The 41,657-nt window shown below is 70.2% G+C and carries 28 protein-coding genes, 2 tRNA genes and 1 riboswitch; of the genes, 17 read left to right on the top strand and 13 right to left on the bottom strand.

Annotation, left to right across the window (positions count from 1 at the left end):
* Window positions 1–177 precede the first annotated feature (177 nt).
* From ACFU8Q_RS09370 to ACFU8Q_RS09355, 4 genes are all read left to right on the top strand, one after another.
* A complete protein-coding gene (locus tag ACFU8Q_RS09370) occupies window positions 178–2,313 on the top strand; it encodes an FG-GAP repeat domain-containing protein (RefSeq protein ID WP_384450149.1) in 2,136 nt (711 codons plus the stop codon).
* On the top strand, window positions 2,313–3,896 hold the full coding sequence (locus ACFU8Q_RS09365; RefSeq protein WP_384450146.1) for an FG-GAP-like repeat-containing protein: 1,584 nt from the start codon (window positions 2,313–2,315) through the stop codon (window positions 3,894–3,896). Before ACFU8Q_RS09370 ends, ACFU8Q_RS09365 begins: the two co-directional genes overlap by 1 nt.
* A gap of 223 nt (window positions 3,897–4,119) precedes the next feature.
* Complete coding sequence (locus ACFU8Q_RS09360; RefSeq protein ID WP_384450143.1) at window positions 4,120–5,649, top strand: amino acid permease; 1,530 nt, start codon at window positions 4,120–4,122, stop codon at window positions 5,647–5,649.
* Window positions 5,650–5,741: 92 nt separating this feature from the next.
* Window positions 5,742–5,814: transfer RNA gene (locus ACFU8Q_RS09355), tRNA-Lys, on the top strand.
* A gap of 207 nt (window positions 5,815–6,021) precedes the next feature.
* On the opposite strand, the gene ACFU8Q_RS09350 is transcribed toward ACFU8Q_RS09355, so the two are convergent.
* Window positions 6,022–6,438: a YeeE/YedE thiosulfate transporter family protein gene (locus tag ACFU8Q_RS09350; RefSeq protein ID WP_384450141.1), complete on the bottom strand. Its 417-nt coding sequence runs from the start codon at window positions 6,436–6,438 to the stop codon at window positions 6,022–6,024.
* The gene (locus tag ACFU8Q_RS09345; RefSeq protein WP_384450138.1) at window positions 6,438–7,100 is read right to left on the bottom strand and encodes a YeeE/YedE family protein; all 663 of its coding nucleotides are present in this window, start codon (window positions 7,098–7,100) and stop codon (window positions 6,438–6,440) included. Before ACFU8Q_RS09345 ends, ACFU8Q_RS09350 begins: the two co-directional genes overlap by 1 nt.
* 1,556 nt (window positions 7,101–8,656) lie before the next feature.
* On the opposite strand from ACFU8Q_RS09345, the gene ACFU8Q_RS09340 reads away from it, so the two are divergent.
* On the top strand, window positions 8,657–9,103 hold the full coding sequence (locus ACFU8Q_RS09340; RefSeq protein ID WP_384450135.1) for a hypothetical protein: 447 nt from the start codon (window positions 8,657–8,659) through the stop codon (window positions 9,101–9,103).
* A 27-nt stretch (window positions 9,104–9,130) separates the two neighbouring features.
* Here ACFU8Q_RS09340 and ACFU8Q_RS09335 read toward each other — a convergent pair whose 3' ends face one another.
* Complete coding sequence (locus ACFU8Q_RS09335; RefSeq protein ID WP_384450132.1) at window positions 9,131–10,624, bottom strand: MFS transporter; 1,494 nt, start codon at window positions 10,622–10,624, stop codon at window positions 9,131–9,133.
* 266 nt (window positions 10,625–10,890) lie between these two features.
* Between ACFU8Q_RS09335 and ACFU8Q_RS09330 the strand changes: the two genes are divergently transcribed.
* Together ACFU8Q_RS09330 and ACFU8Q_RS09325 are read left to right on the top strand one after the other, a co-directional pair.
* On the top strand, window positions 10,891–11,262 hold the full coding sequence (locus ACFU8Q_RS09330) for a YciI family protein (protein WP_384450129.1): 372 nt from the start codon (window positions 10,891–10,893) through the stop codon (window positions 11,260–11,262).
* Window positions 11,259–12,518, top strand: a complete 1,260-nt coding sequence (locus ACFU8Q_RS09325; RefSeq protein ID WP_384450127.1) for an RNA polymerase sigma factor — start codon at window positions 11,259–11,261, stop codon at window positions 12,516–12,518. The genes ACFU8Q_RS09330 and ACFU8Q_RS09325 overlap by 4 nt, the downstream gene beginning before the upstream one ends.
* A 233-nt stretch (window positions 12,519–12,751) precedes the next feature.
* Here the strand turns inward: ACFU8Q_RS09325 and ACFU8Q_RS09320 are convergent, their stop codons facing one another.
* The 3 genes from ACFU8Q_RS09320 to ACFU8Q_RS09310 form a co-directional block, all read right to left on the bottom strand.
* Window positions 12,752–13,630 (bottom strand): hypothetical protein, encoded by an 879-nt coding sequence (locus ACFU8Q_RS09320; protein ID WP_384450124.1) that lies wholly within the window; start codon window positions 13,628–13,630, stop codon window positions 12,752–12,754.
* Between the two features lie 337 nt (window positions 13,631–13,967).
* Window positions 13,968–15,356, bottom strand: coding sequence for an FAD-binding oxidoreductase (locus tag ACFU8Q_RS09315; RefSeq protein ID WP_384450122.1), 1,389 nt, complete (start codon window positions 15,354–15,356; stop codon window positions 13,968–13,970).
* 269 nt (window positions 15,357–15,625) lie between these two features.
* Complete coding sequence (locus ACFU8Q_RS09310; RefSeq protein ID WP_384450119.1) at window positions 15,626–16,039, bottom strand: SHOCT domain-containing protein; 414 nt, start codon at window positions 16,037–16,039, stop codon at window positions 15,626–15,628.
* A 274-nt stretch (window positions 16,040–16,313) separates the two neighbouring features.
* On the opposite strand from ACFU8Q_RS09310, the gene ACFU8Q_RS09305 reads away from it, so the two are divergent.
* The 6 genes from ACFU8Q_RS09305 to ACFU8Q_RS09280 all read left to right on the top strand — a co-directional run bounded on the left by ACFU8Q_RS09305 (window position 16,314) and on the right by ACFU8Q_RS09280 (window position 22,162).
* Complete coding sequence (locus ACFU8Q_RS09305; RefSeq protein ID WP_384450116.1) at window positions 16,314–16,535, top strand: hypothetical protein; 222 nt, start codon at window positions 16,314–16,316, stop codon at window positions 16,533–16,535.
* Window positions 16,536–16,589: 54 nt separating this feature from the next.
* Complete coding sequence (locus ACFU8Q_RS09300) at window positions 16,590–17,789, top strand: SPFH domain-containing protein (protein ID WP_384450113.1); 1,200 nt, start codon at window positions 16,590–16,592, stop codon at window positions 17,787–17,789.
* 136 nt (window positions 17,790–17,925) lie between these two features.
* A tRNA-Met gene (locus ACFU8Q_RS09295) sits at window positions 17,926–17,999 on the top strand.
* A 299-nt stretch (window positions 18,000–18,298) separates the two neighbouring features.
* Window positions 18,299–19,375 (top strand): PP2C family protein-serine/threonine phosphatase, encoded by a 1,077-nt coding sequence (locus ACFU8Q_RS09290; RefSeq protein ID WP_384450157.1) that lies wholly within the window; start codon window positions 18,299–18,301, stop codon window positions 19,373–19,375.
* Window positions 19,376–19,654: 279 nt separating this feature from the next.
* Window positions 19,655–19,807, top strand: a riboswitch (cyclic di-AMP (ydaO/yuaA leader).
* An 11-nt stretch (window positions 19,808–19,818) separates the two neighbouring features.
* The gene (locus ACFU8Q_RS09285) at window positions 19,819–21,036 is read left to right on the top strand and encodes a M23 family metallopeptidase (protein ID WP_384450110.1); all 1,218 of its coding nucleotides are present in this window, start codon (window positions 19,819–19,821) and stop codon (window positions 21,034–21,036) included.
* Between the two features lie 181 nt (window positions 21,037–21,217).
* Window positions 21,218–22,162 carry an aldo/keto reductase gene (locus ACFU8Q_RS09280; protein ID WP_384450107.1) on the top strand — a complete coding sequence of 315 codons (945 nt, stop codon included), beginning with the start codon at window positions 21,218–21,220 and terminating at the stop codon, window positions 22,160–22,162.
* Between the two features lie 52 nt (window positions 22,163–22,214).
* Here the strand turns inward: ACFU8Q_RS09280 and ACFU8Q_RS09275 are convergent, their stop codons facing one another.
* The 4 genes from ACFU8Q_RS09275 to ACFU8Q_RS09260 all read right to left on the bottom strand — a co-directional run bounded on the left by ACFU8Q_RS09275 (window position 22,215) and on the right by ACFU8Q_RS09260 (window position 27,934).
* Window positions 22,215–23,714 (bottom strand): PrsW family intramembrane metalloprotease, encoded by a 1,500-nt coding sequence (locus ACFU8Q_RS09275; RefSeq protein WP_384450155.1) that lies wholly within the window; start codon window positions 23,712–23,714, stop codon window positions 22,215–22,217.
* Window positions 23,715–23,945: 231 nt separating this feature from the next.
* Window positions 23,946–24,758, bottom strand: coding sequence for a tRNA (guanosine(46)-N7)-methyltransferase TrmB (gene trmB / locus ACFU8Q_RS09270; protein ID WP_384450104.1), 813 nt, complete (start codon window positions 24,756–24,758; stop codon window positions 23,946–23,948).
* The gene (gene lhgO / locus ACFU8Q_RS09265) at window positions 24,751–26,007 is read right to left on the bottom strand and encodes an L-2-hydroxyglutarate oxidase (RefSeq protein WP_384450101.1); all 1,257 of its coding nucleotides are present in this window, start codon (window positions 26,005–26,007) and stop codon (window positions 24,751–24,753) included. Before lhgO ends, trmB begins: the two co-directional genes overlap by 8 nt.
* 181 nt (window positions 26,008–26,188) lie before the next feature.
* A complete protein-coding gene (locus ACFU8Q_RS09260; protein ID WP_384450099.1) occupies window positions 26,189–27,934 on the bottom strand; it encodes a sporulation protein in 1,746 nt (581 codons plus the stop codon).
* A gap of 1,265 nt (window positions 27,935–29,199) precedes the next feature.
* Here ACFU8Q_RS09260 and ACFU8Q_RS09255 point away from each other — a divergent pair.
* Complete coding sequence (locus ACFU8Q_RS09255; protein WP_384450096.1) at window positions 29,200–31,311, top strand: asparagine synthase-related protein; 2,112 nt, start codon at window positions 29,200–29,202, stop codon at window positions 31,309–31,311.
* 497 nt (window positions 31,312–31,808) lie between these two features.
* Here ACFU8Q_RS09255 and ACFU8Q_RS09250 read toward each other — a convergent pair whose 3' ends face one another.
* Entirely contained in the window at window positions 31,809–33,815 is a 2,007-nt protein-coding gene (locus tag ACFU8Q_RS09250) for a sigma-70 family RNA polymerase sigma factor (RefSeq protein ID WP_384450093.1), read from the bottom strand.
* Window positions 33,816–34,519: 704 nt separating this feature from the next.
* The gene (locus ACFU8Q_RS09245; protein WP_384450090.1) at window positions 34,520–35,506 is read right to left on the bottom strand and encodes a TetR/AcrR family transcriptional regulator; all 987 of its coding nucleotides are present in this window, start codon (window positions 35,504–35,506) and stop codon (window positions 34,520–34,522) included.
* A 384-nt stretch (window positions 35,507–35,890) separates the two neighbouring features.
* Between ACFU8Q_RS09245 and ACFU8Q_RS09240 the strand changes: the two genes are divergently transcribed.
* On the top strand, window positions 35,891–37,270 hold the full coding sequence (locus tag ACFU8Q_RS09240) for an NAD(P)/FAD-dependent oxidoreductase (protein WP_384450087.1): 1,380 nt from the start codon (window positions 35,891–35,893) through the stop codon (window positions 37,268–37,270).
* Window positions 37,271–37,457: 187 nt separating this feature from the next.
* The gene (locus tag ACFU8Q_RS09235) at window positions 37,458–39,188 is read left to right on the top strand and encodes a SpoIIE family protein phosphatase (protein WP_384450084.1); all 1,731 of its coding nucleotides are present in this window, start codon (window positions 37,458–37,460) and stop codon (window positions 39,186–39,188) included.
* A 41-nt stretch (window positions 39,189–39,229) separates the two neighbouring features.
* On the opposite strand, the gene ACFU8Q_RS09230 is transcribed toward ACFU8Q_RS09235, so the two are convergent.
* Window positions 39,230–40,534 (bottom strand): MFS transporter, encoded by a 1,305-nt coding sequence (locus ACFU8Q_RS09230; RefSeq protein WP_384450152.1) that lies wholly within the window; start codon window positions 40,532–40,534, stop codon window positions 39,230–39,232.
* Between the two features lie 154 nt (window positions 40,535–40,688).
* Between ACFU8Q_RS09230 and ACFU8Q_RS09225 the strand changes: the two genes are divergently transcribed.
* On the top strand, window positions 40,689–41,246 hold the full coding sequence (locus ACFU8Q_RS09225; protein WP_384450081.1) for a MarR family winged helix-turn-helix transcriptional regulator: 558 nt from the start codon (window positions 40,689–40,691) through the stop codon (window positions 41,244–41,246).
* Window positions 41,247–41,657: the final 411 nt, after the last annotated feature.

Here is a 41,657-nt window from a genome sequence, read left to right as displayed (position 1 = left end):
CTCTTTACGAGCGGGCCCGCTTTTCTTTTCACTTCTCTCACATGAGTAACGGCTGCTAGCATCCGGCGACTTGCACAGGGTGCGGCCGGGGGCTTTGCGCGATTCCCTTGCGGCAGGCTGCCGTTGATCACCTGTGCCCTTCATGCCGTTCGGGCATTTCGGGGAGGACTGACCCTTTTGGCTCACCTTGTTTCTTCACGCAGCCGTTCCGTCGGGCGCCGTCGCGCAGTACTGGCCGCGCTCATCGTGGTCGCGGCCGGTCTCGGCACGATGCCGAGCGCCGTCGCCGCGGATGCGCCGGCACCCATCGCGACGAACGGTGTCTGGGGCATCGACTTCGCCGGTGGAGTGCTGAACACGGTGGAAGTCGCCCCGAGCGGCCCGCAGTTCGCGTTCGCCCGTCAGGTCTCCCCGGGCGGGGCGACGGTGGGCGCTCCCACCTCGATGGGATACGTGGACACCTTCGCCACCGGTGCGCATGCGAAGCGTGTGCCGTGCGACGCAGGTTCCTGCGTACTCCTGCGTGCCACCGGCAACGGCCATATGGGCCGCTTCTTCGTCGACAACGGCCGGGAAACCGCCCAGATCTGGCTGACGGGGAACAGCTACCACAGCTCCGACGAACCCGCTGTGACCGGTGGTCAGTTCGTGGACGCGACCGGACGCTACTTCGTCTACAACGCGGCATCGACCGGCAAGCAGTACATCGACGACGTCGGGGTCCGCAGGTCGGATGTGCGGATGACCCGGTCCATCACCGCCGCCTCGGTATGGGGATCGGGGCTGTGGACGGCGAGTTCCACCACCGGAGCCGTCACCGCGATCGACCTCGAACAGAAGAAGGTCGTCCAGACCGTCGCCACCGGCGCCCCGTGCGTGATCAAGGAACTCCAGACCGTCAGCCGCTGGATCTACTGGAACTGCGGCCCGAGCGGTGCCGCCGGGGTGTACGACCGTACGGCGAAGAAGAGCGTCACCGTGCCGTCCGGCCCCGCGCTCGTCGGCGACGGCTATCTCGTCCGGCACGACCGGACCGCCGGGAAACTGCTGCTCACCGACTTCCACACCGGGAAGGCCGCACCGCCCCGGGAGATCGCGGACCTGCCCGCGGGCGGCACCGCCGACCAGCGCCGGCTGACCTGGGCCGTGGACAAATTCGGCGGCGACATCGCGTATGTCGGCCCGGACAAGTCGATCCGGATCGTGGAGAGCGGGGTGCCCGCGCAGCCGCTCGCGAAGATCGAGTCGGATCTCAACGCCGGGTACATCGATCTCAAGAACAGCGGCGGCGGCCAGAACTGGGAGAGCACCTGGCAGCTCAACGCGCCCGCGACCTGGACCTTCGTGGTCAAGGACATCCGCGGGCGGGCGATCCGTACCCTCTCCGGCGGTCCCGGTGCCGAGGTCGGGGTCAACTGGGACGGCCGGACGGACAAGGGCGGCTACCCGACCAACGGGGTCCACACCTGGACGCTGACCGCCAGGGCCGCCAAGGGCGGCGGCACGTACACCACGAGCGGGAAGATCTCGGTCTCCGGCGGTGTCCAGGGCCATCACGACCAGGGCGGCTACGACTTCGGCGAGCTGGTCACACTCAACTCCGCCGGCGCCCTGACCCTCCACTACACCGAAGGCAAGGGCAAGTTCGACTGGAAGCGCTCCGGCTCCGGCTGGCCCAAGGGCACGGTGGCCGTCCCGTTCGGGGACATGGGCAGCGACCGGTGCGCCGAGATGCTCGTACGGATGCCGAACGGGGAGCTGCGCCGGTACGCCGGAAAGTGCGGCGCCCCGTACACGCCGAACAGCAGCCACACCTCGCTGGGCACGGGCTGGAACGCGTACAACGTCCTGACCGCGCCCGGCGATCTGACCGGTGACGGACGCACCGATCTGCTCGCGCGCAAGGCGTCGACCGGCGACATCTACCTCTTCGCCAACGACGGCCACGGCAAGCTGAAGGCCGGCGTGAAGATCCGTTCGGCCTGGACCGCCTACACGAAGATCGTGGGCGCCGGAGACCTCAACGGCGACGGGTACGGCGATGTGCTGGCCCGTCACAAGGACGGCACGCTCTACCGCTACGACGGCACCGCCACCGGGAAGCTGAAGGAACGGGTGAAGGTCTTCTCCGCGTGGGGCGCCTCGTACAACACGATTGTCGGGGTGGGAGACATCACCGGTGACGGGAAGGCCGACCTCGTCGAGCGGGACAGCTCCGGCAATCTCTACCGCAACAATGGCAACGGAAAGGGGTCGTTCGGCTCGCGTACGAAGATCGCCTCCGGGTGGCAGGGCTACAAGGGGATTTTCTGATGGGAAACAGACTTCTCACGGCGTTCCGGGCGGCTCCGCGGCTCCGGACGGGCCCTGCGGTGGGCCGGGCACTCACCACCGTGGCGGCGGCCGGCGCCGTGCTGGCCGGCCTGCTGGGCTCCGCACCGCAGGCCCGGGCGGCCACGGCGGTCCCGTCGTGGCTCATCCCGCTCTACTACGCCGACGACGCGGACGGCTCCCACCGGGCCTGCACGGGCATCACTCTGTCCAGGACCCGGGCTCTGGCCACGCCCGACTGCTTCACCGGCCGTAGCAATACGGACATGGAGTGGGAATACAACCTGAAGAGCGGTCAGCTCTGGGGCGGCAGCGGCGATCCGCGCTACCGGAGCCATCCGACGTACGACGCCGCCACGCGGCGGGGCGCGGTCTCGGTGGCGATCCGGGCGACGCCGGCCTCGTACGGCAAGCCGGTGATGGCCTCGCCGAGCGACACGGCGTTGTACGCCACGGGCGCCAAGGCGACGTTCTACTCGTGGTCCGGCCTGGACCTGGACGACGCCCCGCGGGTCCGTCACACCGAGCAGGTCGTGCTCAAGTCGGCCGCGACCTGTGCCACCTTGCTCGGCCGCACGCTGCCGGGCGGCACGCTCTGCACCGTACCGGCGCCCGGCGCTCCCCCCGTCGCGGACGAGGACCAGTGCTTCGGCGACGCGGGCGGAGCGCTCGTCGGCGGTGGCAAGCTCATCGCCATATCGGCCACCAGGGCCACCGGCTGTGTCGCGGGCGGGGTACGTCTCTACACCCGGATCTCCTCCTACCGGTCCACGATCACCGACTGGGCCCGTGACGTCGACCTCGACGAACGGATCAGCGGCTCGGTCCTGGCGCGGGAACCCAGCGACCTCATCGACCTCTGCACCACGAACCAGCAGGGCAAGCTGGACGGTTGTTACGTCGACAGAATGGGCTCGATGCTCGACTGGGACGACGATTTCGACTTCCTGACGCAACTGGGCGATCTGGGCGGCGACGGCAAGGGCGACCTGCTCGCCCGTACGCCGGGCGGCACGCTCTACCGCATTCCCAACCCGCTCGCGTACGGCGAGGTCGGCGACGCCCCGAAGGTGAAACTGGGCACCGGCTGGTCCAAGTACAACAAGATCGTCGCTGCCCGCGACCTCAGCGGCGACGGCCTGCCCGACATCCTCGCCCGTGACACCTCGGGTGTGGTCTGGCTCCACCGCGGCAGGAGCGACGGCTCCCTGGCCGGCCGTACGAAGGTCACCACCTGGAAGAGCTACACCGCCATCGCGGGACGCGGGGACCTGTCGGGCGACGGCCGCCCGGACATCGTGACGCGGGACGGCGCCGGGGTGCTCTGGCTCTACCGCGGCAACGGCAAGGGCGGCTTCTCCCCACGTACGAAGATCGGATCGGGCTGGGGCAAGTACAACGCGATCGTCGGCAGCGGCGACATGGACCACAACGGGCGTCAGGACATCCTCGCGCGGACGCCCGCGGGCGCGGTGTACCTCTACAACGCGAACCACACGGGGGGCTTCTCGGCGCCGAAGAAGCTGGCCGACACGCGCTGGAAGAAGTACACGCGGATCAGCTGAGGCGCAGGACGCACGGATCGGCTGAGGCGCGGGACGCACGGATCAGCCGATCCGGCGAGAGCCGAAGAAGAAGGTGGTGGGAGCTCAGGAAGGGCGTGGCCTGCGGGTCGCGCCCTTCCTGTTGCCGTGAGGTCCGTCGCGGGGCATGTCTGCCGGTGGTGTTTTCCCAGTCGTGACCACGGCGACCGCATGTGTTCTCCGCAGCGGGGGCATCGCTGGGGGCATGACAACAGACACCGGCGAGGACAGGCCGCCCACGGGCGTCTCCGACGAGGAGCGTCTCGCGCAGCTCGGGTACACGCAGACGCTGGCCCGGCGCATGTCGGCGTTCTCCAACTACGCCGTCTCGTTCACGATCATCTCGGTGCTCTCCGGCTGCCTCACGCTCTACCTCTTCGGCATGAACACCGGCGGCCCCGCCGTCATCACGTGGGGCTGGGTCGGCGTCGGCCTGATGACGCTGTTCGTCGGCTTGGCGATGGCCGAGATCTGTTCGGCGTACCCGACCTCCGCCGGCCTCTACTTCTGGGCCCACCGGCTGGCTCCGCCGCGCTCGGCGGCGGCCTGGGCCTGGTTCACGGGCTGGTTCAACGTTCTCGGCCAGGTCGCCGTCACGGCCGGGATCGACTTCGGGGCGGCGTCGTTCCTCGGCGCGTACCTGAACCTCCAGTTCGACTTCGAGGTCACCCCCACCCGTACGATCCTGCTCTTCGCCGCGATCCTGCTGCTGCACGGCCTGCTCAACACCTTCGGCGTCCGCATCGTCGCGATCCTGAACAGCGTGAGCGTGTGGTGGCACGTGATCGGCGTCGCCGTCATCGTCGGCGCCCTGACCTTCGTGCCGGACTCGCACCAGTCGGCGTCGTTCGTCTTCACCGAGTTCGTGAACAACACCGGCTGGGGCAGCGGCTTCTACGTCGTGATGATCGGTCTGCTGATGGCGCAGTACACCTTCACCGGCTACGACGCCTCCGCCCATATGACGGAGGAGACCCACGACGCGGCCACGGCGGGCCCGCGCGGCATCGTCCGGTCCATCTGGACCTCCTGGATCGCCGGCTTCGTCCTGCTCCTCGGCTTCACGTTCGCCATCCAGTCGTACGACGGTGCGTTGAACTCCCCGACTGACGCTCCGCCCGCCCAGATCCTCCTGGACGCCCTCGGCGCCACCACCGGCAAGCTCCTGCTGCTGGTCGTGATCGGCGCCCAGCTCTTCTGCGGCATGGCATCCGTCACCGCCAACAGCCGCATGATCTACGCCTTCTCCCGCGACGGGGCCCTGCCCTGGTCCCACGTCTGGCACACGGTCAGCCCGCGCACCCGCACCCCCGTCGCCGCGGTCTGGCTCGCCGCGATCGGCGCGCTGGCCCTGGGCCTCCCGTACCTGATCAACGTCACGGCCTACGCGGCGGTGACCTCGATCGCGGTGATCGGCCTGTACATCGCCTACGTCATCCCCACCCTGCTCCGCCTGCTCCGGGGCGACGACTTCACCCCGGGCCCCTGGCACCTGGGCCGCTGGTCCCGCCCGATCGGCATCATCGCGGTGACCTGGGTCGTGATCATCACGGTGCTCTTCATGCTTCCGCAGGTCTCGCCGGTCACCTGGGAGACGTTCAACTACGCGCCCATCGCGGTCCTGGTGGTGCTCGGCTTCGCGACGGCGTGGTGGCTGGCGTCGGCCCGGCACTGGTTCCTCACTCCGGATCACAAACGCACAACCGCCCCTGAGGTCCCCGCCCGTACCCCTTGATCCCTCGCAGATTCCACCGTGACAGGGCCCGGTAACCGATACCCGATCGGCGGCCGGGCCCCGGCGGGCTATGCTCAGGGGTGATTCGCCGGGGGCCGTTAGCTCAATTGGCAGAGCAGCGGACTTTTAATCCGTTGGTTGTGGGTTCGAGTCCCACACGGCCTACTGCTCAGCCCCAGGTCAGAGAGGGTTTCTGACCTGGGGCCGTTCCTTGTTCGAGTTCATTTCGGGCAGTTGCTCCACCGATGCTCCACCGGAGTGCGAACGATCGCGAGCGAGCAGGGCAACCGTTGTTGTCCGGGCGCGGAGACTTCGCACCCGGACAACCACGGGCAGGGTGCCTCCACGGCTCGTGTCGGTGGGCGTCCTTGGTTACAGCCCGCAGGAGCCGCGGTCGAGGTGGAAGTATCGGGCGTTGGCCCAGCGGCACAGCCGGATACCGACGACGACGCCGACGATGGTGACCAGGGCAGGCAGGTATCCGCTGGCGACCTGGATGATCGGGATTGCAGGGCACCCACCTGAGATCGCCCAGCCCGTACCGAACAACACCGCACCGGGGATCACGCCCCGGTGGATGCGCCCTGGGGTACGGCGGACCCGCAGCAGAGCGAATGCGCACACGATGATCACCACGGCGCCGGCGAAGGCGAGGAGCATGCGCAGGTCCTGGAAGGTGAACATGCGGTTCAGCTCGGCGTAGTCGCCGAAGCCGATGTTGGTGACGGTATATCCGAGGGCCAGTCCGGTGATGACGTTGGCCAGCAGAATCGCGCCCCGGGTACGCATCAGATCACCTTCCACAGGAGGAACGACACCACGATGGCGGTGCCGAAGAACACGGCGGTCGCGACGATGCTGACCGGGCGTAGACGGCCGCAGCCGTTGAGTCCGTGGCCGGAGCTGCACCCACCGGCCAGCCGAGTGCCGAAGCCGACCAGCACGCCTCCCACGAACAGCAGGGCGATCATGGTGGTCGGATTGGCGGTGACCAGGCTCCGAAAACCCGGGCCCATGTCGTAGCGGAGGTGGAACCGCCCGGAGGTGACCGCGGCGATCAATCCGCCGAGGAAGATCGATATCAGCAGGGCAGCCTGGGTGACCAGCGGGGCGGGGCGCAGGCTCGTGGCCGCGGGGCTCTCGCTCGCCGCTGGTTCGGTATCCACTTCGAGTGGCTGTGAATTCCCGTACGGAACCTGTGGCAGGGGTGACGCGCCGGTGCCGGTGCCGGTGCCGAAATGCTCCGCCGTAGCTGCGGCGAGCGCCTCAGTGAGAGCGTGATCGTCGGCGAACTCCTCGTCCATCTCCTCGAGATGGCGTTCGCGGCGCCAGTGCAACACGCGATCCCACGCGGACGACACCCCGAAAGACCGATCGGTGATGAGGGTGTAGTTGATGGTGACCAGAGCGAGCCCGATAGCGCCCGCCCACCAGGGCCAGTAGGTACTCATGCGGGTCCTCTCATCCAATCGGCGATTCGAGCCAACCAGCCGCGCTTCGAGCGGGGAGCTTGCCGCGCTCGTCGAGCGAGGCTGTTTGAAGGCTGGGGAATCTGTGGGGGCGGTGTCGGTTGGTGATGCCAGACAGGTGCTGGCGGAGATGTCGCCCCGAAGTGGGCGGTGGCCCCCGGTGTCACGGTTCCAGGTTGTGACTGCTCATAGGGGCGGGCCGGCGCCGGCTGGGACCAGGGCGCGGCCTCCGGTGACCACGGATCGGGCCGTGGTGGCGGGGCCTGCCGGGGTACCTTCCCCGGGTTGGCGGCACCGGACCGCCCCGCCTCGGCGACGTCTTCGAGGTGTCGCGCGCGGGCTCCGTTGGGCAGCAAGCCGATCGGCACGCGCTCGCCGGTGAGTGACACCTGGTAGCGCGCACAGTCGAGCCACCGGTCGTCGCTGTCGCAGTAGTGTTCGCGCCAACCTTGCAAGCTTGCCCTGAGTAGAGGGAAAAGGGGGCATCCTGCGGCGTGTGAGCAACTCACGTTGCTCCCTCCTGATCGGCGCACACCACCCGTTCGGGGAGGGCGGTTGCCGTTCTCGATTCTTGCCCTCGCCGCGCTCGGTCGACGATCTGCAAAGCAACACGGTGACGGGCAGTGACAGTAAGGCTCTGCGCCTCCATTCCGCCGACCGGGCGTGATGCAATCACTGTTTCGATGTCCCGAGCAAATTCAGGGTATTTTTCAATCGGACCACTGACGCTACTTGGTGAGATATTCCGCGCGACGGATATGTGGCGTCTACCCCTCATGTCCGGATATTTGCGACCGGCAATGAGGTCACTTGGATCACTATTCGACCCCATGGCCGCGGCCCGTGCCGATGAAAGTCAGCTGTTTGCGGAGAGGGTGAAAATGCTGGAGCCCCTTGTGACAGTTGCGTGAATATCGTGGATCTCAAATGAAGAGCTGATGGAGAAGAATTATGTGCCAGCGTGCTGTCTGTCGGTCGTGCCGGAAGATGACCTATGAGGGCTGCGGGAGACATGTGGGCCAAGTGCTCATGGGCGTGCCGACGGCTCAGCGGTGCATGTGTGAGTCTGCGGAGCGCAGGGGGGTGCGCGCAGTGGAGGCGACGACTCGATCGGAATCGGTGCCGGCCCGACAGGGCGAGTCGCCGCGACACGCACAGGTCCCTCGGCGCCCGGAGAGTTCACCAAGCCGATCGGAGGGTGGCTGGTGGGCCCGGCTCATCAATTGGGCGAAAAGCCCGGCATAAGGCAATCGGTAGACTATGCGCGCTTCGGAATCTTTGGGCCGAAGATGTTGGTCATTGCACCATGAAAACCCGGATTTCGAACTCCAGGGTGGCAAGCGACGCCGGGCCCGAAGCCTGCAGCGACACCGTGTCCTGCGACGAACGTCATCGGCGCTGGTTGCCAGACTGCACGGCACGTGCACGGCAGCGCGAATTCGTCCTGAGTGGAACCGGCGGCCTGACCCTGGCCTCGACGGACCGGACGTCCGGCGACCAGGCACAGGCGGCCACAGGGCCGAAGGGGCCGGGCTCCGGTGCCCTCCAGGAACTGGTGGCGCAGGACACCCGTCCGACATCGGCACTGCCTGCCCGACACGCAGCGTTCTTCACCCACGCCGCCCGCGCCTGACCTCACGCGGCGGCAGTACGCCGCCTCCGCTCCGCTCCACACCACGCCGTCGAGGGCTCAGCCCGACGCCGTCGCCCCGCTTCGTACCCACGGCTCCACCCGGCGCATCGTGCTGGGCAAGTACCTGGGCTTCGCCGCGATCCTCGCTGTGGCGGTGGCCGCCCCATTCGGCGCGACCTTCTTGCCTGAGCCGGCCATCCCCTACCTGGGCCTGCTGCCCCTCGCGCTCGGTCTCAAGGTCGCATGGCAGGCGTGGAAGGACCACCTGGCCGGCGACGGCGACGACGAGGAGGCGCAGGCCAAGAGGACGGGCCCGGCCCGCTGCGGACGGTCCGTCAGCGGCGGCCGGTGACAACCACGGCGTTGGCTCGGAAGGGTTCTATGAGCGAGTCGCCTCGTAGTCGGGGAGTGCGGCCGGGGTGGTCCGGGTTGCCGGGCGCATGGTCAGGATCAGTACGGCCAGCCCGGCGAAGACGACCGCGGCGACGACACCGGTGACGTGCAGGCCGACGGTGAACGCCTCCCGCGCGGTGTGCAGCAGTTCCGCGCCCTGGCCGGCGGGAAGGTGCCGGCCGGCGGCGACCGCGTCGGCCAGCGAGTCGGACGTGCCGTCCATCCGGCTGCGGTAGACCACCGCGGCCACCACGCCGAGCAGTGCGAAGCCGAGCGAACCGCCGAAGTAGTTGCCGGTCTCCGACATCGACGCCGCCGAGCCGGCGCGCTCCGGCGGTACGGACCCGACGACCAGCCCGGTGCCCAGCGCGAACAGCGGGCCCGTGCCCAGCGCCAGTACGGCGATGCCGGTCATCACCAGCGGCAGGGCGCTCGCACCGTCGACGCCGACCAGCAGCAGGCTGCCCAGTGCCGACCCCACCAGCCCGCCGGCGATCGCGGTCGTCTGCTTCACCCGCCGGGCCAGCGCCGGCGCGGTCATGGTGCCGACCGCCACGCCCAGGCCCATGGGTGCGAACAGCACCGCCGACGCGACCGGCGAGAAGCCCAGCACGCTCTGCAGGTACTGGGTCACCAGCAGGCCCGTACCAGCCATGGCGACGCCGGCGAAGGCCAGCGCGACGAGTACGGCTGTGAACGGGCGGTTGCGGAACAGCCGCAGGTCCAGCAGCGGCGTCTCCAGCCGCAGTTGCCGGCGTACGAACAGAAAACCGATGGCTGCGCCGACGACGAGGGCCACCGCCGGCACGATCGGCATGCTCTCGACGGTCAGCTGCTTGATGCCGTAGACCATCAGAAGCACCGCCACGAGCGACAGCCCGACGCCGGCCGGGTCCAGCCGGCCGGCCTGGTCGCTGCGGAACTCCGGCAGCAGGACCGGCCCGGCCAGCAGCAGCAACGCCATCGCCGGCACGGCGACCAGGAACACCGATCCCCACCAGAAGTGCTGGAGCAGGAATCCGGCGAGTACGGGTCCGAGCGCGCCGCCGGTGAACTGGCAGGTCGCCCAGATCGCGATGGCCTTCCCGCGCTGTCGCCCTTCGCGGAACATGTTGGTGATCAAGGCGAGTGTGGACGGCGCCAAGGTCGCGCCGGCGACGCCCAGCAGCGCACGCGCGACGATCAGCATCAGCGGGTTGACCGCGAAGGCGGCCACGACCGACAGGACCGCGAACGCCGCCCCGCCGATCATCAGAAGTCGTCGGCGGCCGATCCGGTCGCCGAGCGTACCCATCGTGATGACCAGGCCGGCCACCATGAATCCGTAGCTGTCACTGATCCACAGCTGTTCGACGTTGGTGGCACCCAGGTCGGCGCTCAGCTGGGGGAGCGCGAGGAGCAACGCCGTCGTGTCCATCGCGACGAGCAAAGTCGGCAGCATGAGGACGACCAGTCCCAGCCACGCCCGGTTGACTCGCATATCCGAAACTCCCTGTTCTCTCGACTCTCTCGACGTTTCGCCGGTTGGTCGGAGCGGTCGAGAGATTCTTGACATCGGTACGGACGGACATCTCTCGCGGCTGCCACGGCGGGGCGTCACCAGAAATGACGACCTCGCGGTCCGGGCGACGCGGCGGCGAAAAACTCATGCGAAAGTTCTGGCGGGGGATGTCAAGACGACGGCGGCGGCTCCGACCAACTGGTCGACGGGCCCGACCGGGGCTCGCGAACCACGAGGAGCACGCGATGCAGTTCCTGATCAGCATGCATATCAACCCGGCCGTGCTGGACGCGCTGACCGACAAGGAGAAGGCGGCGATCGGTGACGGCCACGGCAAGTTCATCGAGGCGCTGAAGACGTCCGGCGAACTGATCACCACGCAGGCGCTGGTCGACCCGTCGCAGGCCGCTGTGGTGTCCGTACGCAACGGCCAGCCGGTGGTGACCGACGGACCCTTCCTGGAGGCCAAGGAGTACCTGGGCGGCTTCTACCTGATCGACTGCGAGAACAAGGAGCGGGCGATCGAGCTGGCCGCGCAGATCCCGGACACCGCGATCGAGGGCCTGGGTGTCGAGGTGCGGCAGGTGATGTTCGCTGACGGACAATTGGAGGCATGACCGCACCACCCGTCGAGGACCTGCTGCGTGAGCTCACGCCGCAGGTCCTCGGCGCGTTGGTACGCCGGCACGGCGGGTTCGAAGGGTGTGAGGACGCCGTACAGGAGGCCGTCCTCGCCGCCACCGTGCAGTGGCCGGCCGAGGGAGTGCCGAACAACCCGCGCGGCTGGCTGATGACTGTCGCGTCCCGGCGGCTCATCGACCAGATGCGCAGCGACCACGCGCGCCGCGAGCGGGAGTCGGCGACGGCCACCGAGGTGGTGCCCGAGGACGTACCGGACACCGACGACACGCTCGTCCTGCTGTTCCTGTGCTGCCATCCGACGCTCACCGCGGCCTCCCAGACCGCCCTGACGCTGCGGGCGGTCGGCGGCCTGACGACTGCCGAGATCGCCCGCGCGTTCCTGGTGCCGGAGGCCACGATGGCGGCCAGGATCAGCCGGGCCAAGCAGCGCATCAAGGCCGCCGGAAGCTCGTTCACCCTGCCGCAGGGCGCGGAGCGCGAGGAGCGGCTGCGGGTCGTCCTGCACGTGCTCTACCTGATCTTCAGCGAGGGCTACACCGCCTCCTCGGGCAGCGAGCTGCACCGCGCAGACCTCGCGCACGAGGCGATCCGGCTGGCCAGGATGGTGCACGCGCAGTTGCCCGAGGACGGCGAGGTGACCGGGCTGCTCGCGCTGATGCTGCTGACCCATGCCCGCCGGGAGGTACGTACGACGGCGGCCGGCGACCTGGTGCCGCTGGACGAGCAGGACCGTACGAAGTGGGACCGCGGGCTGATTGACGAAGGGCTGGAGCTGGTCAAGGCGTCGCTGGCCGGCTCGACGCTGGGGCCTTACCAGCTGCAGGCCGCCATCGCCGCCACGCATGCCGACGCGGCCACGACCGAGGAGACCAACTGGCCGCAGGTGCACGCTCTTTACCTGATCCTGGAACGGATCGCGCCCAACCCGATGGTCACCCTCAACCGGGCGATCGCGCTCGCCGAGACCGAGGGCCCGGCGGCCGGGCTGGCCCTGTTGTCCACATTGGACGGTGACGAGCGGATGGCCGGGCATCACCGGCTGCTGTCCGTACGGGCGCATCTGCTGGAGAAGATGGGCGACCTGGCCGGGGCGTACGAGCACTACCGGCGCGCCGCGAAGTCAACCGCCAGCATCGCCGAGCAACGGTACCTGGAGTCCCGGGCCGGCCGGGTGACACGCCCCTGCACCACAGGAGTTGCGGTCAATACCGTGCTGAGTCACGGCCACTGAGCCGGCGCGACATACAGACGTTGCGCATGGTGTCTCTGTGCGTATGTCGAGTGATGCCATCGTGTGCGACCGATCGCTTCAGCCAACTGGCTTCGGTTCGCGAGTGGTTCGGCGCAATGAGGTGTTGCTCGGCCGCGGCGTCGGCGACCGGCTCGCGTTCGCGGCCGGGTTCATCACCACGGGTGCGAGCTGTTCGCGATCCCGTACGAGGACGCGGGCGAGGCGCGATGCGGTTACGACGGCTGGGCGTCGCGCTCGTCCCGGTGGGCGGTGTTCCTGTGCTCCTGCACGTTGGCGTAGGCCATGAGGCCGAGAAGGACGATCAGGAGTACGGCCGAAGAGCCCGGTGTGCCGAGATCGAGGCCGCCCTTGGCGGCAGGCTTCGTGAGGAAGTCGCCGGCGGTGGCGCCCAGGGGTCGGGTGAGGACGAAGGCGATCCAGAACAGTGCGACGTTCGGGACGGCCGGCACCCGCATCAGAGCGGCCAGTACGGCCAGCAGCGCCGTGACGAGGAGGGCGCCGCCGGCGTAGCCGAGGCCGGAGCTGTCGGAGAGGAAATCGCCCATGGATGTGCCCAGGGTGTTCGACACCAGGATCGCGGACCAGAAGAGGGCCTCACCGCGGAAGGTGACGATGTCTCGGATGGCGAAGGTCTGTCCGGTGAGCCTCCAGACGATGAAGATGGCGATCAGCAGGGAGATCAGGATCGCGGCGCCCGCGGGGTATCCCAGACCCAGCCCCTGCGGGCCCCGGCCCAGCGAGGACGTGCCCGCCGTGAGGTACTCGGCACTGGCGTCCCGGTTCATGAAGTCCGACATGGTCGTGCCGGCCATGCTCGTGGACAGGATGACCGTCCAGTAGAAGAACGGGTTGTAGCGCCGGGACCGCAGTTGCACCACCAGCGTCACCACGAACACCAGGAACAGCGCGATCGTGGTGAGGAAGTAGCCCAGTCGCAGCGTCTGGGAGAACAGGTCTCCGGCCGTCTCGCCGAGGGTGGTGGCGGCGATCTTCATGATCCAGAAGGCCAGAGTGACCTCGGGTAGCTTCTTCATCACGGAACGGCGCTCACTGGCCAGATCCACCGCGGTGAGGAATTCCGACTGTCCCAAGGTGCACCCCTGCTCTCGACCGTTCGGCGCTTCACTGCCGGGCAGCGAGCGACGCGTTGTGGTGTGACGGCGGTGGGATGGCATCAGGCGGTCGGCTCGTGCGCCGAACGTGCCCGTGCGTGCCGGCCTCTCGCCGCACTCCTGCGTCCAGGCAACGTAGACCGTCTACAGGGATGTAGACGCTGTGACACTCCCGTCAGGGCGGCGACACTCAACCGGACATCGGTACTCGGCCGAGGCCGTCGTCGCCGATGGGTACGGCGTACGAAGGGCTCGGGCACGGCGTTGTACGCAGCCGGTCCCGGGTTCACGCACTGTGCCGATGGCTGGTACTCCGTCAGCGCGCCGGTTCGATGTTCTGGTTGGCGTGGAAGAAGTTGTGCGGGTCGTAGATGCGCTTGATGGCCGCGAGGCGGTCGTAGTGGTCGCGGTAGGCGGCGCGTATCCGGTCCGGGGCTTCGCCCGCGCCGATGAAGTTCACGTACGTACCGCCCATGGAGTGCGGGTGGAGTTCATCCCAGTAGTCGACGCACCACTGCCTGAGCTTCTCGGCGTTGTCCGGGTCCGGGTCGATGCCCGCGATGACGCCGGACCAGACCGCTTCCCGGTAGGCCCAGGCGGTGTCGTCGGGGCCCAGCCGGTGGGCGGCGCCGTCGATCGGGTACAGGTGCGTGGTCGACAGGTCGGTGGGGAGGTTCTCGACGTACTTGGCATGGATGGCGATGGCGTCGTCGGTGATCCGGTCGAAGAAATTGCCGCGCCAGTACCACTGCAGGCCGGTGGGGAGCAGCTCGTCGAACATGGACTGCAGGGCGGGGTAGGGCATCGGCGTCGTGAAGCGGAAGGCGGGCGGGCCCGCGTCGTCCACGGGTTTCAGGGCGACTTCGAGGAGGTCCGGGTCGCCGGTCCAGCACCACACGACACCGCACATCTTCTGGCTGTGGATCTCCTCCGGGAATGGGGGACCGGGCGGCACGGTGAGCGCCGCGAAGAAGCCGTTCAGGTCCTCGGGGGCCGTGGGCAGGAAGCCGCGGTACCAGCGCAACAGATCAGGCGTCCGGTCGACCGGCCAGAGCGTGATGGCGACGCCCACGGTGTCCACCGGGTGCATCCGGAAAGTGAAGGAGGTGACGATGCCGAAATTCCCGCCCCCGCCGCGCAGCGCCCAGAACAGATCGGGATGGGTGGTGCCGCTCGCCGTCACACAGGTGCCGTCCGCCAGGACCACGTCCGCGGCCAGCAGGTTGTCTGCCGTCAGGCCGTATCTGCGGGTGAGATGGCCGTGTCCGCCGCCCAGGGTGAGACCGCCGACGCCGGTGGTCGACTGGATCCCGGCGGGTGTGGCCAGGTGGAAGGCGTGCGCCGCGTGGTCGAGGTCGCCGAGTGTGGCGCCGCCGCCGACCGTGGCCGTTCGTGCGCCGGGGTCGATGTGCGCCCAGCGCATGGGCGACAGGTCGATGGTGACGCCGTCGTCCACCAGACACAGGCCGGCGCCGCTGTGTCCGCCGCCGCGGACCGCGCACTCGAGCCCCTCGTCCCGGACGAAAGCGACCGCGGCCATGACGTCCGCCGCGTCGCTGCACCGCACCACCGCCGCCGGACGTTTGTCGATCATGGCGTTGTAGATCGTGCGGGCGGTTCGGTACTCCGGGTCCTGTGGGCCGATGACGGGACCGCGCAGCGCGCTCCGCATCGCGTCCAGGGTTTCGCGCGTGGCGCCGTTCATGGTCTGCCATCTCCTCGCTCACCGAGATGGGGACCGCGCCCCGCCCGGCTTCTCCCGTAGGGCCGTCGGAGTGTGCAGATGTCAGATGCATGCCGACGCTCCGGGGCCCCGAGGGCCGCGGGCGGAAACGGCCACCGCGGGCTGATGTCTCAAGCCTCCGCCCGGTCCGTGAGCCGTGCCAGTTCGCCGGACCGGGCGGAGAGACATATCAGGGCTGCGGGGTGCGCTCGGGTGAGTGGCCAGGGGCACGGGCGGGGGTCGGGGTGCGCTCAGACGAGGAGCTTCGTCTTCGCCCGCTGGTACTCCTCCTCGGTGATGGCGCCCCGGTCCTTGAGCTCGGCGAGTTTCGCCAGATCGTCGACGTGCTTGCCCTCCCTCGGGGCGTTCGCGTCCGGGCTGCCGGCGACGGCCTCCCGTAGGTACGCCTTGAAAGTGGCGTCGCGTTCCTGCGCTTCCTTGATGTCCCGCTTCCCCATGGATCTGCCGCGCACGATCACGTACACCAGGACGCCGATGTACGGCAGCAGCAGCGCCAGGACGAGCCAGCCGGCCTTGCCCCAGCCGCCGAGGTCGTCGCTGCGGAAGATGTCCACGATGACCTTGAAGAGCAGGAACAGCCACATGATCCAGACGAAGAACCAGAGCATCGTCCAGAAGAGGTCGAGCAGGGTGTAATGATCCACGGTCGGCTCCCTGATCACCGCGAGTTCGTCGCGTCGACTGGCTGAGTGGTAAATCAGTCATATCACCAGATATCTGGCCCTGCCTCCGTGCATTCTCCGGGCTGTCCTTCGGGCCGTCCTCCGTCGCGGGTGCGGAGTACCGTGGAGATGTCGAGGGAGGCTTGGGATGCTCAGGCCTCCAGGAGGCGGGGTCGCCTCGTGTTCATGAAGCGGCGTGAGAAGCGGCGTGAGCGGCGGTGTGAGCAGGCGTACGCATGGACGCTCGCGAGGGCGCATGCACACGACAGATGAGTCCGCCCGGAGCCCGGTCGGGGCGATCGGCCGCGTCACTGTGCCGATTCCGCCCGATGGCCCGGGCGAAGTGCTGGTGGCCGTACGGGGTGGGTCGGAGGCCTACACCGCATGGTCGGCGACGTCGATCGACAGGGACGTGCGCGTCGTTGTCGTCGACTCGGTCTCGGCGCGCAGTGTGATCGTGGAACGCCTGCCGCCCTGAGCCGAAGCAGCGGTTCCCCCACGTCGAGCAGAGACGCACGGCAGGAGTCTTCCGATGTTCTTCTGGCACGTTCCCGCCCCCAACGAGGCGATGCTCATATCCGGTTCCAAGGGGCAGACGCTGGACACCCAGTTCCGGATCGTCACGGGGCACGGCAGTTTCGTGCTCCCGGTGAAACAGAAGGCGCGCATGCTCTCCCTGGCGCTGCGCGAGGCGGAGATCACCGAGGACTGCGTGACGCAGCAGGGCATCCGCCTCAACGTCCGGGCCGTCGCCGTCTTCAAGGTCGGCGACGATGCCGTGTCCATCGCCAACGCGGCGCGCCGCTTCCTGACCGAGCAGGAGCAGATGGAGGAGCTCGTCGGCCGGATCTTCGCGGGCCACCTGCGTTCCATCGTCGGCGGACTGACCGTGGAGCAGATCATCCGCGAGCGCAACCGGGTCTCCCAGGAGGTCATCGCGGGCAGCCACGGTGAGATGGAGAAGCTCGGCATCGTGGTGGACGCCCTCCAGATCCAGGAGATCGACGACGCCACCGGCTACATCAACAACCTCGCCGCCCCGCACGCCGCCGCGGTCGCCAGCCAGGCCCGGATCGCCGAGGCCAAGGCCGACCAGGAGGCCAGCCAGCGCGAGCAGCAGGCCGCCGCGCTCAAGGCGGAGTACGAACGTGACACCGCGATCAAGCGGGCCGGTTTCCTCGCCGAGACCGAGCAGTACAACGCCCGCGCAGCGCAGGCCGGACCGCTCGCCCAGGCCAAGGCTTCACATGAGGTCATCGAGGAGCAGACCGCGCTGGCCGAGCGGCAGGCCGCGCTCGCCGCGCAACGGCTCGAAGGGGAGGTGCGGCGCCCGGCGGACGCCGAGGCGTACCGGCAGCGCACCCTCGCGGAGGCGGCTCGGGACCGGGTGAAGTTCGAGGCCGACGGCAACGCGTACGCCGAGCGGACCATCGCCCAAGCGCAGGCCGACGCCAACAGCGCGCGCGCCGGTTCGCTGCGCGACGGCAACCAGGAGCTCATCGCGGCCAACCGCATCGTCGAGAACCTGCCCGCCCTGGCCGACGCGGCCGCCCGAGGCATGTCGGGCGCGGACCTGACCGTTCTGAACGGTACCGACGGCGTCAATGAGATGGCGGCGGGCGTGGTCGGCCAGGGGCTGGCGATTCTCCGCTCCCTCCAGCGCGCTGCGAATCCGATGAAGCCCCCGGCGGTCGACGGGAAGGCCGCTCCCCGTATCACCGAGACGAATTGAGGCGGCGGGGCGCATGGCCGGAGTACTGAGCGAGTGCCGAGCGGTCGGTGATTCGCTCGGCGGCTCAGCGATTCGTTCGGTGATTCGCTCAGTGGTCATGAGCCCGCCGCGCATGCCGTACAGTTGTATTCACCGACGCGGGGTGGAGCAGCTCGGTAGCTCGCTGGGCTCATAACCCAGAGGTCGCAGGTTCAAATCCTGTCCCCGCTACTGAAGGATCAGGCCCGGCACGCATGCAGCGTGCCGGGCCTGATTCGTTCCAGCCATAGACCCCCGAAGGAGCAGGTCCGGGCGGTGTGTGGGCTGTGCCACGTACGTACCCCCATTGGCCGACGAGGAGTCGCCGCGCGACTCCGCTCCGGCGAGCCTGGGGGTGGGGCGCGGTACCGTCCGCAGCCGCGCGCGTACCGGGCAGGAGACCACTGGTGTGGAAGCGGCTGAAGGGGCGCGGCAGACACGTCGAGGACGGCACCCGTACCCGGCGGTTCGTCCGCGCGCTGCCCGCCATCATGATCCTCGGCGGGCTGGTGTTCGACTTCCTCACCCCGCCGACCTTCACCGCCATTCCGCTGTTCGTGGCGGCGCCGCTGATCGCCGCGCCGTTCTTCTCGCTGTCCAGGACCATCTGCACCGGAATCGCCTCGATGCTGGCCGTCGTCGCGCTGCGGCTGTACAGCCACACGCTGCCGAACATCGTGCCGCTGATCGAGCTGCTCACCCTGGCCACCGTCTCGGTCCTCGCGGTCGTGATCAACGGGGTCGTGCGGCGCAGCAATGAGCGGCTGGCGTCCGCGCGGGTCATCGCGGAGACCGCCATGCGGGCGGTGCTGCCGAAGCCGTCCGACCGGATCGGCGGGCTGCACGTGGCGGCGCGGTACGAGGCGGCGCAGGCCGACGAGTTCGTCGGCGGTGACCTGTTCGCCGTGACGGACTCCCCGTACGGGGTGCGGTTGGTGGTCGGGGACGTACGGGGGAAGGGGCTCGACGCCGTGGAGTCGGTGGCGGTGATCATCGGGGCGTTCCGGGAGGCGGCCGAGCAGGAGCGTTCGCTGGAGGGCGTGGCGCAGCGGCTGGAGCGGGCGCTGGCGCGGGAGGGGACGCGGCGGGGCGGGCTCGACGCGGTCGAGGGCTTCATCACCGCCGTGCTGGCCGAGATCCCGGCGGGGCTGTCCCGGGTGCGGATCGTCAACCGCGGCCACCCCGAGCCGATCCTGCTGCACCCGGACGGGGCGCTGGAGGTACTGGGGCCGACGGTGCCCGCGCTGCCGCTCGGGATGGACCTGGGGGCCTGGCCCGACCGGTCGGACGAGTGGGATCTGCCGGCGGGGACGACCCTGCTCCTGTACACGGACGGGCTCTCCGAGGCGCGGAACGCCGACGGGGTCTTCTACGACCCGGCGGCCAGACTGCGCGGGAGGATCTTCCCGGGGCCCGAGGAGCTGCTGTCCGCGCTGGCCGACGACGTACGGCTGCACACGGGCGGTGAGACGACCGACGACATGGCGCTGCTCGCGGTCGTACGTCCCGCGGAGGGGCAGCCGGACCGGCGCAGGACCGTGAAGATCGTCGGCCTCGAAGGGGTGTGACGGGTGGGGCGGGGGCTTCGCGCGAGCCGCACGCGGCCTTGGACCGGGATGCCACCGTACGTAACCGAAGCGCGTCGCTCCGCATAACATTTGACGCAACGTCAGAAACCGGGTAGTGGCTGAGGGTCGATCAACTCGTCCCATTCCGCCCGGTTGTGCACCGTAAAGTCCAGGCCAAAGGCGTGAACGATCAGTGGGAACAGCTTGGAATCAGGCCCCGGTGTCTATTAACGTTCGATAACGCAGCGCGGTCGTCCCAGCCGTCGTCAGTGGCGGCACCGTGCGCGAGCGCCGAATTCCGCAAGGGAACCGGGGAACCACCTACATGGGGTGAATCGGACACCTGTGTCTCGTGAGAGGCAGAGGGGCCCGTAGGAGACCTTCCTGCTCCGAACCCGTCAGCTAACCCGGTAGGCGAGAAGGAAGGAAAGGAGTGCGCCCCCGTGGCGTCCAACAAGCCTGCCCCCGAGGCCCCCTCTCGGTTCAACCCCGACTTCGGTTCCGACTTCGTCGCTGACTTCGGATCCGGTTCCAACTCCGGCTTCGCTTCCGACTCCGGCTTCGGCACCGACTTCGGTTCCGGCCCCGACTACGGGACCGGTGGGACGGGAACGGCGTACAGCACCGAGCCGGGCGGTGACTTCGGTGGCGAATTCCGCGCCGACGGCAACGGTGGGCCGGAACGCGGCTGGGACGAGTGGAACCCCACCGAGGAGTCCGTCCGCCCCGTACGCGGCAAGCACCGCGTCGCCAAGCAGCGCAACGGTCTTGCCCGTAGCTCCACGGTGCTCGGGGTCGGCGTCATCGCGGCGGTCGGTGCGGGCGGCATGGCCACCGCGCAGAGCAAGCCGCCGGTCTCCATCTCCCTTCCCGATTCCATCGCGAACAACCTCCCCGACGCCAAGTCCCTTCCGGGCGTGGGTTCTCTGTTCTCCGGGGAGTCCGAAGCCGACAAGGCCGCTGTCGCCGCCGCTGCCGCACCGCTCACCACCGCCGGCCTCACCACCACCGAGGCCGAGCAGGGCACGGCGGACGCGGGCGAGGCGCTCCGCGCGCGCATCCTCCAACAGGCGGAGCAGCAGCAGGACGCCGCCGACGCCGAGGCCAAGGCGGCCCAGGAGAAGGAGGCCGCGGAGAAGGCCGCCGCCGAGGCCAAGAAGCAGCAGGACGCGGCCGAGGCCAAGGCCGCCGCCGAAAAGAAGAAGGCGGAGGAAGAGGCCAAGAAGAAGGCCGAGGCCCTGCGGCTCGCCAAGCTCGCCGCCAGCTACGCCATCCCGACCTCCTCGTACACGATCACCTCGACCTTCGGCGAAGCCGGCTCGATGTGGTCCTCCGGCTACCACACCGGCCTCGACTTCGCGGCGCCGACGGGTACGCCGATCAAGGCCATACACGGCGGCATCATCAAGTCGGCCGGCTGGTCCGGTTCGTACGGCTACCGCACGGTGCTGGAGCTCGACGACGGTACGGAGCTGTGGTTCTGCCATCAGTCCTCGATCGGCGTGAGCGTCGGCCAGAAGGTCACCACCGGTGAGACCATCGGCCGGGTCGGCGCGACCGGCAACGTGACGGGCCCGCACCTCCACCTGGAGGTCCACACCCCCTCCGGTACGGGCATCGACCCGATGGCCTGGCTGCGCGGCAAGGGCCTCAACCCCTGATCCGCAGTCCGCTCTCCCGGTCCTTCCGGTCCGCGTGATCCGAGCGATCCGCGTGGTCCGAGCAGTCCGGGTGATCCGGTGAACCGGCCGCTGAACTCCGGCAGTCCTGACGCTCACCCCCCGACGTCAGGGCTGCCGGTCCGTCGGAATAGCGGGCGTGCCGGAATCCGTTGATCCGTTTATGACTTCTCTTCGTAAGCTGGGCCCTTCCGACCTCCAGGTCTTCCCGCTCGCCCTCGGCGGCAACGTCTTCGGCTGGACCGCCGACGAGGCGCAGTCGTTCACCGTGCTGGACGCTTACGCCGCGGCGGGCGGCAACTTCATCGACACCGCCGACTCCTACTCCGCCTGGGTCCCGGGCAACGAGGGCGGCGAGTCGGAGACCGTCATCGGAAAGTGGCTCGCGGCCCGCTCCAACCGTTCCGACATCGTCGTCGCCACCAAGGTCGGCGCCCACCCCTCGTACAAGGGGCTCTCCGCCACGAACATCAAGGCCGCGGCCGAGGAGTCGTTGCGCCGACTCGGCACCGACCACATCGATCTGTACTACACGCACTTCGATGACGAGACCGTCCCGGTCGAGGAGATCATCACCGCCCTCGACGAACTCGTGAAGGAGGGCAAGGTCCGGGAGATCGCCGCCTCCAACATCAGCCCCGAGCGGCTCCAGGCGTCCCTGGACTTCTCGGAGCGCGAGGGGCTGGCCCGGTACGTCGCCCTTCAGCCGCACTACAACCTGGTCTCGCGGGACACGTACGAGGGCGCGCTCCAGGACACGGCCGCCCGGGCCGGGCTCGCCGCCGTCCCGTACTTCGCCCTGGCCTCCGGCTTCCTCACCGGCAAGTACCGTCCGGGGGCTTCGGTGGAGAGTGCCCGTGCCGAGAAGGCCGGTGAGTACCTGGCGTCGGAGCGGGGGCAGCAGGTCCTGGCCGCACTCGACAAGGTCGCCAAGGAGCACGACGCCGAGGTCGCGACCGTCGCCCTGGCCTGGCTCGCGTCCCGGCCGACGGTCGCCGCGCCGATCGCCTCGGCCCGTACGGTCGAGCAGCTGCCCGCGCTGCTGGCCGTCGCCGACCTCCGGCTGACCGAGCAGGAACTGGCGGAGCTCACCGAGGCGTCCGCCTGACGGACGCGGTGTGCCGGAGTCCCCGGTGCTGAACCGGCCCGTCCGGGTCCGGCTACCGCGGCGGTAGCCGGTACGGATTGTGACCCCTGTCGTACGGCTGGTACAGCGGTGGAATCCCCGGGGCCTGGGACATGTACGGGGGACGCAGGCGACCCGTCGCCTGCGCGGCGTACGTCAGGGCGGGGGCGGCCACGTCCCTGCGTTGCCAGAGGTGGTGCAGCAGCTCCAGCTCGCGTTCGGCGAAGTCCGGGCCCGCTGCCCCGCGGCGGGCCTGCAGGCGCAGCGAGGCCAGTGAGGTCGCGAACGATTCGTACTCGGCGACGGTGCGGGCGGCAGCCCTGCCGTGGGCCTTGGCCTGTGCTGTGGCATGGGCCCTGACCTGCGCAGCGGGCCCGTGCCTCGGGGTATGCGCCGGTGTGTATGCGGGCGCGTATCCCGGTCCGGGGCCTGGCCCTGGCGCGTATCCGGGGCCGTGCGTCGGCCTGTATCCAGGCCCGTATCCGGGGCCGTACGTCGGCCCGTGCCCCGGGCCGTACGGCGGTGGCCAGGATGCCGGTCCGTGCGGGCTGCTCCAGCTTCCCCCGGCCGCGGCGGCGTGTCGTTGGCGTGCCGCGTCGCGGGCCATGCCGCGGGCCCGCATCGAGGAGAGGGCGAGCGGTTCGGCCGGGGTCAGCCAGCCGGCCGCCGCATAGGCGGGCAGCTCGGCGGAGAGCGTACGCAGCTCCCGCTGGCGCGACCAGATCGCCAGCCAGGTGACCAGGCCGAAGACCGGGACCATGAACACCCCGTACACGGCGTAGAAGCCGTACGGGCCGAAGGACGCCGACCCGTTCCACAGGGCGTGCATGCCCATGGCGAGGACGAGACCGAGCAGTGGCAGCGCGACGCGGCGGAACCGGCGGCGCCGCGCACTGACCGCGGCGAGCCCGAAGCCGATGCCGGTCAGCACCGTGAAGAGCGGATGCGCGAACGGCGACATCACCGCTCGTACGAAGAACGTCGCGGCGGTCACCGAGACGACGCCCGAGGTACCGATCTGCTGGTCCTCACCGAAGGCGTTGCCCAGGTACAGGATGTTCTCGGTGAACGCGAAGCCGCTCGCGGTGAAGCCGGCGACGACGATGCCGTCGACGATCCCGTGGAACTCCCGTTTTCGGAACAGGAAGATGAGCAGGACGGCCGCGGCCTTGGCGCTCTCCTCGATGACCGGTGCTATGACCGTGGCTCCGAGGGTGTCGGCGTTCGACGGGTCGGCGGTGGCCGTGGCTATCCAGCGGGTCGCGAACGAATTGGCCAGGATCGCGACGAGGGCGGCCGCGAACGCGCCCCAGGCGAAGGCGAACAGCAGATTCCGCCACGGTGCCGGTTCGACCCGGTCCAGCCAGCGGAACGCCGCCATGAGGAGCGGGACGGGCAGCACGGCGAGCCCCAGCCCGACGAGAAATCCCTCGGTGCCCGTCTGATCGCGGACCAGGGCCAGGATCGCCAGTCCGCACAGCGCGAGCACCGTGCACACGGTCGTGATGCGGAACGTCCTGCTGCGCCACACCATGCCGACGCGGCGTGGTCGGTAACGCCAGTGCCTGCTCTCCGGCACGGCAGCCAGGATCTCGCCGACCCGCTGCTCCTCGAGAAGCGGGACGGCCGGCTGTGAGTGCCGCTGCTGGACAGACCCGTCGGAGACCACCCGATGACCCTAACGAGCAGCACTGACACTGGCCATGGGGCGCCGGGCCCGGAAGGTTCCGTCTCCGGCTCCGTACGTGGGTCTCAGCAGCGGCTCTCAGCGGCGGGCGAAGAGCAGGTCGTGCACGACGTGGCCCTTGTCGAGTCCCTGTCCCTCGAACCGGGTCAGCGGCCGGAACGCCGGCCGCGGCGCATAGCCGCCGTCCGCCTGGGTGTTCTCGAACAGCGGGTGCGCGGTCAGCACCTCCAGCATCTGCTCGGCGTACGGTTCCCAGTCGGTCGCGCAGTGGATCACGGCCCCCGGCTTCAGCCGCTGCGCCGCCAGATCGAGGAACTCCGGCTGGATCAGCCGCCGCTTGTGGTGGCGCTTCTTGGGCCAGGGGTCGGGGAAGTACACCCGCAGCCCGTCCAACGAGTCCGGCTTCAGCATCTCGCGCAGCAGGATGATCGCGTCACCATTGGCGACCCGGATGTTGGACAGTCCGTTCCGGTCCGCGAGTCCGAGCAGATTGCCCTGGCCGGGGGTGTGCACATCCACGGCGAGAATGCCCGTGCCCGGGTCGTCGGCCGCCATCTGCGCGGTGGCCTCACCCATGCCGAAACCGATCTCCAGCACGACCGGGAGCCCGTCGAACAGCTCGGGCAGATCGAGGACGCGCTGCCCGTCGATGTCCAGGCCCCACTGCGGCCAGAGCCGCAGCAGCGCGTCCTCCTGGCCGGGCGTGACGCGGCTGCGGCGCGGCTGGAAGCTGCGGATCCGGCGCTCGTGGTGCGATCCGGCCGGATCGATGGCGGGTCCGCCGGGGAAGCGCGGCTCCTGGCGCAGCCTGCGCTGCCGCTCGAAGGAGGCGGCGCGCAGATCGTCGGGAATCCCGGCATCCGGCGAGGAGGGGTTCAAGGGCTCAGACACAATGCCCCGATTCTACGGCGGGCGGCTTCCACCCCGTCCCCCCTGCCCGGAGCAGCGCCCTGCGTGCCACCTCCCGCCCGATGGGCAGGGAGGCCGTCGCGGCGGGCGACGGAGCGTTCAGTACATGGACGGTGTGTGGCGCCTCGCGGATCAGGAAGTCGTCGACCAGGGTGCCGTCCCGGAGTACGGCCTGGGCCCTGACCCCGGCCGGGGCCGGGCGCAGGTCGGCTTCCGTGACCTCGGGCAGCAGTCGCTGCACGGCTGTCGTGAACGCGCGCTTCGACAGCGAACGGTGCACCTCGCCCGCCCCGTACCGCCAGTGTCTGCGTGCGATCCGCCAGGTGCCCGGCCAGGTCAGGGTGTCCGCCAGCTCACGGGGGCGTACGACGGGCCAGCCGTATCCCTCACGGGCCAGCGCCGGCACCGCGTTCGGACCGACGTGGACGCTGCCGTCGTGGCCCCGGGTCAGATGCACGCCGAGGAACGGGAACGCCGGATCGGGCAGCGGATAGACCAGGCCGTGCACCAGCTCCGGCCGTGCCAGCTCGTAATACTCCCCGCGGAAGGGCACGATCCGTACCCCCGGGTCGTCGCCCGCGAGTCGCGCCACCCGGTCGCAGTGCAGCCCCGCGCAGTTGACCAGGACCCGGGCCCGCACCACCGGGCCGTCCGCCGTACGCACCGCCACACCCCAGGGGCGGCGGTCGATCGCCGTGACCTCCGCCCCATAACGGATCACCCCGCCCGCCTCGCGCACCTCGGCGGCGAACCGTGCCGCGACCGCCCCGAAGTCGCACACCCCGGTCGTTCCGACGCGGATCGCGGCGAGCCCGCGCACCTGCGGCTCGTACTCCGCGATCTGGGCGGGCCCCAGCTCGCGCACCGGCAGTCCGTGCTGCCGGCCGCGCTGGACCAGGGCGTGCAGCCGGGGCAGCTCGGACCGCTCGGTCGCGACGATCAGCTTGCCGGTCACCGCGTGCGCGATGCCGTGCTCGGCGCAGAAGTCGACCATTTCCGCGGCGCCGCGCACGGCGTAGCGGGCCTTGAGCGAACCCGGGCGGTAGTAGATGCCACTGTGGATCACTCCGCTGTTGCGCCCGGTCTGGTGACGGGCGGGGCCCGACTCCTTCTCCAGCACCGTCACCCGGGTGCCCGGAGCGGTGCGCGTGATCGCATACGCCGTCGACAGGCCGACGATCCCGCCGCCGATCACCAGCACATCGCAGTCGTACGCCGCGCGCGTCATCATCACGCCACCTCCCACCCCGATAGTGCACTGACCCACTGACAACGCACTCAAACCAGCGCGGCCCAGCGTGGCGCCGGATCTTTACGCCCGGCGGCGACCGGGCGGCGCACCGGATGCCGCGAGGACATCCTGGTGACACTGCGCGGATGTGCGCGGGGGCCGGTCGTCCGGGTCGGTAGGGCTACGCGGGCGCCACCAGCAGCGGTCGGGCCCGTTCGCGCAGCTCGGCGACGCGCGGCTCGTGCCCGTACGGTTCGAGCCGGTGCAGCAGGTCCCGTACGTACTCCGTGGTCCGCGCCGAAGAGATGCGGCCCGCCACCTCCACCGCCCGGGTGCCCGCCGCGCAGGCCGCGTCCAGATTCCCGGACTCCAGCTCGGCCACCGCCGACACCACGAGCCGCAGTCCGTGCGAGCGGACGAACTCCTCGGTGGGTCTGGACAGGGCCTGCTCGGTGAAGCGCCGCACCTGCCGGGGCGCCTTCAGGTCGAGGTGGCACTCCGCGGCATCCGCCGCGAATCTGTCGTACGAGTAGAAGCCCAGCCACGACGGGTCCGCGTCGCCGTCCCGGGAACGCTCCAGCCAGCCCTCGGCGGCCTTCAGCGCGGCCCCCGCGGCCGGTGCGTCGCTCGCCTTCGCATGGGCGCGCGCCTCCACCAGGCGGAAGAAGCTCATGGTGCGGGCCGTGGCGAGCCCCCGGTTGCGTTCGACGGCGGCCTGCGCGAGGTCGACCCCCTCGTCGGCGAAACCGCGGTAGGTCGCCTGCAGTGACATCGAGGCGAGGACGTAGCCGCCGAGCGGTACGTCGGCCGCGGCCCGCGCGAGTCTCAGCGCCTGGATGTAGTAGCGCTGTGCGGCCTCCTGCTGGCCGGTGTCGAAGGCCATCCATCCGGCGAGTCTGGTCAGCTCGGCCGCCGCGCCGAAGAGCGCCCGGCCCACCTCGTCGCTGTACGAGCCGAGCAGCAGCGGTGCGGCGTCGACCCGTAAGCACTCCGGGACCATGGAGGAACGCCAGTCGCCGCCGCCGTACTTGGAGTCCCAGCGGCGGGCGTCCTGCGCGGCCTCGCGCAGTTTGGAGACATCGCTGTGGCCGACCCGCAGCGGGGAGATGTCGCTCGTGACCGGCCCGACCGGTGCGGCGGGGGAGGCGGCTGCCGAGGACGTGAAGGAGGGCGCGGACGTGGATTCCGGGCCCGGCTGGGCGGGGATGGAAGGTGTCCGCTGCGTCCCCATCGCTCCCAGGGTTCCCGGCGCCGCTTGAGCCGCCCGTGCCTTCAGTGCTGTCTGCGTGACGGGGGCACCCGCCATGCCGGGTGCGGCTGTGGTGCCGGGAACGCCTGGTTCCGCCTCTGTGCTCTTTCCTGTCGTGACCGGTGCGCTCTGCGCCCCTGCGCCGGTACGTGCGCCCCTTGCACCCGGGGGGCCGAGGACGGCTGCCTCGGCGGCTGTCGAGTCGCGTTCCACCGATGGGTCGGCGGGGGATATCAGCCAGCGGGACGCGGGCGTCGCGTACGCGCTCACCGAGAACGAGCCCGCCAGCGACTGCCAGATTCCGCCGCTGCCGGCCCGCCGCCCGGCCAGATCCAGCCGGTACAGCTCGGTCGCCGAGCGGACCGCCTCGGCCACATCGCGCGGAAACGACAGCCCGACCTCCGGTGCGGGATCGGCGTCCGCGAGCCCGATCTCGTGCAGCGGGACCGGTCGGCCGAGTTTGGCGCCGATCGCCGCGGCGATGAGATGGGGCGCGGCGCCCTGCGGCACCATGCCCTTGGAGACCCACCGGGCCACCGAGGTCTTGTCGTACCGAAGTGTCAGTCCGCGCTGCGCCCCGAGGTCGTTGACCCGCCGGGCGAGCCCGGCGTTGCTGATTCCCGCGAGGGCGAGAACGGTTCCGAGCTTCTCGTTCGGTCCGCGTTGCTCCCTGGACATGCGCCACCCCTCGACACACAGACGGCCGCCGCGTCGCCGTTGCGGCGCGCGGCTTTCGTACCGTGTCCTCCCCAGGGACGAGCCCCGGCACTCCGCCGCACACGCATATGGCCGAGCCCCGAGGAATATGCCTCCTGCCGAGAACCTCAGTGAACACAGGGTAGTTCGCCGCATCCCTACCGTTAAGGGGCAGACGTCCGTATGGCGGGATTGTTGTCCGTGGGTTCGCGGTCGGCTGTGGGGCGTCCCTCCGGTTGGCGGCGCGGTGCTCCTTTGCCGTCGCTCGGAGCGGCCCGGACCGGGTGCGGCCCCGGCCCGGACGTGGTCCGAACCCGGTCGGCGAACCGGTTCCGAACCCGGCGTGACGTACTGCTCAGGCGGGGTGGCGGCGGCCACCCGCCGGGCTCCGTACGTGCTCCTGGTGTGTGGCCGTGCGCCCGGCCGTGCGCTCTCGTCCGGCCGTTTCGGAAGCGCTTCCATGGTTGCTGCGTGGGTCGGCCCACTGCATTGGACTCAGTGGGCTGGGGGACACTGCCGCCTCATTCCCCGCAGGCGGCGGACCGGTCCGGGAGGTGAACTGCGCCTCCCGGACTGTGCATCGGACTGCGCCTCGGATTGTTCGCCGGGCTGTGCGTCGGGACCGGTACGCGACCCCCACGCGACCGGTATGCGTTCGGCGCCGGGCCGGCATCGGGCCGACATCGGGCGGTGCATGTCGACGAAGCGGGGAGTGGAGCAGGGATTGAAGCAGGGCAAAGAGGACTTCTGGTGCGGTGAGGTCCCTGCCTTCGCGTTGCCCCACACTCGGAGAATGGCCGAATGTCATCGGTCGACCGAGGTTGGGGCGGCCGATTCGCGGACATCTCGTCGACCGGCCGGTGATCGTCCGTCATCGGTCCGTCGCCGGCGGCGTCGGTCCGTGGGGGGTTCGGTGCGTGGCCGGATTTCGCCCGGTGAATCTTGCTCCTACGGGTTACACAACACGCCCGATCCGTAAGCGCGTTGGAGCTTGATCTGCCTCGCGCGCGCCGGGCGCCGGTCGTCCCCGTCGGAGGCCGGCGCAGGTTGCCGCCCGACGTGCGCCCTGACGCACCCGGCCCGGTTCGGTCTTTGCCAGGGGCGCATGCCCTTCCGACGTGCGCCGTCCGTAGCCCCTCCTGCGCGCGTTTGTCGTGGCAGCATGTTCGCAACGGCGCCGCAGGCCGGCGGAGTTCTCCCGATAATGTCCTGCTGCGCCGATTTGTCCACAGCCTGTGGAGGCGGCGATGCGTTGGTTGGTGGGGTGGAGCAGTATCGCCGCGCGCTTCGGCACGGCCGGCGCCGTCGGCGACGCCGACGAGGGGCGCACGATGCACCCCGTCGGTTCCCAACTCCTGTGGGGCGACCCGGATCCGCTCTGGGCCGTCGGCGACTGGCGACCCGACGAGATCCGTACGAGCAAGGTCGAGACCGCCGAAGGCGCGCCCACCGCGCGGCTCGCCGTCCTCGGCTGCTGCAGTGCCACCGACGAACAGCTGCGCGTCGGCCTCCTCGCCGCCCGCGGCGGAGCCCTGCGCCACCTCACCTCCTGGCCCGGCAGCTACACGGCCGTCGTCCAGGTCGGCCGCCGTATCACCATCATCGGGGACCTCGCCGGAGCCCGCCCGGTCTTCTACACCCCCTGGGCCGGCGGCACGGCGTACGCCACCGCCGCACTCCCGCTCGCCGACCTCATCGAAGCCCAGCTCGACATCGGTCACCTCGCCGCCCTGCTCGCCTGCCCCGAAACCCCGGAGGCGCTGCGCGACGGCACGCCGTACGAGGGAGTGAAGCGCATCCCGCCGGGGCACGCACTCATCCTCCGCGAGGGCTCGCGCGAGATCACCGGGTACGAGGCGGTGGCCTCCCTCGCCGTCGCCGCGCCCCAACTCGACCCGGTCAGCGCCGTCGACGGGGTGCGCGACGCGCTGGTCGAGGCCGTACGCGCCAGGCTCACGGCCCCGCGCCACGCCCCCGAAACCCTGCCGCCCGACCCCGGACCGGTCCCCGGCATGGGGCCCGCCGAACGACGCGCCGCCCGCGGCGCCCCCGTACCCGGCATCGGCGCCGACCTCTCCGGAGGCAGTGCCTCCGCCACCCTCGCCCTCCTGGCCGCCGGACTGCCCGGCCTGCCCGGCACCCTCCTCGGCCACGGCACGGGAGCGGGGGAACGGCTGCTTGCCGTCACCTTCAACGACCTGACCGCGCGCGGGCACGAGGACGAACTCGAACGCGCCCGCGTCATCGCAGCCAACCCGCGCCTGCACCATGTCGTCGTCGCCGCCGGGGAAGAGGCCCTGCCCTACGCCGACCTCGGCGGCGGCCCGCTCACCGATGAACCCGCCCCGTCCCTCGTCGTCGCCGAGCGCCACCGCCGCCGCCTCGCCTCGGGCAGCGCCGACCACTTCGTCGGCGGTGGCGCCCGGCAAGTGCTCGACGCCCATCCGGCCCGCCTCGCCGACCTGCTGATGGACCGGCGCCGACGCCATCTGCTGCGCCCCGTCGCTGCTCTCGCCAAGGCCGAGGGCCCGACCACGCACTCCCTCTTCGTCCCGCTGACCGTCTACCGGGCGGCCCGCCGCCTGTCCCGTACGTCGTACCGCACCGGCCTCGAAACGGCGGCCGACCGGCTGCCGGACGCCAACCGCCATGCCCCCGACCTCGACACGCCCGCCGACGCGTCGCTCGCCGCCCTCGCCTGGTCACGGCCGGGACCCGCCGCGCGCTGGCTGACCGGGGAGGCGCTCGCCGAGGTGGCGTTCCGGCTGCAGGAGGCGGCGATCCGCCCCGCCGCCGTCCCGCGCCCGGGCGAGGCCCGCGCCCGGGCGGCCCTCGCCCGGTTCGCCGCCGACCACCGGATCCTGGAGCAGGCCGCGGAGAACCGCAGTCAGCGGCTGCACGCCCCGTTCCTCGACAATCAGGTCGTACGCGCCGCCCGTGCGCTCCCCGAATCGCTCCGCGTCCAGCCGGGCGCCCGCGCCGCGATCCTGCGCCGGGTGCTCGCGGGCGCGGGCATCCACGAGCTGCCGCCCGGCTGGGGCACCCCCTCCCTCGCCACTGCGCACGCCACCGCTCGCACCGGCCTGCGCGCCGCGCTCCCCGACCTGATCGCCCTCTTCGACGCACCGCTGCTCGCCGACGCGGGCCTGATCGAAGCCCGCGTCGTACGGAAGGCCCTGCGCGCGGCGTCGGAGGGCGAACCGCTCCCGCTGGACGGCCTGGCGCATCTGGCGTCCATGGAACTGTGGCTCCGCCGACTCGTGTCACGGCGTGGCACCTGCTGGACGGGCACGGCGGCGCCGCGCCAGCGCGCGGTCGCGGGCGGAATCGTTCCGGCGAGGCGGACGCTGCAGCCGTAGGCATGAGCGGCGTGGGACGGGGGCGACAGGGACCTTCGACGCGGCCGCGCGTCCGCTGACGGCGTGTGCGCCGTCGGGTGCGCGCTATCGGGCGCGCCGTGTCGCTCCCGCCGCCGGGCGCCCGATACCGGACGTGTCGCGTCGACCCGTCCCGTCAGGCCTGCTTCCGTCCGCCCCACGGGACGGAACGGCCGGATGCGGTACCTGATCCTCGGCGTCACTGAGGCGCGAGACGAGAACGGCGGAGCGCTGCCCGTGGGCGGTACGCGGCTGCGCGCCCTCCTCGCCGCACTCGCCCTGCGTACGGGCCGGACCGTGCACGTCGCCGATCTCGTCGACGACGTATGGGCCGGGGCCCCCGCACGACGCCCGGTGACGAGCTCGGCGCACTGGGCGTCCCGCGCCTCGCGAAGTGCCAGCGTCAGACCACAGAACTCCCGGATGCCTTGGACGCCACCGCCGCCCCGGATGCCCCCGCCGTCTGACCGCCCGTCGTCTCACCGACAGCTGATGGTCGAATCCGCCCAGTCGGCAAGTGTCGCACCTCCGCCCGGGTGTGCCCTTTCGACGACCAGCCGGATCTTTTCCTGCCCGACGATGCCGACCCCCACGGGAACGGCCGGGTCGTTGCCGTTCATCACCGGGGACTGCCACAACCGTGCCCCGTCACCGTTGAAGACGGAGAAGCGCACGGAGCCCAGCCCCATGGTCATGTCGTCGACCCCGGCCATGGCCTCGTAACGCGTGCACTGCCGGTTCAGCTGGATGGTGACCGAGGACTTGCCGTGGACGGTGACCCCGTGCGCGTACTGCGTGCCGCCGATCGACAGACCGGAACGCTGCCAGACCCAGTTGCTCTCGTTGATCACCACCTCCGGCCCGGTGTGGTCACCCAGCATCGAGTAGCTCAGCTCGCTGAGCCGATACGCAGTCGGTGCGGGCGGCGGAGGCGGCGGTGGAGGCGGGGTCGGCTTCGGGGGAGAGGGCTTCGGCGCGGGTGTTGTCGGCTCGGGAGTCGGTTTCGGAGGCGGTGGCGGTGCAGGAGGCGGTGGCGGTGCAGGAGTGGGCGTTGGTGTCGGCTTGGGTTTGGGTTTCGGCGCGGGCGGCGGTGCGGGCGCCGGTGGTGCTGGTGGTGGGGGCGGCGTGGGTTTCGGCGGCGTTGTCGGCTTCGGGGGCGTCGGTGTGGGTGCGGCGGGCGCCACGACAGCGGGCTTGGCCGGTAGTTCGGCCTCGGGCTTCGGCTGGTCGTCGCCGACCAGCGCCCAGGCCAGTCCGGCCGCCACCGCCACGGCAACCGCCGCCGCGATACCGGCCTTCGCCGGGGCACCGAGCCCTTCCGAGACTGCGGCACCACTGGCGGCGCCCCCGGAAGAACTCCCGCCGGTCGCCGCCGCGGCGGCACCCGCGCCCGTGGCTCCCGCCGCGCCACCGGCGACGATTCCGGCAGCCTTGAGCGCGTACCCGGCGGCGAACCAGCCGATGACCGCGACCGGCAGCAGCGCGGGAATCCCGGCGTTGACATGGGCCAGTTCGCCCGCGGCGAGACGGCACTTCACGCACTCGTCCAGATGCGCCCGCAGCCCGCGCTCGGCCCGCATCCGGAGTCCACCCCGGGCATACGTGCCGAGGCGGTCGGCGTACCGCGCGCAGTCCCCGCCCGAAGTGAGCGCCTGACTCACATGCGCCTGCAGGTAGGCCTGCTTGAGCCCTTCGCGGGCCCGGCCGGCCAGGACCGCCGTGGCATTGGCGGTCAGCCCGAACAGCGGGGCGATCTCGCTGGGCGACTCCTCCTCGACGGTGGTGTGCCACAGCACCGCCTGCCAGCGCTCCGGCAGGCTGCGGAACGCCTGCATCGCCATCGACTGCTCGGCCTCGTGCATCGCGAGCACATCCGCACCGAGGTCGAGTGTGTCCGCCTCCGACACCTGGGAGGCCTGGGATGCCTGCGCGGCGAACACCGCGAAGTCATCGACCAGTTGTTCCCGCTTCGCGGTCTTGGTCCAGGCGGCTCCGACATGCCGGACAGCCGTCATGAGGTAGGCCCGTACCGCCTGCTCGGGCCCCTTGCCCCTGCGTACCGCCTGCAGCGTGCGGGCGAAGACCTCGGCCGTCAGGTCGTCGGCGGTGTGCGCGTCCCGGCAGCAGGTCCGCGCGTAGCGGCGCACCGCGTCCACGTGCCGCCGGAACAGCTCCTCGTACGCGGGATCGTCGCCGTCCCGCATCCGTGCGATCAACTCGGCGTCGGAGGATGAGGAGTCGGAGTCGGTGGCGCTGGTGCTGCCGCCCTCCCGCTGCATCGGCACCGCGGCGCCGGCCTCGACACCGGTGTCGGCGGTTGCCGGCCACGGACCGGACAGGACGGTGCCGCCCGCGACGTCACCGACCGACCGCTCGGGCCCGGCCTGGCTCGATATCTGCCGGGAGGGCAGCCCACCGGCCTGCGTCACATGGCCCGTGGCGGAGACGTCGTCGAACGACTCTTCCTGCTGCCCGTCACCGCTCATCGCGGAAGCCCCCGTTTGCGCTGTCGGACCCGAACACCGGGCAAGAGTGCCACATGGCGCAATCACGTCGACCCTTCAGCCCCTGCAACCACTCATCCGGGGCGTTTTCCCGAATGTGAGCACTAATGATCACCTTTTCGGGGAAGGGTCATTGAGCTCTTTTGTACGGATGGGCCGCAGGCAACGGGCGGCAGCTCCACCGACGAGGGCCGCAGGGAGTCGACACACCGCTGATCAAGCGCCGACCAGGCATCGGACCGACATGGATCAGGAGCCGTGGAGCGCAGGGCCTGTGGGCCGGGTGTGGGTACGGGAGCCGGGAGGGGCAGCCAGTAAGCCGGATGCGTAGGCCGGGCAGAGCGGCCGGGCAGAGAAGCCGGACGTATAAGCCGAATACGAGAGTGGAAGAGCGACAATGAGCCGCCGAGCCGACTCTCCTGAACGGCCGCGCAGACTGCGGATCGCGGATTGCGGACCACCGAACTCAGCAATCTATTCACGTCGGCCATTCGCGCCGGTCATTCACCTCAGCCGATTCGCACCGGCCGTTCGTCCCCGGCCGTTCACGCCGACCGTGCACCCCGGCAACCGGGCCCGACCGTCCACCCCGGCCGTCCGCCCCGAGAGGCAGTGCGCGCACAACACGTCCGCGCACCACCCTCACCCACGCATACCCCGCGGAAGGGAAGCACTCAACTCACGGCTCACGCAACGCCCCGCGAACGCAGCCCCTCCAGCAGGATGTCCAGCAACCGGCTCGAAGCTGCGGCCTGCTGAGCCGCATCGGGGAGCGAAGGCGCCGCGGTCGCGATGACGAGCAGCACATCCGCCACCGTCACGTCACGGCGGAGTTCACCGGCTGCCCGCGCCCGTTCCACCAGGCGGCCGACGACCTCCAGGAGCTCACCGGCTCCCGTGCCGTCGTCATCGAGGCCGGTCTCCACGGCAGAACGCCCGTCGGCCGACCGGGGACCGGCGTGACCCGCGCCCTGCCTCTGCTGAGGCACCCGCGCCTCGTCCCGAACGCTGCCCGGGCCTGATCCCGGTACGGAGGCAGCCATGTCCTCCGACTCCCCGACCACAGCCGAGGCGGCGGCGGTGTCGGATGCGGAGGCAGAAACGGCGGCAGCGGCCGCGGAATCGGCAGCGGACTCGACATCCACTCCGACCCGCAGCACCTGAGGCGGCAGCAGCCGCCCCGCGCCCGAGGCCACGGACGTCCGCAGGAAGCGCGACAGCGCCGACCACGGCTCGTCCTCCTGGCCCAGCGCGGTCCGCGCCTGGTCCGTCAGCCGGGAGGTCTCCTCCTCGGCTATCCGCCGCACCAGCACGTCCTTGCTCGGGAACCGGCGGTACACCGTGCCGACTCCGACTCTGGCACGACGCGCCACGTCCTCCATCGGAGCCCCGTATCCCAGCTCGCCGAAGACTTCGCGTGCGGCTCGCAGCACATGTTCCAGATTGCGCTGTGCGTCCACGCGGAGCGGAGCCGAGCGGCCGTTGGCCGCATTCGCCCCGACCGTCGCGGCCGACGTGCCGGCCCCGCCCGTCCCGCCTGTTCCGGCCGTCGCGACTGCGCCGACCGGACCTACCGTGTCCACTGTCCCCACTGCACCGTTTCGCCCGGTTCCGTCGGACGAATGGGACGTGACTGCCGCAGCAGTCTGCCAATGAGAATCCTGAATGTGCATAACTGTTCCCCCGGTTATGACGTCTCCCCCCGGAGACTTCCCGCCGTTTGAGCCGGAGCGCGGATCACGGTCTCCACCCGGCACCCCGACGACATACGAAGATAGTTGAGCCCGGGTCAATTCAGAAGGGGTAGTTCCGCACAGAGCGCCCCCTGATCGGAGCAAGGACCGCTTGGTCACTGATTCGACCCCGGCCCGCCACCCCCACCCCAACCCCTGACCTGCGCAGCTTCCGTATCCCCAGGGCGATCAGCAGCAGTGGCCTGTCCAGAACCTCCGGTCACACAATTTGCCGGGGCTGTGGACAAACCCTTGAGCACGTTGCGTCATGGGGTGGTGATGGCTTCAGATTCCGGGGGAACACCCCCCGGCCCCCCGCCGGGTGTGCGCATTCTCGTCGTCGGCGGCGGCTACGTCGGGATGTACACCGCACTGCGTCTCCAGCGGAAGCTGAAGCAGAGACTCAGAAGTGGTGAGGCCGAGATCGTCGTCGTCACCCCCGAGCCTTATATGACGTATCAGCCCTTCCTGCCCGAAGCGGCCGCCGGTTCGATCTCGCCGCGCCATGTCGTCGTGCCGCTCCGCAGGGTCCTGGCGGACTGCACGATCGTGATCGGTGAGGCAGAACGCATCAACCACGCCGAACGCACGGCGACCGTCACCACCCTCGCCACCGGGGAGGACGGCACCGGCGCCGTCGAGATCCCGTACGACGAACTCGTGCTCGCACCCGGCTCCGTCTCGCGCACCCTCCCGATCCCCGGCCTCGCCGAGCACGGCATCGGCTTCAAGACGATCGAGGAGGCCATCGGCCTGCGCAACCACGTCATCGAGCAGATGGACATCGCCTCCGCCACCCGCGACCCGGCCATCCGCGACGCCGCCCTCACCTTCGTCTTCGTCGGCGGCGGCTACGCGGGCGTCGAGGCCCTCGCCGAGCTGGAGGACATGGCCCGCTACACCTCGCGGTACTACCACAACATCAAGGCGGACGACCTGAAATGGATCCTTGTCGAGGCGTCGGGCCGCATCCTTCCCGAGGTCGGTGAGGCGATGGGCGGCTACGCGATCCGTGAGCTGCGCGGCCGCAATATCGACGTACGCCTGGACACCAGGCTGGAGTCCTGCGAGGACCGGATCGCCGTCCTGAGCGACGGTTCCCGCTTCCCGACCCGCACCGTCGTGTGGACCGCGGGCGTCAAACCCGCGCCGGTCCTCGCCGCCACCGATCTGCCGCTCAACGAGCGCGGCAGGCTCAGATGCACGGCAGAACTCACCGTGGAAGGGGTCGAGCACGCCTGGGCCGCCGGGGACGCCGCGGCCGTACCCGATCTGACCGCCGCTGAAACGGGCAAGGAGACCGCGCCCAACGCCCAGCACGCCGTACGCCAGGCCAAGGCCCTCGCCGACAACATCCTCGCGTCGATCAGCGGCGAACCCCTCACGGAGTACCGGCACAGCTACGCGGGCTCCGTCGCCTCACTCGGCCTCCACAAGGGCGTCGCCCACGTCTACGGTCGCAAGCTCAAGGGCTACCCGGCCTGGCTGATGCACCGTACGTATCACCTCAGCCGGGTTCCGACGTTCAACCGGAAGGCCCGCGTCCTTGCCGAATGGACCCTCGCCGGGCTCTTCAAGCGCGAGATCGTCTCGCTCGGCTCGCTGGAACACCCGCGCGCCGAATTCGAACTTGCCGCGGGAGGCCAACGCCCCGGGCCGGGCCACCCGAAGGCCCCCGACGGCCCACCGGGCAACGGCGGCTGACTGCCCGTCGGCCCGCCACGTCACCCGACCGGGGCCGGACCGTACCGACGACTGTCAGTACGGTCCGCCACACTGGACGTGTGACCATAGGTGGGCCCACATCTGCACAGAGTGACCCGGCCGGCAGTGACCGACAGCGAGCAGCCCGCCCCAGCGGACCAGACCGACACACGAGGCCAGAAATTCCGTGAACTTCACGCGTTGGAGCGCCCGCCTACCCGGAACGCAGCGTCGCGCCGCCGCACGGGACGACCACAGTTCCGTGCCCTCGGCCCGCGCCGAGTACGCAGGGCCCGGGACCGGGCCCTGCCCACCGGACGGCGACACGCATGGCGCGCTGACCAGGGACCGCGGCCCCGCCCTGGAGGATCTCTCCGCCCAGGACATCCTCGGCCAGCTGCCCGCCCTGGTGGCCCTGGTCTACGGCCCCGACCACCGGATCGCGTACGTCAACGACGCCTACGCCGCCGCCTTCGGCCCCCGCCCGGCCGGCGCCCCCGCCGCCGAGGCCATGCCCGAGCTCGCCGAGCTCAGCCTGCTGCCCCTCCTGGACCAGGTCCTGCGTAGCGGCACACCCCGTACGGTCAAGTCCCGCAAGGTCCGCGGCGGCAATTCGTACACCGTGACCTGCACCCCGGTACACCGGGACAGCGACGCCGAAACCGACGGCGAAGGGGCCGGGAGCAACAAGCAGACCAAGAACAAGGACAAGAGCAAGGGAGGCACCGAAGGCGGGGTGCTTGTGTATGCCGCCGACGTCACCGACCACGCCGAAGCGGCCGAACGGCTCCGCGCCAGCGAGCGCCGCCACCGCGAAACGGCCGTCACCCTCCAGCGCTCCCTGCTCCCGCAGGAGCTGGAGCAGCCCGACGACCTGCGGATCGCCGCCACCTACCAGCCGGGCGGCACGGACGCCGCCGTCGGCGGCGACTGGTACGACGTCATCACCCTCGGCGCGGGCCGCACCGCCCTGGTCATCGGCGACGTGATGGGACGTGGGGTACGGGCCGCCGCCGTCATGGGCCAGCTCCGTACGGCCGTGCGCGCCTACGCCCGCCTCGACCTCCCGCCCCACGAGGTGCTTCAGCTCCTCGACGGCCTCGCCGCCGAGATCGACGCCAGCCAGATCGCCACCTGCGCCTACGCGGTCCACGATCCGAACGAGGGGCGGCTCGTCTACGCCTCCGCCGGGCACCTGCCGATCCTGGTGAGTCACGAGGACGGTACGGTCCACCGCGCCGAGGACCCGACAGGACCGCCGCTCGGCACCGGCGGCTGGATCCACACATCGGGCACGATCGCGCTGCCGCCCGGTTCCACGGCGGTCCTCTATACGGACGGCCTGGTGGAGCGCCGCAGCGAGGACATCGACGAGGGCGTCGCCGCCCTGGAGCGCGCTCTTTCCGGGGCGAAGGGGTCACCCCAGGTGGTCTGCGACCGGCTGATCCGCTCCCTCGGCGTCACCGCGGAGCACGACGACGACGTGGCGGTGCTGGTGGTCCAGCACCCCGCCCGTAGCGGGGCGGACGCGGAGCTGTTCCACAACGCCTCGCTCGAACTCCTCGGCGGCGTCGAGGCGGCCCCGCGCGCCCGCGCGTTCGCGACCGGCGTCCTGACGTCGTGGCGATTCCCGGTCGAGCTCTGCGACCTGGGCGTCCTGGCCGCGGGCGAACTCGTCGCGAACTCCCTCAAGCACGGCACCCCACCGATGCGCCTGGGCCTGCGCCGTACCGACCGCCGCCTGATCATCGAGGTGACCGACGGCGACGATCACCTGCCGCGCCGTCGTCGCGCCGATCCGGCGGACGAAGCGGGCCGCGGCATCTCCATCGTCGCGACGATCGCCACGTCCTGGGGCAGCCGCCGCACACCGGGGGGCGGCAAAGCGGTCTGGTGCGAATTCGCCCTGCCGCGGTAGGGCCCTGCCACAGCAGGCCCCTACCGCCGCCGGCCAGGGACTCAGCGACTGGCTACGGCGGAGGCGGCGGTCACCGGCTCGGCCTCCGGCAGTGACACGGCCACCACCCTGGACGGCGCCGCCTCGATCGACGGCTGATCCTGTACGGGAGTGAGCCGTCGGCCGAGCCGCAGCGCCAGCACCGTGATGCCCAGCGAGAACAGCACGAAGGTCACGATGTACGGCCCGTGCAGAGTCGCCCCCATCGGCCCGCCCACGGCGGGACCGACCGCGAGCGCGAGCTGCTTGCACAGGGCGAAGGCGGAGTTGTACTGCCCGACCATCGACTCCGGCGCCAGATCGGCGACCAGCGGCGCCACGGTCGGCGACAGCATCGACTCACCGAGCCCGAACAGCGCGTACGTGGAGATCATCGCGGCCGTCGCCATGGTCTGGCTGCCGTGTCCGAGACCCGCGTACCCGGCCACGATCCAGGCGAACGCCCAGATCAGACCGACCGAGGCGATGACCCGGCTGCGCCTGCGCCGCTCCACCAGGCGCAGCACGACGAACTGCGCCACGACGATGACGGCGGTGTTGGCGGCCAGCGCGATACCGAGTGTCGAGGGCTGGATCCCGGCGGCCTCGGTGCCGTACGCCGCGAGCCCGGACTCGAACTGTCCGTAGCAGGCGAAGAACACCACGAAGCCCAGCACGCACAGCTGCACCATGGCCCTGTGCGACAGCAGCGCCCGCATCCCGACCGGCGCCTTGGACCCGTCGGTGGGCCTGGCGTCGGAGAAGGACGGCGTACGGGACAGCCGCACCGTGGCGGCGATGACACCGAGCACGATGAACATGGCGGCCTCGATGAGGAACAGCAGGGTGAAGGTCTCCGGCCGGCTCGTGTCGACGATCTGACCGCCGACCAGCCCACCGATGCCGAGCCCGAGGTTCTGCAGGAAGAACTGCATGGCGAAGGCGCGCGTACGGGTGGCGGTGCTGGAGCACCACACGAGCATGGTGGCGAGCGCCGGCTGCATGACCGCCGTACCGGCCCCGAGGACCGCGGCCGACAGCACCGCGGCGGTCACACCCGACGACAGGCCGAGGGCGATCGCGCCCAGGGAAGCGACGACCGAGGCGACGACGAGGACGGGCAGCGGCCCGCGCCGGTCGATGACACGCCCGGTGAACGGCAGAACGGCCAGCGCCGCCATGGCGAAGACCGCCAGCACGACTCCCGCGGTGCCGGCACCCAGATCCCGTACCTGTGCCACATAGACGTACAGATACGGAACGGTGAACCCCAGCCCGAACGCGCTCAGCGCGCTCCCCAGCTGGATCCGCCGCAGTGCTGCACCCATCTCCCTGGTCACACTCACCTACCTCAAGGTCTCGAAGCGACTTGCCGAGCCGCCAAACGACTCGAACCCGAAGACTTTAGCACTAAAGTTAGATGCTCAACAATTCAAGCCGAAGGACTTCGATGGCTTTGGAGGGCATGCCATACTGCCCGCCATGTCCGACACCACCGAGCAGCCCGGCCCGCAGGAGCCGAGCCTCGACGAGCAGATCGCCGCCTACCAGCGCGAGTTCCGGGACCTGGACCCCCAGGTCGAGCAGGTCGTCTCGGCCCTGGGCCGGCTGAACCGCCGGATGAACGTGGCGTACGGCCGTCAGGTCGCCGCCCTCGGCATCAGCAACGCCGAGTGGGAGGTCCTCAAGACCCTGGTCCTGGCCGGCTCCCCGTACCGCCTGGGCCCGGGAGAGCTGGCCAAGCGCCTGGGTCTCACCCCGGCCGCGATGACCCACCGCATCGACCGCATGGCGGGCGAAGGCCTGGTCACCCGCGACCGGGACGAGAACAACCGGGTGCGAGTGATCGTCGAGCTGACCGATGAGGGCCGTACGAAGTGGCTGGAGGCGATGCGCATGGCGACCGCCTTCGAGGAGGACCTGCTTCAGGACCTCACCGGCGACGAACGCGGAGTCCTCGGCGACATGCTGATCCGCCTCCTGCGCCGCGTGGAGCACGCCCAGCCGGACGCCGGCGGGCGCCTCACCGACCTGGACTGAACCCATGCCGGACACGCACGAAAACGGCTTGACCTGGCCGGGTTGACACCCCCTCCCACGACCCGTAAGGTTCTTCGAGTTGTCACCGAGCCGGAACGGTTCTGCGACGACCGATCCCGCCGCGAATGCGGCAACCAAAACTCAGCACGATCTCCCACTCGGGACAATTTCGGCATGCCGGAATTAATTTCGAAGGCTCGATTATGAGCCGCCGGGAAAATCCGCTAGAGTTTGGACGTCGGAACGGCCCAACGGCCGGGAAGACAAACCCCGCTGACTGGGAATCAGGCCCGAAAGGATCTGATAGAGTCGGACTCGCCGGAAAGGGAAACGCGAAAGCGAAGAACTGGAAAGCAGCCCCGCTTCGACCGGGAATCGGACACGAAAGAGTCTGATAGAGTCGGAAACGCA

It is taken from the genome of Streptomyces sp. NPDC057543 (assembly GCF_042801895.1).
Classification (GTDB): Bacteria; Actinomycetota; Actinomycetes; order Streptomycetales; family Streptomycetaceae; genus Streptomyces.
Note: the sequence above shows the minus strand (reverse complement) of the source record. Positions and strands in the feature narration are given on the sequence as shown.

What these genes read in the sequence shown, in the direction of transcription:
- ACFU8Q_RS09365 (WP_384450146.1), top strand. Translation starts at nt 2,313, where the DNA reads ATGGGAAACAGACTTCTCACGGCGTTCCGGGCGGCTCCGCGGCTCCGG.
- ACFU8Q_RS09360 (WP_384450143.1), top strand. Translation starts at nt 4,120, where the DNA reads ATGACAACAGACACCGGCGAGGACAGGCCGCCCACGGGCGTCTCCGAC.
- ACFU8Q_RS09350 (WP_384450141.1), bottom strand. Translation starts at nt 6,438, where the DNA reads ATGCGTACCCGGGGCGCGATTCTGCTGGCCAACGTCATCACCGGACTG.
- ACFU8Q_RS09345 (WP_384450138.1), bottom strand. Translation starts at nt 7,100, where the DNA reads ATGAGTACCTACTGGCCCTGGTGGGCGGGCGCTATCGGGCTCGCTCTG.
- ACFU8Q_RS09335 (WP_384450132.1), bottom strand. Translation starts at nt 10,624, where the DNA reads ATGCGAGTCAACCGGGCGTGGCTGGGACTGGTCGTCCTCATGCTGCCG.
- ACFU8Q_RS09330 (WP_384450129.1), top strand. Translation starts at nt 10,891, where the DNA reads ATGCAGTTCCTGATCAGCATGCATATCAACCCGGCCGTGCTGGACGCG.
- ACFU8Q_RS09325 (WP_384450127.1), top strand. Translation starts at nt 11,259, where the DNA reads ATGACCGCACCACCCGTCGAGGACCTGCTGCGTGAGCTCACGCCGCAG.
- ACFU8Q_RS09315 (WP_384450122.1), bottom strand. Translation starts at nt 15,356, where the DNA reads ATGAACGGCGCCACGCGCGAAACCCTGGACGCGATGCGGAGCGCGCTG.
- ACFU8Q_RS09305 (WP_384450116.1), top strand. Translation starts at nt 16,314, where the DNA reads ATGCACACGACAGATGAGTCCGCCCGGAGCCCGGTCGGGGCGATCGGC.
- ACFU8Q_RS09300 (WP_384450113.1), top strand. Translation starts at nt 16,590, where the DNA reads ATGTTCTTCTGGCACGTTCCCGCCCCCAACGAGGCGATGCTCATATCC.
- ACFU8Q_RS09290 (WP_384450157.1), top strand. Translation starts at nt 18,299, where the DNA reads ATGATCCTCGGCGGGCTGGTGTTCGACTTCCTCACCCCGCCGACCTTC.
- ACFU8Q_RS09280 (WP_384450107.1), top strand. Translation starts at nt 21,218, where the DNA reads ATGACTTCTCTTCGTAAGCTGGGCCCTTCCGACCTCCAGGTCTTCCCG.
- ACFU8Q_RS09275 (WP_384450155.1), bottom strand. Translation starts at nt 23,714, where the DNA reads ATGGTGTGGCGCAGCAGGACGTTCCGCATCACGACCGTGTGCACGGTG.
- lhgO (WP_384450101.1), bottom strand. Translation starts at nt 26,007, where the DNA reads ATGATGACGCGCGCGGCGTACGACTGCGATGTGCTGGTGATCGGCGGC.
- ACFU8Q_RS09260 (WP_384450099.1), bottom strand. Translation starts at nt 27,934, where the DNA reads ATGTCCAGGGAGCAACGCGGACCGAACGAGAAGCTCGGAACCGTTCTC.
- ACFU8Q_RS09255 (WP_384450096.1), top strand. Translation starts at nt 29,200, where the DNA reads ATGCGTTGGTTGGTGGGGTGGAGCAGTATCGCCGCGCGCTTCGGCACG.
- ACFU8Q_RS09250 (WP_384450093.1), bottom strand. Translation starts at nt 33,815, where the DNA reads ATGAGCGGTGACGGGCAGCAGGAAGAGTCGTTCGACGACGTCTCCGCC.
- ACFU8Q_RS09245 (WP_384450090.1), bottom strand. Translation starts at nt 35,506, where the DNA reads ATGCACATTCAGGATTCTCATTGGCAGACTGCTGCGGCAGTCACGTCC.
- ACFU8Q_RS09230 (WP_384450152.1), bottom strand. Translation starts at nt 40,534, where the DNA reads ATGGGTGCAGCACTGCGGCGGATCCAGCTGGGGAGCGCGCTGAGCGCG.
- ACFU8Q_RS09225 (WP_384450081.1), top strand. Translation starts at nt 40,689, where the DNA reads ATGTCCGACACCACCGAGCAGCCCGGCCCGCAGGAGCCGAGCCTCGAC.